We start from the raw sequence: 56,744 nt of genomic DNA on the forward strand, positions 1-56,744 counted from the left end.
TGGTCAGAGGAGCCGCCCAGTACGCCGCCGAGCACGGCAGCCGGGACCTGGACACCCAGCACCTGCTGCGCGCGGCGGTGTCGGCCGAGCCCACCCGGAGTCTGCTGAGCCGGGCCGGCGCGGACCCGGACTCGCTCGCCACGGAGATCGACGACCGCGCGGGCCCGGTCCAGCACCCGCCCGGCGAGGCACCGCCGCCCACCTCGCTGTCGCTCACCCCGGCCGTCAAGCGCGCCCTGCTGGACGCGCACGACCTGGCGCGGTCGAGCGGCGCCGGGTACATCGGCCCGGAGCACGTGCTCAGCGCGCTGGCCGCGAACCCGGACTCGGCCGCCGGGCACATCCTGCACGAGGCCCGGTTCTCGGCGGGCGGGCTGCCGCCCGAGGCGCCGGAGAGCACGCAGCCCCGCCCGGAGCGGCAACGGCCCACCGGCACGCCCACGCTGGACAAGTACGGCCGTGATCTGACCGAACTGGCCCGGCAGGGCCGGATCGACCCGGTGATCGGCCGGGACACCGAGATCGAGCAGACCATCGAGGTGCTGTCGCGACGCGGCAAGAACAACCCGGTCCTGATCGGGGACGCCGGGGTCGGCAAGACGGCCGTCGTGGAGGGGCTCGCACAGCGCATCGGCGACGGGGACGTACCGGACGGGCTGGCCGGGCGCAGGGTCGTCGCGCTGGACCTCACCGGGGTCGTCGCCGGCACCCGCTACCGGGGCGACTTCGAGGAGCGGCTCAACACCATCGTCGAGGAGATCCGCGCGCACTCCGACCGGCTGGTCGTGTTCATCGACGAGCTGCACACCGTCGTCGGTGCGGGTTCCGGCGGCGAGGGCGGCGCGATGGACGCCGGGAACATCCTGAAGCCGGCGCTCGCCCGGGGCGAGCTGCACATCGTCGGCGCGACCACGCTGGAGGAGTTCCGCCGGATCGAGAAGGACGCGGCGCTGGCCCGCCGGTTCCAGCCGATCCTGGTGCCCGAGCCGACGGTCGCGGACACCATCGAGATCCTGCGCGGGCTGCGCGACCGCTACGAGGCCCACCACCAGGTCCGCTACACCGACGAGGCGCTGGTCGCCGCCGTCCAGCTCTCGGACCGCTATCTCACCGACCGGCGACTGCCGGACAAGGCGATCGACCTGATCGACCAGGCGGGCGCCCGGGTGCGGCTCGGTGCCCGGACCAAGGGCACGGACGTGCGCGCGATGGAGCGCGAGGTGGAGCAGCTGGTCCTGGACAAGGACCAGGCGGTCGCGGCCGAGGACTACGACGCGGCCAAGCAGCTGCGGGACCGGATCGGCGAGCTGAAGCAGCGGATCGAGCAGGTCAGCGGCAGTGACAAGGCCGACGAGGGGCTGGATCTGGAGGTGACGGCGGAGGCCGTCGCCGAGGTGGTGTCCCGGCAGACCGGGGTCCCGGTCGCCCGGCTCACCCAGGAGGAGAAGGAACGGCTGCTCGACCTGGAGCGGCATCTGCACCAGCGGGTCGTCGGCCAGGAGGAGGCCGTCGCCGTGGTCTCGGAGGCCGTGCTGCGCTCCCGCGCGGGCCTGGCGAGTCCGAACCGGCCCATCGGCAGCTTCCTGTTCCTCGGCCCGACCGGCGTCGGCAAGACCGAGCTGGCCCGGGCCCTCGCCGAGGCGCTGTTCGGCAGCGAGGACCGGATGGTCCGGCTGGACATGAGCGAGTACCAGGAGCGGCACACCGTCTCCCGGCTGGTCGGTGCCCCGCCCGGGTACGTCGGCCACGAGGAGGCCGGGCAGCTCACCGAGGTGGTGCGCCGCTTCCCGTACTCGCTGCTCCTGCTCGACGAGGTGGAGAAGGCGCACCCGGACGTCTTCAACATCCTGCTGCAGGTCCTGGACGACGGCCGGCTGACCGACTCCCAGGGCCGGACGGTGGACTTCACCAACACGGTCATCGTGATGACCAGCAACCTCGGCTCCGATGCGATCACCCGGCGCGGCGCGGGCATCGGGTTCGGGCCGGGCGGCGCGGACGCGGACGAGGAGGCGCGGCGCGAGCAGATCCTGCGGCCGCTGCGCGAGCACTTCCGGCCGGAGTTCCTCAACCGCATCGACGAGATCGTGGTCTTCCGGCAGCTCACCGGCGCCCAACTGCGGCAGATCACCGAGCTGTTGCTGGACGGGACCCGGCGGCTGCTGGAGGGCCAGGGCGTCACGGTCCACTTCACGGACCCGGCGGTCGACTGGCTCGCCGAGCGCGGCTACCAGCCCGAGTACGGCGCCCGCCCGCTGCGCCGCACCATCCAGCGGGAGGTGGACAACCAGCTGTCCCGCCTCCTGCTGGACGGCACGATCTCCGAGGGCAGCCGGGTGACGGTGGACGTGACGGACGGCCGGCTGGACTTCCGCTCCGCCCGCTCCCAGCCCCCGCCACCGGAACCGTAACGGCCCCTGGGGGCCTGCGTGACGCCGGCCCGCGCCACACCGCCCTCGGACCCGCACGCCACGGCCTCCGCGCACAGCCCCGGGCCTTACCTCAGGGCGTGGCGGCCCCCGCTCAGGGCGCCGGGTCCACCACCATCGCCGAGCCGCCGCCGCGGCGTACCCTCTCGGCGGCGGCCAGCCACTTGCCGCCGGGCAGGCGCTGGACGCCGGTGGCCGCGCCGATCTCGGGGTTGAGGGAGAAGGAGTGGCCGATGGCCTCCAGCTGTGTCTTCAGGTCGCTGTCGTAGAGGGCCGGTTCGAGTTCGGTCTGTGCCGCGTTGCGCTGGCTGGCGCGCGGGGCGGCGATGGCGTCGACCAGCGGGAGGTGCCGGTCGAGGAACTCGGTCAGGGTCTGGAGCACGGTCGTGATGATGGTGGCTCCGCCGGGCGAACCGAGCGCCACCACCGGCACGTTGTGGCGGTCCAGGACGATCGTCGGCGCGATCGACGAGCGCGGCCGCTTGCCCGGACCCGGCAGGTTCGGGTCGTGCACGGCCGGGTTCGCCGGGGTGAAGGAGAAGTCCGTCAGCTCGTTGTTGAGCAGGAAGCCCCGGCCGGGCACGGTCATGGCGCTGCCGCCGGTCTGCTCGATGGTGAGCGTGTAGGAGACGACGTCGCCCCACTTGTCGGCCACGGTCAGATGCGTGGTGTTCTGGCCCTCGTACGTCGTCGGGGCCGCCGTGCCACCCTTGTCGCAGGCCTTCGGGTGGCGCGGGTCGCCGGGGGCGAGCGGGCTGGTCAGCACGGCGTCGTCCTTGATCAGGCAGGCGCGCGAGTCGGCGAACCGCTGCGACAGCAGTTGCCGGGTCGGCACGTTCTCGAACGCGGGGTCGCCGACCCAGCGTCCCCGGTCGGCGAAGGCGATGCGGCTGGCCTCGATGAAGTGGTGCAGATACTGCACCTCGCTCGCCTTCGAAAGGTCGGTCTTCTCCAGGATGTCGAGCGCCTCGCCGACCGTGGTGCCGCCGGACGAGGAGGGCGCGATGGAGTACACGTTCAGGCCGCGGTACGACGTCCTCGTCGGGGCCTGGAGCTTGGTCCGGTAGACGGCGAGGTCCTTCTCCGCCAGCTTGCCGGGGCGCGCCTTCCAGCCGGAGGCGGGGTCCACGGGCGGGTGTTCGACGGTCCTGACGATGTCGTCGCCGATGTCCCCGTGGTAGACCGCACCGATGCCCTTGCGGCCCAACTCCTCGTAGGTGCGGGCCAGTTCGGGGTTCTTGAAGGTGGAGCCCACGGCGGGGAGCCGGCCACCGGGCAGGAACAGCCTCGCGGTGTCGGGGAAGTAGCGGAACCGGGTCTCGTTGGACGCGGTCTGCGAGCGGAAGGTGTCGTCCACGGTGAAGCCGTCGCGGGCGATCCGCTCGGCGGGCTTCAGCACCGTGGCGAGCCGCTCCGTGCCCCACCGGTCCAGTGCCGTCTGCCAGGTGGCGGAGGTGCCCGGGGTGCCGACGCTCAGCCCGCTGCTGACGGCGTCGTCGAAGGAGAGCGGCTTGCCGTTCTCCACGAACAGGCCGGAGCCGGCGCTCTGCGGCGCCGTCTCCCGGCCGTCGACGGTGTGCACGCTGCGGGTCCTGGCGTCGTAGTAGACGAAGTAGCCGCCTCCGCCGATGCCGGAGGAATAGGGCTCGGTGACGCCGAGCGCGGCCGCGGTGGCGACGGCCGCGTCGACCGCGTTGCCGCCGCGGCGCAGGACCTCGATACCGGCGGCGGTCGCGTCCGCGTCGACACTCGCGACGGCGCCGCCGTAACCGACGGCCACCGGAGCCTTGGTGGGGGTGCTGCTCGTCGTGGCGGGCGGCGCGGCCGCCCCCACCGACACCAGGGCGGCCGAGACCGCCAGAACCGCAAGTTTCCGCGTGCCAGGACGACCCATCCGTGCCTCCCGTCGGGACAGTCCGCGCAGCGTAACGAGATTGCCGCAGTACCGACAGTACGCCTCGGCCCCCCACCGCACGAACGTCACGGATCGAACACCGGTACGTCGCCGTCGCCCGGGACCGCTAGCATGCGCGCCCATGAACGACGACGTGCGCAACATCGTCCTCGGCCTGGTGGCCACGGGCATCTCCGCCTCGCTGGGCTGGCTCGCCCGCACGTATCTGTGGCGCCGCAAACTCCGGCGCAAGCAGGCGTTCTTCGGGCTGCCGGAGAACGCGGAGTCGCTGCTCGTCGTCAACCGCGACCCGGCCGCCGCCGAACCGGCGGTGCACCGCTTCGACGTGTTCGCGCTGCTGGAACTGTCCGCGCTCATCAAGGAGTGCGGAGCGAACGCCCAGGTGGTCACGCAGGACACGGTCCAGCAGGGGTTCGGCGAGCGCACCGAGTTCTGTGTCGGCGGGCCGGCCTCCAACCGGCGCACGGCCGCCCACATGACGGCGATGCTGCCGGGCCTCGCGGTCAACACCGATCCGGAGCCGGGGCCGGAGCGGGGCGCCTTCCGGATCGGCGGCGAGCACTACCCGATGGCGCGCGGCACCGCCGAGCACGTGCTGCTCGCCCGGGTCACCACGAGCGGCCAGGCCCGGCCGGTGTTCCTCTTCTGCGGTCAGAGCGCGATCACCAACCAGGCCGCGACCCGCTATCTCGCCCGCCACCACGAGCGGCTGCACCGCAAGTACGGCACCGGTTCGTTCGTGCTGCTGCTCAAGGTGCTCAACTCGCAGGCGTACGGCCCGGACGTGGTGGAGCTGGTGGCGGACGTGACCCGGGCGGCGCGCACCCCCGCCCCCGCGACGGCCTCCGCCGACACCGCCGCTTAGCTCTTCAACAATCTTTACCGGCACGTAACTTACCGACGGGTTACTTACGGTATAGAGGCGCGGTTACCGTCGGGTCACTTTGCACTGACACGAGTGAAGGAGTGACCCGTGGGATCCGTAGGACATGACCGCAGCGCGCTGCGCACCACAGCCGCCACGGCCGTATCGGCGGTGCTGATCTCGGGCGGCGTCGTCGGCCTGGCCCCGGCCGCCCAGGCCGCGCCGGCCGCCGCCCCGTCCGTGCGCTTCGTGGACATCACCGGCGACGGCGGCACCGTGCTGAAGGCGAACGTCGTCGCGCCCGCCGACGCGAGCGCCACGCACCGCTACCCGCTCGTCGTGCTGCCCACGAGCTGGTCCCTGCCCCAGGTGGAGTATCTGGTGCAGGCCGAGAAACTCGCCGACGCCGGCTATGTGGTCCTCACCTACAACGTGCGCGGGTTCTGGCAGTCCGGCGGGCAGATAGAAGTGGCCGGTCCGCCGGACGTGGCGGACGCCTCCAAGGTCATCGACTGGGCCCTGGCCCACACCCCGGCCGACCCGGGGCACATCGGCATGGCGGGGGTGTCGTACGGCGCCGGGATCAGTCTGCTCGCCGCCGCCCACGACAAGCGGATCAAGGCCGTCGCGGCACTGAGCGGCTGGGCGGACCTGGTCGACTCGATCTACTCGGGCCGCACCCAGCACCTCCAGGCCCTCGGCGTGCTGGACGGCCTGGGACGGCTCACCGGCCGCGAGAGCCCGGAACTGCGCGCGATGTTCCAGAACCTGTACTCCTCGAACCTGTCGAAGGAGCAGGAGATGATCGCGTGGGCGAAGAAGCGCTCCCCCGCGACCTATCTCGACCAGCTGAACCGCAACGGCGCCGCCGTGATGCTCGCCAACGCCTGGGGCGACACCATCTTCAACCCCAACGAGTACGCCGACTTCTACGAGAAGCTGAAGGTGCCCAAGCGGCTGGAGCTGCGCCCCGGCGACCACGCGACCGCCGAACTCACCGGACTGTTCGGGCTGCCCAACGACGTCTGGACGGACACCGAGCGCTGGCTCGACCACTACCTCAAGGGCACCGACAACGGCATCGACCACGAGGAACCGGTCCAGCTGAAGTCCCGTAGCGCGGGGGGATACGAGGGCTACCCGGACTGGAAGTCCGTCGGCGCGACCCGGAAGAAGATCGAGCTCGCGGGCTCCACCACCATCCACGCGAACGTCGACTCCGGCGCCGACGGCGGGATCGTCTTCCTCTCCAGCATCCTGGACCAGGTCGCCCAGCTGCCGCCGATGGCCTCGATCCCGCTGCTGCCGCGCCGCTGGGCGGCCGTGTGGCAGTCACCGCGGTACGGCACCGGTCAGCAGGTGCGGGGCACGGCGAGCCTGCACACGACGCTGACCCCGACGGCGGAGAGCGGCACCCTCGTCGCCTACCTGTACGACGTGGGGCCGCTCGGCGTCGGCAAGCTGGTCACGCACGCGCCGTACACCTGGCACGGGCGGACGCCGGGCGAGGCGTTCGACGTCGACCTGGACCTGTTCTCCACGGCCTACGACGTACCCGCCGGGCACCGCCTCGCGCTGGTGGTCGACACGGTCGACCCGCTGTACATCGAGCACAACCCGTCCGGCGCGCAGCTGACCTTCTCCTCGCCCTCGGACGACCCGTCGTACGTGTCCGTCCCCGTGCGCGAGCAGTGATCTCCGGCTGCCGCCGGACGAGCCTGGCCCGTGTGAACTGCCGCCCCTCCTAGGGTTTCGGGACCGTGGGGGGCTCCCCGCCCGGCAGCAGCGCCCCGGGACCCGGTGTGGCGAGAGCCACCGCCTCGGTCCTGGGGCTGCGCTGCTCACGGCGGGACACCCGGACGGCGCACCACGAGAGCAGCATGCACATCCCGATGTAGATCGGCGAGATCACCATCACCACAGGGATGAACGGCAAATCGTAGTCGAGGTTGGAGGCGATCAGTTTCCCGGCATGGAGGAACTCCTCGTAGGTGATGAGGTAGCCGAGGGAGGTGTCCTTCAGGGCGACCACCAACTGGCTGATGACGGCGGGCAGCATGGCGCGTACCGCCTGCGGGACAAGGACGTGCGCCATGACCTGCGTCTTGCGCATGCCGAGCGCGAACGCGGCCTCCCGCTGGCCGCGTTCGACCGCGTTCACGCCCGAGCGTAAGACCTCGGCGAGCACCGAGCCGTTGTAGAGGGTGAGTCCGGCGACGAGCGCGGTCAGCGGCTGTGCCCTGAGCGCCACGAAGATGAAGAAGATCATCACCAGGACGGGCATGGCGCGGAAGAACTCCACGAGGACCGTGGCCGCCCGGCGCACCGGCCGGTGGTCCGACAGCCGCCCGACGCCGAGCACCCCGCCGAGCACGAGGGAGAGCGCGGCGGCGATCGCGAAGGCCTTCAGGGTGTTGCCGAGGCCGCGCAGCAGCAGCTCCTGAATGCCCTTGTACGCGAAGGGCATCCACTTGGTGTACGTGAACTGGCCGGTGTCGAACAGCAGTTGGAGGATCCAGGCGATCAGGCCCAGCAGCACGGCGGTGGACAGCACGCCGTAGAGGCGGTGCCGCTGCCGGGTGCGCGGGCCCGGGATGTCGTAGAGGGCGGTGGTGCCGGTCATCGGGCGACTCCCCAGGTGCGCTCCAGCGCGTGGAAGAGCGCGCTGAGGGCGAGCGTGATGAGCAGGTAGCCGAGGGCGATCCAGACGAAGGTCCAGACGATGTTGTAGCCCAGCTCGTTGAGGGTCTTGTAGGTGCCGAGCAGTTCGGTGACGCTGAAGGCGCCCGCGATCGCGGAGTTCTTCGCGAGCGCGATGAGGGTGGAGCCGACCGGCGGGATCACCGAGCGGAACGCCTGCGGCAGCACGACCAGGTTGAGGGTCTGGCCGAACGTCATGCCGAGGCTGCGGGCCGCCTCGCCCTGGCCCCTGGGCACGGTGTTGATGCCGGCGCGCAGGGCCTCGCAGATGAACGCCGAGGTGTAGCAGCCGAGGGCGAGGACGGCGAACACCTGGAAGGGCAGCACGAGTCCGAACCGGGGCAGGCCGAGCACCACCGCGAAGAACAGCAGGGTGAGCGGGGTGTTGCGCAGCACGGTGACCCACACGGTGCCGAAGACGCGCAGGGAGGCGACGGGGGCGACCCGGAAGGACGCCATCAGGAAGCCCAGCGCGAGCGCCAGCAGCCCGGCGTAGACGGTGAGTTCGACGGTGCCGAGGAAGCCCTGGGCGTAGAGGGAGAAGTTGTCGGTCAGTACGTTCACGCCGTCCTCCCGTCGGGCGCCGGGTAGCGGTCGATCGGGGGCGGGTGGGGGGCGGGCACGCCGGACAGGCCGAGCGTGGCCTCGAACGCCTTCTTCCAGTCGCCGTTCTTCTGGCGGGCCTCCAGGGCGTCGTTCAGGGCGAAGCGCAGGGCGTCGTCACCGCGCGGGACGCCGATGCCGTACGGCTCCTTCGAGAACGGCCGTCCGGCGAGCTTGAGTTCGCCGGGGGCCTTGGCGGTGTAGCCGAGGAGGATGGCGTCGTCGGTGGTGACCGCGTCGACCTGGTAGGTGAGCAGGTTGTCGACGCAGACCGAGTAGGTGTCGTAGCCGACCAGGACGGCCCTCGGGTAGTCGGCCCGGATGCGCTGGTACGGCGTGGAGCCGGCGGCCGAGCAGACGCGCCGGCCGTCGAGGTCGTCGGGGCCGTGGATGCCGTTCTCGTCCTTGCGGACCAGCAGGGACTGGCCGGCCATGAAGTAGGGCCCGGCGAAGCCGACGAGTCTCTTGCGGTTGGCGTTGATGGTGTAGGTGCCGACGTAGTAGTCGATCTGGCCGTTCTGCAGGGCGGTCTCGCGGTTGGCGGAGGCGATGGTCTTGAAGTGCACCGCCTGCGGCGCGAGGCCGAGGGAGGCGGACATCATCCTGGCGATCTCGATGTCGAAGCCGGAGTAGGTGCCGGTCGCCGGGTCCTTCTCGCCGAGGTAGGGCTGGTCCTCCTTGGCGCCGACGACGAAGTAGCCGCGCCGCTTCGCCCGGGTCCAGGTGCCGGAGGCGGGCAGGCTGAAGTTCCGGTCGACCCGGTAGTGCGGGAGCTTGTCGGCCGCCGGGCCCTTGCCGGGCGGGCTGCCCTCCTTGCCGCAGGCGGCGGCGAGCAGCACGAGCGCGGCACCTGCGGCAAGGAGGACGACGCCCGGGGCGCGGGGCGCACGGGTGGTACGGATCATGGTGCGCGCTCCCCCGGTCAGTGCTTGAGGATCTTGGAGAGGAAGTCCTTGGCGCGCTCGCTGCGCGGGGCGGTGAAGAACTCCTCCGGGGTGCGGTCCTCGACGATGCGGCCGTCGGCCATGAAGACGACCCGGTGGGCGGAGGCGCGGGCGAAGCCCATCTCGTGGGTGACGACGACCATGGTCATGCCGTCGCGGGCGAGCTGCCGCATGACCTCCAGCACCTCGTTGATCATCTCCGGGTCGAGGGCGGAGGTGGGCTCGTCGAAGAGCATCGCCTTGGGGTCCATGGCGAGGGCACGGGCGATGGCCACGCGCTGCTGCTGGCCGCCGGAGAGCTGTGCCGGGTACTTGTCGGCGTGCGCGAGCAGGCCGACCCGGTCGAGGAGTTCACGGGAGCGCCGGTCGGCGTCGTCCTTCGTGCGCCGGCGGACCCTGACCTGGGCGAGGGAGACGTTCTGGAGGACCGTCCTGTGGGCGAAGAGGTTGAAGGACTGGAAGACCATGCCGACCTCGGCGCGCAGCCGGGCGAGCGCCTTTCCCTCCTGGGGCAGCGGCTGGCCGTCGAGGGTGATGGTGCCGGACTCGACGGTCTCCAGCCGGTTGATCGTCCTGCACAGCGTCGACTTCCCCGACCCGGACGGGCCGACGACCACGACCACCTCTCCCTTGCCGACGGTGAGGTCGATGTCCCGCAGGACATGCAGTTCCCCGTAGTACTTGTTGACGCCCAGCAGTTCGATCAACGGATCGACGGCCATACGCAGCCCTACCCACTCTCAGCTGTGTGGTGGTTGCCGCAACCTATCCAGACGGCAGCGGAGTTGAGGGACGACACGCACTTTTCGGGCATAAGCCGTATTTACCGCAGATGGGGTGCAGGTGAGGGGGGCACAGCAGGGACCGGCTCAGCTCTCGGCGATCTCGGCGTACAGCTGGGACAGCTCGGGGGCTCCGCTCGCCGCCCACTCCAGCCCGGCGTCCGCGACCTCGATCTCCCGGCCGGAGGGCAGCAGGACGACGGGCTCCCCGCCGGGGCGGATCCGCCAGCGGGCGCCGGGCACGGTGCGCACCACGACCGTGCCCAGATAGAGCCCCGCGTCATGGCCGAGCCCGGGCAGGGTCTCGGCGTCGTCGCGCCAGCGCGGGACGACCTGGTCCAGGGCCTCCAGGGAGGCCGGGGTGTCGTCGAGGCGGACACCCGCCTGATCCGCCTGTGCGCGCAGCAGCTCGCACTCGGACAGCAGCGCGGCGACCGACTCGGGGTCGGCCGGAAGAGCCGCGTCGCCGTTCTTCTTGTGCCGGTGGCCCAGGAACGGAAGGTTCATGGCCCCAGCCTGGCATCACACGTCGAGGTCGACCACCACCGGCGCGTGATCGGAGGCGCCCTTGCCCTTGCGCTCCTCGCGGTCGACGTACGCGTCCTTGACCGCCTGCGCGAAGGGTTCGTTGCCGTACACCAGGTCGATGCGCATGCCGCGGTTCTTCGGGAAGCAGAGCTGGCGGTAGTCCCAGTAGGTGTACGGGTGGTCGTACTTCAGCGGGCGGGGCACGACGTCGTTCAGGCCCGTCCCGCGCAGCGCGGCGAGGGCGGCGCGCTCGGCGGGGGTGACGTGGGTGAGGCCCTCGAAGGCGGCCGTGTCGTAGACGTCGTCGTCCGTCGGCGCCACGTTGTAGTCACCGAGGACGGCGAAGGGGCGGCTGCCGCCCGCGTCACCGGCGACGGCGGCCTTCAGGGCCTCGAACCACCGGAGCTTGTACGCGTAGTGCGGGTGGTCCACCTCGCGGCCGTTCGGCACGTACACCGACCAGACGCGGACCGGGCCGCAGGTCGCCGAGACGGCGCGGGGCTCGCTCGCGCCGTCGTAGCCGGGGTCGCCGGGCAGGCCCTTGACCACGTCCTCGATGCCGACGCGGGAGAGCACCGCCACGCCGTTCCACCGGCCGGTGGCGTGCACCGCCGCCTCGTAGCCCAGCTCGCGCAGCTGGTCGAACGGGAACTGCTCCTCGGCGACCTTGGCCTCCTGGAGGCAGAGCACGTCGGTGCCGCTGCTCTCCAGCCAGGCCAGCAGCCTCGGGAGGCGGGCGGTGATCGAGTTCACGTTCCAGGTTGCGATGCGCATGTCTCACAACCTACCCGCCGGCTCTGACAACGGGCCTCAGAGCTGCGCCGAGGCGCCCGGGGGCAGCCGCAGGTGGTCGGTGCCGCCGAGGGTCCCGATCTGACGGTCGTAGATCGGCCGGGCGAGGTCGGTGAGCAGGGCGTCGTGGACGTCGTAGGCGCGTTGCGGGCGCACCTCGCGGACGTAGTCGATGACCTCGGAGATCTTGTTCCAGGGCGCCATCACGGGGAGCATCAGCGTCTGCACCGCCCGGTCGGGGACGGTGAGCGCGTCGCCGGGATGGAAGACCGTGCCGTCGTCGATCAGGTAGCCCACGTTGGTGATGCGCGGGATGTCCGGGTGGATCACGGCGTGCAGTTCGCCGTGGACCTGCACGTCGAAGCCGGCCGCGGTGAACGTGTCGCCGTGGCCGACGGTGTGCACCCGGCCCGGGAAGGCCGCCGCGATCTGCTCCGCCACGGACTTCAGCGTCCAGATCTCGGCGGCCGGGTTCGCCTCCAGCGCGGCGCGCAGCCGGCCCTCGTCGAAGTGGTCCGGGTGCTCGTGCGTGACCAGGACGGCGTCCGCGCCGACCGCCGCGTCCGCCTCGCTGAAACCGCCGGGGTCGATGACGAGCGTCCGCCCGTCCTTCTCCAGGCGGACGCAGGCGTGGGACTTCTTCGTGAGCTTCATGCCCGCCATCCTGCCGCCTGCCGCGGCCCGGCGTCCGCCCGGTGCCTCACGCGTCGGGCGTGGTCTCCTCCGCGATGACGCCCTGGGCCACCCGGAAGGCGCGGTGCGCGGCCGGCACCCCGCAGTACACGGCCGTGTGCAGCAGCACCTCCTTGATCTCGTCCGGGGTGAGGCCGTTGCGCAGGGCCGCCCGGGTGTGGGAGGCGAGATCCTCCAGATGGCCGCCCGCGACCAGCGCGGTCAGCGTGATGCAGCTGCGGGTACGGCGGTCCAGGCCCGGCCGGTCCCAGACCTCGCCCCAGGTGACGCGGGTGAGGAAGTCCTGGAAGTCCCCGGAGAACGCGTCGGCCGCGCCCAGCGCCCGGTCCACGTGTGCGTCGCCGAGCACCTCGCGGCGCAGCTTCAGCCCGGTCTCGTACCGGTCGGCCGGCGCGGGCAGCGCGGCCGGTACGGGGGCCGGCGCGATCTCGGCGACCGGCACGACCGGCGGCGGCGCGAGAGGGACGGGCAGGGCGGCGAGGCTCGGCAGGGCCGTCTGGCCGGTGTCGTACGGCTGCTGCCAGGCGGTGGAGAAGTGGTGGACCAGCAGGTCGGTGACGGCGGCCGGCTGCTCGACGGGGACCAGGTGGGAGGCGCCGGGGACGACCGCGAGCCGGGCGTCCCGTATGCCGGCGACCAGGGTGCGGGCCTCGGCGGGCCCGGTGACACCGTCGTCGGAGCCGACCAGCACGAGGGTCGGCGCCGCGGCCCGGCCCAGCTCGGCACGGACGTCGAAGGCGGCCAGGGCCTCGCAGGCGGCGATGTAGCAGCCGGGGTCGGTGGTGCGGACCATCTGCACGGCCCACTCGGTGATCGCGGGCTGGGCGGCGGCGAAGGAGCCGGTGAACCAGCGGTCCGGGGAGGTCCGGGCGATCGGGTCGAGCCCGTTGGTCCGGACGATCACCCCGCGCTGGCGGAACTCGTCGGCGGTCCCGAACCGGGGCGAGGCGGCGACCAGCGCCAGCGAGGCGAGCCGCTCCGGGTGGCGCAGCGCCAGCTCCAGCCCGATCGCACCGCCCAGCGCACAGCCCGCGTACCCGAACCGCTGCACACCGACCGCGTCCAGCGTGGCGAGCAGCCGGCCGGTCAGCTCGGCGACGGAACCCGCCGGATGCGCCGGGGCACCGCCGTGCCCGGGCAGGTCGAAGCGGAAGATCCGCCACTGCTCGGCCAGCTCCGGCACCTGCCGGTCCCACATGTGCCATGTGGTACCCAGTGAGGGACCCAGGATCAGGACGGGGGCGTCTTCTGGCCCGTCAAAGCGGTATTGCAGGGTGTTCGGTGGTGTCTCACTCACGCGCCCGACCCTCTCATCTGTCACGAGATGTCACATCGTCGGGGTGGACCTGGCCATCGCGTGCATGACGCGCGTACGCATACTCGGCCCTGGCTTCCTCCAGCAGGCCGAGGCAATGAACAGACCTGGAGAAACCGGCTGCTGACGCTGACGTACCCGCGATCGTCGCCGCCTCTGACACGTACGTCCAGGGCTGGTTCGACGCCGTGATCCGCCCTGCTGCTGCCTTCTGTCCCCCCCCCGGACAACTGGAAATGGGCGTCCTCGCCGGGGGTGTGGCTGGACGCCTCCCAAAGCCACGGCCGGGGCAAGGCCTTGCGTCACACCATCGCCGAGAACCCCGACTTCTTCGCCGGGTTCTCTCCACTGCCGCCTGAGCATGGCCCCAGTCTCACCGCCCGCTGGAACGCAGCGCGAATACCGTTCTGATCGTGGAAGGGATCGGAGACGAGGTGCCCGCCACGTCGAGGGAGCAGGAGACCAGGGCGAGTTGCGGGAACCTGCCTGCGCCGGTGTCCTCGATGACGACGGTGCCGGTTCTTCCGGCACGGCGCGGGCCGAGCTTGACGAACCGGCCGTCAATCACGAAGGTGCGGCCGGCCAGGGCGAATCCGGCCTGGTGGCGACCGCCGGCCAGACAGACGATCCCGTCGCGCAGGTCAGCGGCTGCCGGTTCGGGACCGGCAGGACGGGACAGGCGCCGTAGCGGCATGGTCAGGCGGGCGATGTCCGCGGCCGCAGCCGGGACGAGGCCGTGGTGACCAGGTGCCCGTCGAGACGGAAGCGGACGCTGCGGTGGTTCGCCCGGACCGTCAGCGTCCGGCCGGCCAATGCCTGGTGGATGCCCACTCGCCGTCTGCCCGCAGACGTCCGTGAAGTGCACGGTCAAGCGACCTGATCCGCATACAGGGACGGTGCCCGTCGACCACGGTGCCACCGCCCCTGGCCCCTCCCCCGCAGGAGACATCCGCACAGACCGCCGACGGCCTTCGCCGGCTCGCCGAGAACCCGATGCCGCTGCCCGGTGGCTACTGCCTGGTCTTCGTGCGCGGCATCAGCCCGGAGGATGTCGTGCACCGTCTCGTCCCGACTGCCGCGCCCCGCTTCGGCGGCCCGCGCACACATGAAGCCTTCCAGGTGGAGCTGGAACAGCTCCACCGTGGCAAGCCGGTGGACGAGACCGTCGGAATTGCCATGGATCCGTCGCAGACCTCTGTTTCCTCGTCGGCTACGGCCCGTGGCCCGGAGTTACGGCCACGGCGGCACGCCACACATGCGGTTCCTCCTCGACGCCGACGCCGAACTCACCGAGCGCACCCGGGAGGGCCGGTGCGAGGCGTCAGATGCTCATCAGGGCGACGACTGCGGTAACGGACCCCGCTCTTCAGCCTGACGACCCCGTTCGGCACACTGACGCCGTGCCTCGAACAGCCACCGCCACCTCGTCCCGGCAGGTCCGCCGCCTCACCGCCATGGCGTATTTCGGTCCGCCGGTGATCGTCGCGCTGTCGTTGCTGGCCGCCGATCCGGACTGGAACGGGCTCGGACTGGTGCTCGGGACCCTCGTGCTGATCGCGACTCTCACGCTGATGATCCTCGCGGCGCCGAACGGGTGGCTGATCGTCGGCGGGGTGATCGTGGGGATCGCCGCGCTGTCCGGGCCGGGGCCGGTGCTGCAGGCGGAGGTGATGGCGCACCAGGGGCAGCGGGTGGAGGTGCGGGTCACCTCGGTGAAGACGTACGAGGGCAAGCACGGGCCGGAGTACACCTGCCTTCTGGAGCGGGTGGACGGCAAGCCGCTCAACCACGCCGAGCTGGGCAACGACTCCTGCGGCGGGCCGGTGGAAGTCGGGCATACCGAGGACGTGCTCGTCGACCCGCACGGCTGGACGGCGCCGCAGCCGGCCGACACGGACTACAGCGGGATCGACGTCGCCGCGTGGGCTCTGCCGGTGGTACTGGCGCTCTTCGAGCTGCTGGTCTGGCTGTCCCGGCGGGTCGGGCTGCGCCGGTTCGAGGGCCGCTGACGGCGCCCGGTCCCGGAGGAACGTGGCCTGGAGACGGCCTGGAAGGCCGTGTCCGATGGGTCAGTTGTGGCGGGCGAGGGCCTTCCGGTCTTTCCGGCGTCACCACGCGTCCGTCTGTCCGCGCTCCCATACCCTGGCCGCCGGCGTACGCGCTACCGGAGGTCTTGGCGCTCCGGGCATCGGTCACGCAGGCCGCCGGTGGCTCGGCGTCGCGTCCCAACCTGGTGGAACCGGCACCGTCGGGCAGGAACCGGAGTGTCAGAGGCGTGCGCTTGGATGTGCGCGTGACCGTTCATGACGTTGCCCGACAGCTGCCCGAGATCGCTGCCCTCCGAGATCACTGCCGTTCGATGGCCATGGTGGAGGCGGTCCTCAGCCCCGAGTGGTCGGGCCGCTACCACTCCTTCAACGCCCACTGGTCCGGGACGGAGGCCATGGCCTCGATGCGCACCGGGTCGGGTGACGAGTACTCGATCGTGTTCTCGGCCGCCGGTGTCTATGTGCGTGGGTTCGCGCACGAGTCACCCATGAGTCCTTACGCCGAGGACGGGCCATGGCCCGGCGTGCTCGATGAGGTGCCCGATGTCTTCCGGTCATGTGTCGAGGAACCGGCCTTCTCGGACGAGGACGGAATGCCTGTCGTCACCGCCTGCATGTGGCGCGAGGTGGGAGACGACCGTTGGAAGACCGGAACGATCGACTTCCCCGAAGTGACCACAGGAGACCCGGACGGCGCTGTGTACTTGTTCGGTCTGCTGGCAGATCGCTCTGCGGAAGCATTTCAGCGATGGGCTGAGGACTACTACGAGGTCTCGGTCGACCTGGAGGCGGTTCGGCACGTCCTTTCCTCGCAGCCGCTGACCGAAGCAGTGATCCGCGCGTTGAACCCGGACGTCACGCCGGCCGACCTGGCAGGAGACATCACGGAGATCGGCTATCCGCTGGAGTGAGAGACGCGGCAGGGGCCGCCCGTGTCGGTCCGGGAGGCTCGTCGTTCGTCGCAGGCGACGACGGCGCCGCGTCCAGCGAGTCCTTCGCGCAGGCCCGCGTTGTCGTGCCGGCGGGCGGCGATCACCTCGTCCGGCTGGAGGGTGATCCGCGCCGCGGTGAGGTTCTCCTCAAGCTGCCGGACGCTCGGCGAGCGGAGCAGCTGCCGCGCCGGAGCTGACTGAGCCACTGTCGCGGCGTACTTCGTCGCGAGGGGCTCAAGGGCTGCCCGGTGGCGCGCTCCGGCCTCCCTCATCTGCGAGGAGTCGGGGCGAGGGTTCGGCGGCCGGCCGCGATCAGCGCAGGAGTACGCCGAAGACCATGCGGAAGAAGGCGTCGAAGGGAGCTGAGGACTTGTCGGCCCGCGCCGCGATCAGCGTGCCCTCCCAGGCGCTGAGGACGAACAGCGCGGCATCCTCGACGTCGAGAGCGGCGTCCAGCTCACCTGCGTCCTGGGCCTCGGTGAGCACCTCCCGGATGCGCGCGCTCCACCGCCGGAAGCCGCCCTGGACGGCAGAGCGGATCTCCTCGGAGTGGTCCGCCACCTCGGCGCCGAGGTTGCCCACCAGGCAGCCACGGGCGAAGCCGTTGTCGACCGTGTCCGTGCTCAGGAACTCGAAGTGCGCCCGCAGCCGCTCCAGCGCCGGGCGTCCGGGGGTGTCGAGCAGGTCGAACCGCAACCCGGCGGCATAGCGGCTCAGCGCCTCCAGGGCGCTCTCCTCCTTGCTGGCGAAGTGGTTGTAGAACGAGCCCTTGGGGGCCCCGGCCGCCGAGGTGATGTCGCTGATGCCCGTGGCATGGAAGCCCCGCGTGCGGAACTGCTCCAGGGCTGCCTGCGCGATCTCCTCGCGCTTGGACGCGCGTGCCATCCTCACCACCGCCTTCCCCTTCAATATGTCCGGTCGCCTTGCCTCGGGTCAAACCCGGGCCGGACCCCCTTGACGCATTTTAAAGTGACCGGTCATATTGAAGAAGTTCCGCCCTGAGCCCCCAGCCCGTCTCACGTCGCCGGGGGCAGAAGCACCGAGGAGAACCGTCATGTCCACGTACCGGGCCTTCGAGGCCACCGGCGTCCGCCATCTCCAGCTCGTCGAGCGCGACCTGGTCGACCCCGAGCCCGGACACGTCCGGCTCCGGGTGGAGGCGTGCGGTGTCTGTCACTCCGACGTGCTGGCCGTGGAGGGACTGCGCCCCGACCCCGCACGCCCTGTCGTCCCCGGCCACGAGGTCGTCGGGGTCATCGATGCCGTGGGCGCGGGCGTCACCGCCTGGCGGCCCGGTGACCGTGTCGGCGTCGGCTTCCTGAACGGGCACTGCGGGGAGTGCGAGCCGTGCCGCCGGGGCGACTTCGTCAACTGCCTGAACCAGGAACAGACCGGCACGACCGTCGACGGCGGATACGCGGAGGTGACGTACGCCCGCGCGAGCGGACTGGTCCGCGTCCCCGACGGCATGCCGGCCACCGAGGCGGCCCCGCTGCTGTGTGCCGGGCTGACCACCCTGACCGCGCTCCGGCAGGCCGCCACCCCCGCGGGCGCCCTGGTCGCCGTGCAGGGGATCGGCGGGCTGGGTCACCTGGCCCTGCAGTACGCGCGCAGCCTCGGACACCGTGTCGCCGCCGTCGCCCGCGGCCGGGAGAAGGAGGAACTCGCCCGGAAGCTGGGCGCCCACGAGTACATCGACAGCGCGGACACCGACCCGGGAACGGCGCTGGCCGCGCTGGGCGGCGCCTCGCTCATCGTCGCCACCGCATCCAGCGGTACGTCCATGAACCCCCTGGTCCGCGGACTGGCTCCGGGCGGGACGCTGGTGGTGGTCGGCGCCGCCCCCGACCCGCTGACCGTCGCCACGCCCGACCTGATCTTCGGCACCCGCCGCATCGTCGGCAGCCTGACCGGATCGTCGATCCAGAACGAGGACAACCTCGCCTTCAGTCTGGCCCACGGCATCCGCCCCGCTACCGAGATCATGCCGTTCACCCGGGCCGCGGACGCCTACGAGCGGATGCTCTCGGGCAAGGCCCGCTTCCGCGTCGTCCTCGACATGGCCGCCTGACCCCGTCACGACCCGCGCCGCCGGGTCACCGAGTCCCGGCCGGCCGACGCCCTTGCCGTCCTCCTCAAGGTTCCCCACGTGACCCACATGACCCAGATGGCCCAGATGACCGACACGTCAGAGAGCGTCAGGACGACCCCACGCGGCGCCGGGCCCGCGCGTCCGGCCGCCGGCGGCGTCTCCGACTCCTCCGGTCGCCACGTCACCCGCGCCGCACGGATCAGCCTGCTGTCCGTCTCCCTCGGCTTCGCCGGTCTCGGCGGAGCCTGGCAGGCGGCGGCCACCACCTTTCCGGCCGCTGTGCAGGTCAGCGACGCGCTGTTCACCGTCAGCGGTCTCATCTGGTCGGTGCTGCTGGCCCAGTACCTGCGCCACGGCGGGGCCCGATGGCGCAACCTGCGCCACGACCTGCGCCATCCCGGCCAGGGATTCGCCCTCGCCTACATCCCCGTCATCGGCATGCTGATCGCAGGCCACTTCTCCCGGTTCGGGCTCACCGGCGCGCGCTGGGTCTACGCGGTGTTCCTCACCGTGGCCGCCCTGATCGCGGCACGCCTGCTGGCCCACTGGCTCACGGGCACCCTGAGCGCCACCGTGCTGCACCCGGGCTATCTGCTGCCCGTCTCCTCCGCCCCCTTCGTCGCCAGTGCCATCGCCTCCACGCTCACACTGCCCGGCGTCGCCGACGCCGCCTTCGCGGTGGGGCTGCTGTACTGGCTCGCCTTCGGCACCGTCATCCTCGGCAGCCTCGTCACCGGCGACCGCCTGCCCAGGCCCGCCCGCCCCGCGCTCACCGTCCTGACCATTCCCCCCGCGACCGGCGGAATCGCCTGGACCGCCGCCCACAAGGGCGTCTTCGACGCCGTCGGCTACGGCTTCGCCGGGATCCTGGCCTTCACCGTCCTCATCGTCGTCCTCCTTCTCCCCGAGCTGCACCAGCCCGCCTTCCAGCCGGGCCTGTGGGTCTTCAGCTTTCCCATCGCGGCAAGCACCAACTTCGCCGTCCGCTGGATCCACGCGTCCGCACTTCCCGCGGGGCCGGCCCTCACCGGGATCCTCCTGACCGGGGCGACCTCGGCCCTGGGCCTGCTGACCGCAGCCACCCTGCGCCACCGCGCCCGGCAAGCACGCCCCAGCTGAGTCCGCCGCCCCGGCAGCCCGCCCGCGACTCCGTCCGCCCCACGTGCCCAGCCCCACCGAAACCTCCCCGAGGAGCCACCATGCCCACGCTCGACCGCCAGGACGCCGTCTTCGTCCTCGACCTCGGTGACGGCGAGAACCGCTTCCACCCCGACTGGATCGCCTCCGTCGACGCGGCCCTGGACGAGGTGGAGAAGTCGGAGGGCCCCCGCGCCCTGGTGACCGCCGCGACCGGGACGTTCTACTCCAACGGTCTCGATCTCGACTGGCTCGCCGCGCACAGTGACGAGCGCGTGGACTACGTCCGTTCCGTCCACCGCCTGTTCGCGAGGCTGCTGTCCCTCCCGCTGGTCACCGTCGCCGCCCTGCAGGGGCACACGTTCGCCGCCGGAGCGATGTTCTCCCTGGCCCATGACTTCCGTGTCATGCGTGCCGACCGGGGCTTCTGGTGCCTGCCCGAGGCGGACATCGGCATCCCGTTCACTCCGGGCATGTCCGCGCTCGTCCGGTCCCGGCTGGCCCCGCAGACGGCCCAGCACGCCATGGTCGCCGCCCGTCGTTACGGCGGCCAGGAAGCCGCCGCCGCCGCAATCGTCGATCGCGCCGTGGACGAGGACGCGCTGCGTACCGCCGCCCTCGGACTCGCCCAGGCTCAGGCGAGCAAGGCCGGCGACACCCTCGGAACCATCAAGACGCGCATGTACGCCCCCGTCCTCGCCGTCCTCCGCGACCCGGCCGCCCCGCTGGGCTGACGCCGTACCGTCCGCAGGCGAATGCCTCGACCGGCGCCCGGTTCACCGGACGGCGGCGAGCCAGCGCAGCGCGCTCAGGCTCGGCAGGAAGAAGTACTCCCCGCCGCGAGTGACGACGAAGCGCTCCACGCCGTGCAGCCGGCGCCGGATGGGATGCTGCGGGATCGTGAAGATGCCCGTGCCGTCGTTGTCGCCCGTGAGGAGGTCCTTCTCCCGGGCGAGGCCGGTGAAGTTGCCGTCGTTCAGCCATTGCGACTTCACGAACTCGAACTGGCGGTCGAGGTGTGAGCCGATGAAGACGAAGACGATGCCGCGGTCGGCGCCGTCGTCGTCCAGGACGCCCTGCGGCAGCGGCGGGCCGTAGGTGGTGCCCCGTCGGATCATGTGGTGCAGGCGGACGTCGCCGATGATCTCCGAGTCGCGCGGGTTGGCTCGTCTGGCGTGGGCACCGTGGGGGCACATCGTGCCGTGCGGATCGGACGCGTAGCGGAAGTCGTTGTTGCGCCGGTCGTCCGCGCCCAGGGCCGGGTCGTCCTGCTCGGGTGCCAGGACCAACGGGGCACCGCTCGGCCAGCGGCCCACGATCTTGGCGGCGAGCAGCGACTCTTCCGCCGGGCCGGCGGAGTTGTCGTGGAGATACCGGCGGAAGGCCGCGACGCGCGTGTGCAGCTTCCGCCAGGCCACGAAGGTGCCGTTGCGGCCCAGCTCGGCCGGCTGCGGCATCGGCGGCAGGTTCCCCGTCTCGTCGGGATAGCCGAGCACGAACTCGCCTGCCCTGAGCACGGAACCGTCACCCGGCGGCGCGTCGGCGCCGCTGCCCTCGATCGTGGGGTTGCCGATGCCGTCCTTGTATCCGAAGGTCGTACGCCCCGTGGACAGCTGGTAGAAGTCCTGCCGATGGACGGTCTGAACACCGGGAAGCTGCGCGTGGGCCGTGCGGGCACGTTCGAGGACGACCGCCAACGACTCCTGGTCGGCGGCCAGGAGGGACAGCACGACGTGTACCTGTCCAGTGCCGAAGGGCTGCTCCCAGTGTGCGGGCGCGCTCTCCCCGGTGTCACCGATGAACTCGGCGCGTGCCGCCATGCCCTGCCGAAACTCCGCAGGGAAGGTGTTCAGGGAGGCCGGTGGGACCCGGAGCGCTTCGAGTCCCCGGTATGTCAGTCCGGCGTTGAGGAGCGCGGGCAGCTCCGGTTGCCACCAGTTGGCGGCGGAGTCGACCAGATCGGCCAGACGCCCCATCAACTCACGCCCGGCGCCGGGGTCGTCCACACGCAGCAGGATGTACGTGCCGACATACGGTGACGGCCGGTTGCGCAGTACGATGCCCTGAATCTCGTCCAGCTGCAGCCGTGGGGCTTCAGTCGCTGTCATGACATCCTTCCGGTCAGGTACCGGCCGAATTTGTACCAATTACCCCCTGTTGCCGGCACTGTCCGACACGGCACATCGCGCGATTGACGAGCGCCTGGGCGCGGGGGGTCGCTCGAAGCGCCAGGTTCTGCCGCGCGAGCCGAAGCGCTCGCCAGGGATCACCGCCGACGGTCAGCCAGAACTCCGCCGCGTGATCGGCGTACGCCTCGGGATGGCGCGCCGTCAACTCCTCGTAGCGCGCGGCAGCGTAGGCACGCCAGAGCCGAGCCTCCGCCGGCACCTCGCACCTGTCCAGGAGGCGGGCGAGCCGGGTCGCGTAGTCGGGATCGTCACTGGCGAGGGCCAGCCGGCGCAGGCGCTCTGCCGCCTCCGGCGTCCTGCCTTCGGCGGCGTCGGTCTCGGCGAGGTGGCCCTGGGCCGGCACGTAGGACGGCAGTCGGCGAACGGCCGACTCCAGCCAGCTGCGCGCGCTCACCAGGCCGCCCCGGTCCATCCACATCTGCCCGCACTGGAATTCGAGGACCGCCGGCGGAAAGGGGCTGACCCCGCGGTAGGCGCGTCGCGCCGCCAGAAACCATGTCTCGGCCTCGTCCGCCTCGCCTCTCTCGGCGTGCCAGCGGGCCATGGCGCCGAGGGTCCTGAAGTCCCGCCGTCCCGACAGCCCCTGCCGAAGCAGCGCAAGTGCCTCGTCGTATCGCCCGACCGCCTGACAGACGGCTGCCCGCTCCTCGTCCACAGCACGCCGGTCGAGCCCCAGCGCGGCCGCCGCGTCCAGATCGTCCAGCGCCGCCGCGAACCGGTGGAAGAGGCCCGCCACCCTGGCGCGCGCCACCAGCGAGCGAGGATCGCGCGGCGCCCGGTCGACGAACGACCCGGCCAGCGACACCGCGCCCTCGACCTCGTCGATACGGCCCCGCACCTGCCCGCGCAGGACGGTCAGCTCCACCAGCTCACCCCAGCCGTCAGCGGTGAGTCGTCCCCGTGTCGCCTGCGCCGTCAGACCTTCGATACGCACGTCGAGGTTGCCCATGGCGATGACACCGGCCGTCGTGGGCGGCCCGCCCGCACGACCCGGCCTGCTCTCACCGTCGGCATGGGCAGCCGCCGTGGAACCGCTCATCAGCGTGCGGCGGCCGTCGGGACGGAAACGGGTTCGGGCGGGTCGGGGTTGGCCGGTGCCAGGTACGGGAACTTGCGCAAGGCCGGGACGGTCCCGTCGACGCCGTCACTCACGGGCGAGCCGTGGCCCGCGTTGACGATCAGCGTGTAGAGCGTGTCGATGACATCGTCGCCCAGTGACCGGCCGCCACAGGTCACATGCTCCCGTCCCGCCAGCAGGGCCCGCTCGATCTCGAAGTAGCTGTCCTCGGCGTACGGTTTGGCAGCATCCACGACCAGGAAGTCCGCGAGCAGCAGTTCCGTCAGCGGATGCGTCCCGTCCGGCCGCGTCGTCCAGTCCGCCTTGCCGTCGAGACCGTCGAAGAAGACCAGGTTGGCGTTGAGCCGTGCGCGATAGGCGTCCGCGTGGCTCGGCCCCAGCCGGAACGGGTCTTCCTCGTTGTAGAGATCACGCAGATCCACGATCTTGTTGGCGGCGTCGACCCCGTTGTCCGACAGGAGGATGTTCTTGACCTCGGGGCGGCCGAGGCGTTCGAGGCGCACGGGATACGGCCCGACCGTGACGGTTTCCGCCGCGACGGCGAAGACGCTCCCCGAGGCCGGCCCGAACACCCCGGCGACGTCGAGCTCTGCCACGACGGTCAGGACGTCGGCGCCCTCCAGGGTGTTGGTGCCTTTCGGCAGGAAGGCGAGCCGCCGGCGCGCCCGCGTCTCCACCTCCTTGGCCACGTCCATGAAGAAGGGATCCAGCCGCAGCCCTGCGTAGCAGCGCACACCGTGGCCCTCGCCGCCGCGCTCGTCGTTCACCAGCAACGACACCGATTCCCCGGTCGGCAGCTCGCACGTGCCCCGCTGCGCCGGTTCCCCGTGGTCATCCGGCTCGACCGGAGCCGAGAAGGTGAAGGCGAGCGCGAATTCGTCGGTGCCGACATCGAAGAGTGAGCCGGAATCCCCCAGAGGCACGGACACCGGACGGACGCGGAAGCGGTAACGGGCAGCGTCGGAGAACAGGGCTCCCGGCCGCGCATTGGGAAAGACATCCATGACCAGGACGAGCCGTCCCGTCCGGGAGGGGCTGGGAAAGGCGTAGAGATCGGTGAGGTCTATGGCCGGATCGGCCAGGGCGCGGGTGCCGGAAAGATGGTCGGACATGACGATGCGACCTCCGCTGACGGGGCCCTGGCCGACGGCCGCGCGCCGCTGCCGGGCCGCCTGGTGGGACCCGGGCGCCACGGGCCCCGGGGGTACAGGCCACCTGGGACGCGGGACGACCGCTAGCCGGACGCGGTGTCCAGCAACGCGTTGAACGCCTGCGTGACCTTCTGCGCCTTGGTGGTGTCCTCGACGGTCATGGTCGGATTGGAGGCGTACCACATGTCCGCCTCCACGATCTTCGTCGCCAGCCATTCGACCATGTTCGGAGAGGTCGCCCCGGGCCAGCCCTCGACGACACCTTCGAACATCTCATCGAACCACGGTGCGGCGTTGGCGAAGATGTCAGCCATGTACGGCTTGAAGTCGCCGTCATAGGTGACCGCGCCGATGACCTGAGTGTCATTGTTGATGAACGTGACGCGGAAGTCGTGGACCGTGGCGACGACCTTCTCGAATTGAAAGGCGTCGTCCTGGATCTTGGCGGCGTTCTGATGGAACCTCTCCGCACCGCCTGGCTTGACATCGAAGAGAACGGTGATCTCCGCCACCTCACCGACCCGCTTGCCGAGACCGTCGGGCTGCCTGGCCACGGTTGGAGTCGCCGACCTGGCAGAGCTCTGCGTCGTCATGACTCCCTCTCCCTTTGATCGTCTATCGGCTGCTCTGCGGGCTTCTCCTCCGTTCTGCGCGTGTTCCGCAGTGCCCACACAGCCAGCTTTGTCGCCCTTCGGAGCGTCGGCAAGACGATCAGGTCCCTGGGTCGACGGCGGATTGCGAGCCTGCACCGGGGACCTCCCGTACCGGAGTGGGCCCTCGCCGCGCCGGCCGCCGGATCCCGCCGGCCGAAGGGGTGCGCCTGCGTGGCACCCGGTCACGGACTACGCAAAGGACCCGGCTACGAGCGTGTTGCCCGGCACGCGCAGCCGCGAGAGATCCACGACGGTGTGGCACGGCGGCCCGACGGCGCTGTCGGGCGCCATCCGCACCAGCTGAGATGTCGTGGTCACGTGGGCTCCTTGCCTCGGTTCTCGCTCGCGTCCCCGTCGGCCGCGTCAGGCCGCGTTGTACTGCTGGGCGGGCGCGCCGGTGGTGTGGGCGAGGCGGGCGCGGGTGGCGCGGGTGCCCTTGGCGAGGAGGGCGGCGGTGCGGGCGACCAGCATGCCGATGGCCAGGAAGATCAGGGCGTCGGTGAGGGCGTCGCCGGTGATGCGGTGGGTGAGCATCCAGTGGCCGAGCTGGGTGGGGAAGATGTGCACGGAGGCGTACGCGAACAGCAGCCGGGCGCCGATGACCACGGCCCACAGAGCGGCGTAGGGGGCGCGGCCGGTTGAGAAGGGGGCCTGCTGGACCTCGTCGTAGCGGACCGTGAGCAGTGCGGCGGCGAGCAGTCCGAGCAGCAGGCCGGCGGCCAGGCCGATGATCTCCAGGGTGAGGCCGTTGCCGTGGGTGGCGATGTTCTTCGCGAAGACCGGCACGACCGCCGCGGCGAGCAGGACCGGGCGGGCGAGGCGGAGCCAGGCGATCTTCTTGTGGCCGAGGTCGGCGTGGAGCACGGTGGTCAGGACGGCGAGGTTGACGATCCAGACGCTGGCGTTCATGGCGGGTCCTTCGCGGTGAGGTGGTGCCGGGGTCGGGCTGACGTCTTCGACGCTACGAGCGGGGGCGGAGCCGGCTCGTCGGTCTGCGGGTGGGTGCCGGGTGGAGGCCGGGTTGACGCCGCTGAGGCGTGTGGCCTCCCGGTCGCGCGGTGGCGCATACGCGGGCGCCCCCGGGGAGATCCCGGGGGCGCTGGTGCGAGGCGGGGGCGGACGTGGGTCAGCCGCGGCGCTTGAGGGCCTTGACGAGGCGGACGAGGAGACCGATCAGCATGGCTGAACTCGCTTTCGGTGTGCGGTGGTTGGGGTGACCTGACTGGTTTCCACGCTAGGTGTGCGGCCAGGGCGGTCGCGTCAGCCCGGTAGTGGAGCGCGGGTGGAGACCGGGTTGACGCCGCCGGTGCACGGTAGGGTCAGCTCGTCGCGTCCGGCCCACCCCGAGCACTGTCCGGTCCGGTCGGCGCTCGCCCGCTTGATCCGGGAGTCCGCATGCCCGCCGTCGTCCCAGCGCTGCGCGAGCGGCCCGCCTATCTGTGGGGCATCCGCGTCATGCGGCTCGCCGGTCTGGCGGCCCTGCTCTCCACCACCGCGCGTGCGCGTCCACCCGCCGGCTGGCACGGCCTGGGCCTGGCGGTCTCGTGCGCGCTGGGCGTGACCGCGGCCGGGTGGCTGCTGTGGCTCGCCGCGGAGCACCGGCCGCGGCTGCTGACCGTGGCGCTCGCCGCGACGGCGCTGGGCGGGGGCGCCCTGGGCGGACTGTCCCCGCACTCGGTCGGTGTCGCCGCGGCGGCCGTGGCGGCGATGGTGGCGGCGGCATCCCTGACCCCCGAGACGTCCATCGCGATCGCCGTGGCCGGGTCACTGGCGCTCGCGGTGACGACCATCGTGGCCGGCGGCGGTACGGCGGTGATGCTCGGCTACCTGGTGCTGATCGGTGCCGGTCTGGGAACGGGCTTCATCCGCCGCGGCTACGTCCAGCGCGCCGACCAGGCCGAGGCACTGCTGGAACAGATCCGCCGCGCCCGGCAGGCCGAGGCCGAGGCCGCGGTCCTGGGCGAGCGCACCCGGATCGCCCGCGAGATCCACGACATCCTCGCCCACTCCCTCGGCGCCCTGTCCATGCAACTCGAAGCCGCGCAGGCACTGTTGGAGGCAAGCCCGGCAACCCGCGAGGACCCCGCCCTGACCAAGGCCCTGGGATGTGTCGGCCGGGCCGGTGACCTCGCCCGCACGGGCCTGACCGAGACCCGCCGCGCGGTCCACGCCCTGCGCGAGGACAGCGCGCTGCTGCCCGAGCTGCTGGCCCGCCTGACCACCGGCCCCGACGAGGGCGACACCGCCGCGGCCGTGCGCCTGAACGTCGAGGGAACCGTCCGCCGCCTGGAGCCGGACGCCACCCTCGCCGTGCTGCGCACCGCACAGGAGGCCGTCACCAACGCGGCCAAACACGCCCCCGGCCGGCCCGTCACGCTCACCCTCGTCTACGCCGAAGGCCACACCACGCTCACCGCCGCCAACCCGCTGTCCGGTGCCGCCGCTCCCCGCCCCCTCGGCGCCAGCGGAGCGGGCTACGGACTGACCGGGCTGCGCGAGCGCGCCCTGCTGGCGGGCGGCACCCTTCACACCGAAGTCGTGGACAACACCTGGCGGGTGTGCGTCACAATTCCCGCGTGACCAGTACCGCTTCAGCCATCCGTGTCCTCGTCGTCGACGACCAGGCCGCCGTCCGGGAAGGACTGGCGCTGCTGCTGGACACCCTTCCGGGCATCGAGGTCGTCGGCCAGGCCGAGGACGGCAACGCCGCCGCCGCGCTCGCCCGCGACCTCCAGCCGGACGTGGTGCTGATGGACCTCAACATGCCGCACTGCGACGGCATCGACGCCACCACCCGCATCCTCGCCGACCGTCCGGACGTCCGGGTCGTGGTGCTGACCACCTACGAGGACGACACCTCCATCCTCGGCGCCCTGCAGGCCGGCGCCCTCGGCTACCTCACCAAGGCCGCCACCCGCGCCGACATCGAACGCGCCGTCAAGGCCGCCGCGGCGGGCCAGGCCGTCCTCGACCCCGCCGCGCAGCGCACCCTGCTCGCCGCCGCCACCGGCACCCCCGCCCCCGCCACACCCGCCGACACCGCCCCCGACGATCTCACCGCCCGCGAGGCGGACGTCCTGCGGCTGATCGCCGAGGGCCGCTCCAACCGGGAGATCGCGCGCCACCTCGTCGTGAGCGAAGCCACCGTCAAGACCCACATCAACCGCATCTTCACCAAGACCGGAAGCCGTGACCGCGCCCAGGCCATCCGCTACGCCTACACCCACGGCTACGCCCAGCCCGGAACGAGCACGTGACCACCCACCCCACGCCACCCCGGCCGACGACCCGTCCCGGGCTCCCCCGCTGGGTCGGACCGCTGTATCTGACGCTGAGCGCGATCCTGCTGCCCTGGATCGTCCACCTCTCACTCTCCCTGCCGGGACGCCAGCTGTCCGAGCACTACCGCATGGCCTGGGTCGGCTTCGACGTCTTCCTCCTCGGACAGCTCGCCCGCACCGGTGCCTACGCCCTGCGTCCCCGCCGGCGCGACCGGGTCCCTCCCCACGCCGCCGCCAGTGCCGCCATGCTCTGCGTCGACGCATGGTTCGACATCACCACCAGCACCCCGCACGACCTGCCCCTCTCCCTCCTCCTCGCCGCCACCGTCGAACTCCCCCTCGCCGGCCTGTGCTGGTGGCTGGCCACCCGCCCCCGCACCTGAGCACCCCACGCACGCCAGGGCCGCATCCGCCTCCACCCGGCCTCCACCCGGAGTACAACCACGCGCCGACGCCCGGCGAACCCCCGGTCCCTAGCGTGAAGGGCATCCAAGGCAACGCCCCACGGCGACGACCGCAAATCGGAGGCCCCGACATGTTCCTCGCCCACTACATCGCCGGATGGATCGGCATCCCCACCGGAATCGTCATCGCGGCCCTGCTCATCCTCCGCAAACGCGGCCTGCAACTGCGCGCCCGCCGACAGCAGGCCCGCACGTCCACCGCACCCGTCGAGCCGCAGCGGCCCGCGCGCTGACGGCGCCGCCCGGATCCGGCCCGGCCACGAGTGCAGCGGACGGCTTCGCCCATGCGACGGCACAGAGACACACCCGTCGGCCGACGCGTCGCAGGATCCGCGGCCGTGCTGCCGAGGATGTCGGCGGACATGCCAGGCTGCCCGCGACCCCACGCGCCGACGGCCGCGCATGTGCCGCTCCTGAACCTGGCCAACCGCATCCACGACCTCGCACACCACCGCTGGTCCGTCCGCATGCCGGCCGCATGCCGCACGCGGTCGGGCGCCTCGGCCGTCGGCAGGCGTGGCTCAACGGCCGTGAGGCGACAGGGGGTTGATCAGGGAGGAACCGCATCGTGCGGCCCGCGCGTCTTGCCGGATGAAGCGTGGAAGGCGTAGGCGTGTCGAGGACGGGGGTGTGCGGAATTGATCTCCATCCGACCGGGAAATGCTCCACTCCCGTACGGGGCGACCGCGCCACCTCCCCCCGCCCCTTCCCCCGTCAGCCCGGCACAGTTCCGGGACTGGCCCTCGCTGCCCGGGCTCCTCCGCCTCCTGCCCGGCCCCGCACTCCTGCTGCTGTCACCGGTTCTGCTCCTGCTCTCTCCCCTGATGGGGCTGTACTCCCTCGCCCGCAGCGCCCGCCGCGTCGCCTGGCGGCTCTTCCTCCGTGGCGCAGGCTCCGGATCCGTGCACGATCCGGCAGTGGCACGCGTCAAGAGGATACGGACATATGCGGCGATCACGGTGTCACTCGCGGATGTCGTGGCCTTCGGCTCCGTACAGGACGATCTCCTTGAGTCGCTCTCGGATCGCTGGGTCACGCTCCTCACCACACCGTGGCTGCTCGTCGTCAGCACGCCGGTCGTCTTCATGGCCTTCATCTGGTGTGCGCCTCCCCGCCGCCGCCCGGCGATGTGGGCCGCCCTGCGGGCCTCACTGCGCCAACTCGGCTTGTTCGTCGGCACGTTGTTGCTCATCGCCGTACTGGTCATCGGCTGGAGCGAGACCAACCCCGCCCGGCTGGGCGGCTCCTTGGGTACGTGGCTGTCCCTCGCGTTCCTGGCGGGAGTCCTGTGGGCGGTCTTCCTGTTCCTGTTCGCCTCGGCCGCGGTCGCACGAACCGGCTTCGGTGCGGCCGCCGTTCACCCCGCGGCCCCGTCCGTGCTGGCCGCTTTCCTGGTCTGGGCGTTCGCGGCCACCACCAAGCTGCCCGACGGACCGACACCGATCGCCTATACGCTGCTCCTCGGCGGTCCGGCCACGGTGACGGCGATCGCATGGTGGGAGATCCACCGGCTGCGCGGCCGGTTCGGCGCAAGGCCGAGGGGCGGCTGAAGCCCCGCCCGACCGGAACGACGTCAGGGGCGTTCCGGCGATGGGTGAACCGTCCGTTCCCTGTTCGGCGAAGGGCTCAAGACCGTGTCGAGGTGAGCAGGCCCGGCGTCGGAGTCTCTCGGCTGTACGGGCGTACGTGTTGTTAGCCTCAGCCCTTGGTAATCGCTGCCGTGGGCAGTCGCGCAGGGGCCACGGGGCCCGCGGGTGGATCTGTAGGTCAGTCAGTGGTGAATGCGGTGGAGAAGCCCTTCCTGATGTCCGTCGAGGACGTCTTTTGCCTGCAACAGGGCAGGATGCTCATGCTGACAGGCCGGATCGAGCGTGGTCGGGTGTGCAAGGGCGACGAGGTGGAGATCGTCGGTCCTGGGGGCGGCGCGACCGCTCGCGTGGCGGACATCGACGCGAGTCACGTACGTATCGACGAGGCCTGTGCGGACATGCACATAGGGGTACTGCTGCGTGGCACAGCGGCGGAGGTGGTTGCGCGGGGCCACGTACTCGCGGCACCCGGCTCGATCAGCGCCCACGGCTGCTTCACTGCGGACATCACCCTGCTGTCCGAGGAGCAGGGCGGTGCGGATGTGGTGTCCGGCGATCGTCTTCGCGTCCACACCCGCAGCGCCGCGGTGTGGGGTACCGTCACGCTTCACGGGGTCGATGTGGTGCGGCCCCTCCATGGGGCTGAAGTGACCGTCGCCCTCGAAGAACCCATGGCGCTGGAGGAGGCCCAGCCTTTCGCGTTTCGTCACCACGGTCGTGCCGCCGGCTCCGGCACCGTGCTTCGGCTCCCGCGCTGAGCTGTAGCTCTTCAGCGTGCCGATCAGCCGCTCGAGTTCGTTCCGGCGGGCAGACGCAAGTGAGTCCTCGTGGTGAGCCCACCCCGGGAACGCCCCGGGGCCTCGTCGTCACGTGGCCCACCTGCTTGCGTGCGTCTGCCCGGAATGCACGCGGCCGAGCGGCGGGTGCCGGCCGCATGCCGGTGAGCGAAGCGCCCCGTCGAGTCCACACCGGCCATGCTCCAGTCGATGCCCCCTCGGCAGCCGCACCGGCCTGCACAGCGCGCGGGATCATCTCCCACGTGCCGTCCGCCGACATCGACGATGCCTCTCGTGCACGGTCTTTCCAGTGTCTGCCACCGGGACCGGCACACCCGAGACGCCGTTGCCGCTCGGCTCATGTGTCGAGGAGTTCCGGCACGAAGATGTCCTCGCACGTCAGCCGGCGCTTCGACAGACCCTGCTCGTGGTGGTAGCGCAGGAAGGTGTCGATGGCCTTGCGGTTCGCGTCGGTCCCGTAGGGCCACCAGTCGTCGCCGAGCAGCCGCCGGTTCTCCTCGAACAGCGCGCTGAACCATGGCGTGATGACGCTCATGTGCTGCTTCGCGGCGTCGTCGAGGTGCTTGCGCTCGGCGAGTTCCTTGGCTCGTGCGAAGGCGTCGTAGACGGCCCGTGCGAGGCCCGGCCGATGTGCCGCTTCCCTGCGGATCGCGATGACGTGCATCGGGGGAAAGATACCGGTGCGGCGGAAGTAGTCGCGCTCCACGGCCTCGTAGCCGGGGAACAGGCGGACGACCTTCGGCGAGCCGTCCAGCACCGCCTGCGGCACGTCGACGGAGATCAGTGCGTCGATCTCGCCGGATTCGAGCATGGCGCCCAGGGTCCGGCCGTCCTCCGCGTGGCGCACGTCGACGCCGTGCGGGACAGGTTGCGGGACCCAGTCGAAGGCGGGCAGGGGGTGGTTGGTGCCGCCGATGACCCAGCGGCACCGGTCGGGCGTCACGCCGTACTCGTCCGCCAGGATGCCCTTCGCCCAGATCCCGGCGTCGTGGCCGTAGAGCGCGAACTCGCCGACGGTCCTGCCGGCGAGGTCCTGAGGCTTCTCGATCCCGCTGGCGGTGTTCACGAAGATCGCCGAGTGGCGGAAGTTGCGGTTGGGCAGGACCGGCAGCGCCAGGAACGGCGCATCATCGGGGTCGAAGGTGCGCAGGAAGTAGGTGAGGCCGAACTCGGCCACGTCGTAGTGGCCCTCGACGGTGCGGCGGAAGATGTCCGACACGAGTGGTGCCGTCTCGAACACCGCGTCCACCCCGTCGACCGCGACCCGGCCGTCGAACAGTGCCTCGGTGTGCTCGTAGGCGTAGACGCCGATGCTCAGCTTCGTGCTCATCAGGAGATCCCCTCTCCGGGAGTCCGCAGGCAGGCCAGCTTCCGTAAATGGTCGTTCACTTTTATGGTGGTGCCGGAGCAGCCGAACCGTCAAGGTGAATGTTCATTCACGATGAAAGGGGCGACCATGCCGCGCATCACAGCCGAGCGTCGCGAGGCCAAGCGCACCGAGATCGTCGCGGCGGCCCGCCGCTGCTTCTCCCGCGACGGGTTCCACCAGACCTCGATGCCGGACATCGCCGCGGAGGCGGGCGTCTCGGCCGGTGCGCCCTACCGCTACTTCACCAGCAAGGAAGAGATCATCCTCACCATCGCGGGCGACGCGTTCCGGCTGATCTTCGAACCGGTCGAGCGGCTGGCCGACAGCACAGTCGCCCCGACCGTCACGGAACTGGTGGCCTCCGCACTCGACACGATCAGCGGCGAGACGGTCCAGGACACGGCAGGACACGAGGTCGCAGTCGACGAACTGCTGCGCTGCGTCGTGCAGACGTGGGCCGAGGTGCTGCGCAACGACGAGGTACGCGGCCCGGCCGCGGAGGGCTTCGAGAAGGTCCGCGCCAGCATCGCCGACGCGCTGCGCCGCGGCCGGGCCGCGGGCGCGGTGCCCGCCGCCGTGGACCCGGACCGCGCAGCCCGCGCGGTGATGGGGCTGCTGCACGGATTCCTGCTCCAGCGCGTGGCCTTCGGGCTCACGGACACGGCCGGCTTCGCAGAGGACCTGCACGCCGGGCTGATTCTGTGACGGACGACGACCGCGCGACCGCCGCCGACGCGACGCGCCGATCACCCTGCTCGCCCACGCAGACCCCCGACCGGGGCCCCGACGCGGACCACCGACTTCTGGACGTGCGGACAGGGATCAAGCGCGCCGACACCTCCCGGGCGAGCACGATCAGCGCGTTCACGGTGAGGCCAACCGTGATCCGCACAGCACGGCTCAGAACGGCGGCCTTCGGGAAGGAGTCATAACTGCTATTGTTACAACGTGACGGGAGGTGATGGACGCCATGGGTGCCAACAGCAGGCTGACCGTCGCCGTGCACACGCTGACCTGGATCGGCCTGTACCAGCGCCGCGGCCACGAGGTAGCCACCTCCGACCAGATCGCGACGAGCGTCAACACCAACCCCGTGGTGATCCGCCGCCTGCTGGCCCAGCTGCGCAAGGCCGGCCTGGCCGACTCGCGAAGAGGCGCCGGCGCCGGCTGGACGCTGTCGCGGGACCTGTCGACGATCACCCTGCTCGACGTCTACGAGGCGGTGGAGCCGGGGCCGGTCTTCGCCCTGCACCCCGCCACACCCGACCCCGAGTGCGTCGTGGGCCACGGCATAGCGCCGGTACTGGGCGTCGTCTACGACGGGGTCGAGACCGCTCTCCGCGCGGAACTGGCGAGAACCACGCTGGAGGATGTGCTGCACGACGTGCTGAGAGCCACCTGACGTCGACCGCGGGCCTCACCGGGCCGCGACAGCAGGCCGCCTTTCGCGGCCCTAAACGTAACCACAACAGTTACATCAACAGTTCGGAGAACGTCATGGGACAGCTGGACAACAAGACCGCCCTCGTGACCGGGGCCTCCACCGGCATCGGCCTGGCCGTCGCCCGCCGGTTCGCCGCCGAGGGAGCCACCGTCTACCTCACCGGCCGCCGCACGGCCGAACTGGAGGACGCCGTCGAACAGATCGGCGACCGCGCCATCGGCATCCGGAGCGACGTGTCGAGACTCGACGACCTCGACCGGCTCTTCGCCGAGATCACCGAGCGCAGCGGTCGTCTCGACATCGTCGTGGCCAACGCCGGCGTCGGCGACTTCGGCCCGCTCGGCACGATCACCGAGGAGGAGTACGACCGCACCACCTCCATCAACCTCAAGGGCACGGTCTTCACCGTCCAGAAGGCACTTCCCCTGCTGCCGGCCGGCGCCTCGGTGATCCTGCTCTCCTCCAGCGCGGCCCTGCGCGGCGTCCCGGGCCTGGGCGTCTACGCCGCCACCAAGGCCGCGATCCGCAGCCTCGCCCGCACCTGGGCCGCCGAACTCGCCGGCCGCGGCATCCGGGTCAACGCCCTCACCCCCGGCCCCGTCACAACCCCCGGCGCCGACGAACTACGGGCCGCACTCCCGCAGGACGGCCGGACCGCCGAGCCCGCCGCACCGACCCCGCTCGGCCGAACCGGCCGTCCCGACGAGGTCGCCGCCACCGCCCTCTACCTGGCCGGGGACCAGAGCTCCTTCACCACCGGCGCGGAACTGTTCGTCGACGGCGGCACCACCCAGCTGTAGCCACACAGACCGCCTCGTCACCGCCGGGAGGGCTCGGGAAAGTGACGTAGGTGTTCTTCCCGAGCGGAAGACCTCCCGGCTGCGGGCACCTGAGGCGTTCGCAGATGCCGTAGCAGGGCGACGGCCAGTTCGTCTGAGACGTGGAGGTGCCGAGAATCTCAGGTGATGGGGTCCCGGGCGGATGAATGCCGGATGCCGTGTCACCCGGCCCCGAGGTCGTCCGGGACAGGTACCGATATGATCACCCGTCCATGGATGCGAGCGCAGAAGAGATGATCGCCGTCCCGCCGGGGCGGGTGAGGCTGTCGGACCGGCGGACACAGCGCAGTTGGTCGGTCGACCTCGCGCCCTACGAGCTCGCGGCCTTCCCCGTCACCCAGGCACTGTACGCACAGGTCACCGGCCTGCGGCCAAGCACCGGCCAGGGGGCCCGGCTGCCCGTCGACAGCGTTTCCTGGTGGGACGCGGTCCGATTCTGCAATGCCCTGTCCCGGCAGGACGGGTTCGCACCGGCCTACCACCTCCACACCGACGGCGAAGGCGTCGAGTGGGACGCGTCCGCCGACGGGTACCGGCTGCCGACCGAAGCCGAATGGGAGCACGCCTGCCGCGCCGGCACGACCGGACCGCACTACGGACCTCTCGACGAGATCGCCTGGTACCGCGACAACTCCGACGAGCAGATCCACGACGTGGCTCGCAAACGGCCCAACCCGTGGGGCCTGTACGACATGCTCGGCAACGTATGGGACTGGTGCTGGGACATCTACGACGCCGAGGTCTACGGCGCCTACAGGGTGCTGCGCGGCGGCGGCTGGTTCGACGAGCACTGGAGCTGCCGGGCCTCCGCGCGGCGCCGCAGTCACCCGACCTTCCAGGTCGACGACGTGGGCTTCCGCATCGCACGCTCCCTCGTGTGCTGATCCAGGTTGTGCGCATGACCGCTTCCCGCGCGTCTTGCTTGACCACCTGAGACCAGAGACGAAGCGGACCATCCCGACGGAGACGTTGCAGGGGGTGTCGTTGTGCCCGTAAGCCCCTGGCGAGGCGGGCCTCGCCGAGTCGGGCGGCAGACCGGGTGGTCACGGCTCGGTGAGCCCCAACGGCGCCTCCGGGGAGGGCGGTTCGATCCGCGTCCTCTTCCCTCGGAGTCCCGATCCTTCGGGCGCGTCCAGGATCGCGCGCGCCGGCGGACCCCCTCCGCGAGGAGCATTGGGCGCACCCGGGAGCGGCTGACCTCGATGCCCAGGTACCGGACCCCGGCGGCCGGCGTGTCCAAGGTCCGCTCCAAGGGCCCTGGCCCGTCCGCGGCCCGCATCTCGTACGACAGCTGCACCTCAGCCGGCCGGACGGGGTCCGCTCGCCCGGGCCGACGGTCCTCGCGCGTTCGGCCCTCCGGTCCCAGGCGGTTGAACCGGTGCGGCCGGCGGCGCCCGTCTTCTGATCACACCTCAGCTCGTCGCGGTCTGTGGACCACCCCCTGCTCATACTCGTCACGGACGGGCCGTGCCCTCGGGTGGTGCAGTCACTGGCCGCCGCACGAACCGGAGGAGCAGCTGGGCCCGGCCTTCCACGGTGCCGATTGCCGATTGCCCGTGACGATGAAGCACGGCACGTACCTGATCAGCACCGCGGCTCGTAGCGGTACTTCAGCGAGTCCGGCTCCGCCGGCTCTCGGGAAGCCTCAGTCTGCGCGAGCATGCCGGTCCGTGCCCGGAGTGAATGCCGTTCCCAGTCCGGCCAGAGCTGTTCCGCAGCCACCATCGGACATCGCCCAGCAGAGAGATGACCACCTCACGGCGACGACGGCCGTGCCGGAGCTCTCGTCTGGTTGATGTCGCCGATCATCTTCCATAACCGCAGCGCCCGCTCTCGGTGCTGGTGCGCCAGGTGGTGGGCACCGGCGGCGGCGTCCAGGTCGCCGATCAGCTGCCAGCAGGCGGCCTCGTCCTGGCGGTCGCCATGCCGGTGGAACAGGCCCGCCGCGCGCTCCAACGCCGTGCTCGCCCGGTCCCGGTCACGTTGGCCGGCGTACACGCGGCCGACTTCCAGCAGTGTGTACGCGGCGCACCGCTCGTCGGCCAGTTCCTCGAAGGTGGCCAGCGCCTGCCCCAGACAGCGCAGCGCCTCGTCCGGATCACCACGTCGGTCGTGCAGCCGGCTGAACCGCCGCAGCACCACGGCCACGCGATGCCCGTCGCCCAGCGCCCTGGCCTGACCCAAAGCTCCGTCGAACCATGACTCCGCCTCGTCGAGCTTGCCCTGCATGAGCATCATCACGGCCATGGAGCAGGACAACTGCGCCTCGATGTGCCGGTCGCCCTCACCGACCGCGATGGCCAGCGCGTGCTCGACACGTTCGAGGGCCTCGTCGTCACGGCCCTGCACGCGGCTGACCGTACCCAGCATGGCGACCGACAGCGCCTCGCCGCGTTTGTCCCCACCGTCCCGGCACAGCCCGAGGGAGGACTCCAGGGCCCGGGTTGCCCGATCGAACTCGTCCTGGTAGATGTGCAGTTGGGCAAAGCCGCGGAGCAGCACCGACGCGCCGCGCACGTTGCCGGCGGCCTCGGCCGCCTCCAACGCGAGCCGGTGCCCGTGCTGCCAGTCCTGGTAGAGACACCGGTGGTCGTAGTAGGTCGCCGCGCCGGCCGCCAGCTCCCAGGCCAACTCGTCCAGTCCCCAGTCCACGGCCAGTCTCACCGCGCCGAGCAGGTTGTCGCGTTCCGTGTCGAACCAGCCGGCCGGGTCGGCCATCAACCGGTCCACGACCGCATCGGGCAGCGACCGGCGCGGTGCCGAACCGGGCGCGGCTGCCAGCAGCCCGGCTGCCGGCAGCCGATCGGTGCCGCGCCCGATCAGTTCGAGCCAGACGGACAGCACCCGGATGATCGCGTCCCGTTTGTCCTCCGCCGGCAGCGGGGCGGCGATCTCCACGGCACAGGTCCTGATCAGGTCGTGCAGCCGGTAGCGCGGCTCGCCGAGGGCGTCGGTGGCGGTCAGCCGCACCAGGCTGGCGTCGACGAGGGTGTCCAGCACCGCATCGCCGTCCGAGCGGTCCAGCAGCGGGCCGACCACCCAGCCGGGCAGGGTGCAGGGGCCGAGCAGGCCCAGCAGGCTCAGCGCGCGCACCGCGTCGGCCGGCAGCAGCCGTAAGCTCAGTTCGACACTGGCCCGCACGCTGAGGTCCCCGATCCTCAGCTCGGCCAGCCGCCGTGACTCGTCCTCGATGCGTTCCCGCAGTACCCGCAGCGACCAGGCCGGGCGGCCCGTGAGCTTGCCGCTGGCGATGCGGATCGCCAGCGGCAGGTTGCCGCAGCAGTCGAGGATCGCGTCGGCCTCCCCCGGCTCCCGCTCGACCCTCTGCCGCCCGACGATCCCGGTGAACAACTCCCGGGCCTCTGCCGGGCTCAGCACGTCCAGGTCGATGTGCCGCGCGCCGGGAAGTTGCGTCAGCAGAGTGCGGCTGGTGATCAACACCGCACAGCCCTCGGCGCCGGGCAGCAACGGCAGCACCTGATCGGCGTGACCGGCGTCGTCCAGCACCACCAGCATCTGCCGGTCCACCAGCAACGACCGGTAGAGCGCGGCTCGCTCGGACAGGCCGTTCGGGATCGCGCTGCCGGTGATCGAGAGCGCACGCAGTGCTTCGGCCAGCATCAGCCCCGGGTCCCGTGGCGCGTCCGATGTCGCCGCGAGGTCGAGGTAGAGCTGGCCGTCGGGGAAGTCGGCGCTCGCCAGCCGCGCGGCGTGCGTCACCAGGCAGGACTTGCCGACACCGGGACCGCCCACGACGACGGCCACCGGGGCCCGGTTCGACGCCGACCCGTCGAGCATCCCGGCGATCTCGGCCAGTGCTTCGGCCCGGCCCACGAAGTCGGGTACGTCGAGGGGAAGTTGACGCACCGGCATCACCATGGCCGGCCCGGGGGCCGCCGGGGCAGGGCTCTTCGGTGGCGTGGCCGAGGGGCCGTTCGCCGGGATCGTGACCGCCAGGGCGGGATCTGCGGTCAGGATGCGCTGGTGCAGCGCCTGGAGCGGCGGGGTGGGGTCGACGCCGAGTTCGTCGGCCAGTGTCCGGCGCAGCCGCTCGTACACCTGCAGCGCATCGCCTTGTCTTCGACACCCGTAGAGGGCGACCATCAGGTGTTCGACGACCTGCTCGTCGTAGGGGTGCTCGCGCAGCAGAGCGGTCAGTTCATCGACGACCTCTCGATGACGCCCCAGGCCGAGTTCGACGGCCAGGCACTTTTTGTGCGTGGCCGCGCGTCTCTCGTTCAGCCGGGCCGCATCGATCTCCAGGGCCTGACTGGGGGTGTCGACCAGGGCGCTGCCGCGCCAGCAGGCGAGCGCCCGTCGCAACGCGGCCGCAGTCTCGGACGGGGTCGTGTGCTGCTCGGCGAGGTGTCGCTCGTGGTCGAACTCCAGGAGGTCGAGCTGCTCCCGGGCCAGGTGGATCTCGTAGCCGCCGCGCCGCGTGCTGATCAAGGAGCCGGGTGCTCCGCAGGCGACGAGGTTGCGGCGCAGCCCGGAGACTGCGTCCTGGACCTGGCGGACCGCGGTGGCGGGCGCGTTCGTGTCCCACATCACGGCGACGAGCCGTTCCATGGCGACGCTGTTGTTGGCGTCGATCAGAAGTGCTGCCAGCATCTTGGCCTGCCGCGGCCCGTTCAACGGGACCGCGCGTCCGGCGATCTGGGCGTGTAACGGCCCCAGTAAGCCGAATTTCATGCTCCCCCTGGTACGTGACGATGAGCGCCGATCCCCCCTGGCTGACCTCGCACGAAGACGAATCTAGGACGGTCGGCGGATCCGTGTCCATAGCGTCTCCGCAGCACGGCTCACCGGCAGTACGGCAGAAGGAGCACTCTTCAACCAGGGTGTCCGGGCAGGACGGCGGCAAGGACATGGCCCGCTGCCTCCGGGGCAACGGCGGAGCGAGCTGGTACGAGTCCTCGATCGTCGCGCGCAACGGTACGAACTCCTCGCACGACGACTGCACCGACAACGGCACCTGCAACCAGGGTTTCGACCAGGCGGGCGTCGACCTGAGCAACTGGTGACAGGTGCCTGAGCACACCGGTCGAAGGAGGGGTCCCGGTCGATGCCGGTCAGACACAAGCCCCTCGCGGTCGCACTGGCCGTGGTCATGGCCGCGATGGTCGCGGCGGGGTTCGCGTACTTCCCGTCCGACGACGGCCGGACGGCCCGGGCGACGGCCGACACCCGCCGTTCCGTGCTGATCCTGGCAGGTGCTTCCGGCCAGGGCGAACTCCGAGTGGACCCGGGTGGACCGTGAGGTGCAACACGACAGACGTTATCGATCGGCACGTGAGACGTGGAGATCCTGTGCGGCGGCGGCCGGTCATCCGGCGCGGTCCCGTCTCGCACTCATCACGGACCTGCGCAGGGAGTACACGTCCGTGATGGCAGGCATTCAGGGTGGGGGCCACGCGCTGCCCCAGGACCGACTGGCGGCGCCGGCCGCCCGGAGTCCTGCGTGGCGGACGTTCCATCGATCGGAACTCGATGCCGCCGTGGCGACGTTCCCCTGCCCGCAAGCCGCCGATCGGACCTATGTGTCCGCATTTCTCCAGTACCTGAACCGGAACAGTTGAGGGCGGCGCGCCGAGCCGTGCCGTCCGCAGCCGGTGCCTGGTCGACCCGGAGGCCAGTGGTGCACCAGGGCCATGGGCCCGCACACGTCGCTCAGGGGGTCGTGTACGCGGTAGGCCGCCACCTCCGGGCCGGCACCCACAACCAGACAGCGGCACGCGAGTCGACCGGACACCCGCCAAATATAGTAAAATTTCAGCTAAGTTCCGGCTAAATAAGCAGCACTGCACGTTCTGACCACAAGGGCCCACCATGAACAACGACGCGATCGCAACGGCGGTCCTGCTGGCAGAACTGGGCGTCATGGTCCGCTACCGGCTCGTCCACCGTCGCCGGGAGCGCCCCAGCGACTGGCCCCAACTGACCGACGTCCGCTACAGCCACCTCGCCGCAGCCCTGGCCGCGGCCGTCATCGGGTGGGCCCTCACCGGAGCGGACAACGGCTGGGACGCCCTGACCTCAGTGCTGTTCCTCGGAGTGTTCATCCCCGCGGCAGCCGCCCTCGCCGCCACCACCCTGTGGCGGCAGCCGCTCACCGGTTGGCTCATCTGCGCAGCCGGAGGACTCACCACAGGCATGGCCACCGTGTAGGCGCCTCTCCCCGGGGAAGCGCGCGGAGGACCGACGGGCGGACCTGCCCGCCGAACACGCAGGCGCCGTCAGCGCGTGTGAGCCGGCGCGGGAATCTCCCCGGGGTGCGCGAGCAGCCACGCGACGCGCTCGCGGCTGACGTCGTCGGCCGGGGTGTAGACGTTGATGCAGGTCTCCGGTGTGGCGGTGACGGCGAGCGTGGTGCACCGGTACACGACCTGGCCGACCGCCGGGTTGCCGTACGTCCGGAACTCTCTGGTCACCGGCAGGGCGACGTCCTGGGCGGCCCACAGCGCGGCGAACTCCGGGCTCGCCGCCGACAGTCTGCGGACCAGGCCGGTCCAGGCGGGTTCCTTCAGGTGCCGCGCGTACGCGGCGCGGAACGTGGCCACCAGCGCGGGCAGTTCGGTGTCCCTGTTCTCCATCGTGTTGCAGCAGGGCGGGACGAGGAACACCTCGCAGAGCAGGTTGAGTTCGCCCCGTTCGATGAAGCGCGGCCACATCAGCCGGTACGGCCGGTTCCAGGCCAGCACGTCGTAGCGGGAGTTGGCACTGGGTGCCATGCGCATCACAGGCCTGGCGCTCGCCGCCACCTCCGCCGTCGCTGCCTGGTGCGGAGCGCGACTGGCCCGAACCGGTCGGGATCGATCACCGGGTCAACGGGAAGCGACCTTCAAGGTGCCGCACGGCCGGGCGAGTTCGAGAAGTTCGGGGCGGCGAGTGCTGTGACCGGGGAGGTTCGCCGGGTTCCTCGTCGGGATCGTGGGACGCGACGGGGTGTGTCTTCCGCGAAGATCCACCGCCCGCTGAGACGGGAGGGCCGGTCCGGAGACCCCATTGGTCGCCCGGCCGGCCCTCCCGGTGTGCGTGCCGCGGGTCGCTACCGGGCCTCGTCCTGGTGGGACAGCTCCAGGTCGAAGTCGGTCACGCCGCTGCCGTCCAGGCGTACGGACGTGGCGACCGGGGCGTAGCCGCTGGCGATGACGGTGTACTCGCCGCCGTCCAGGTCGGTGAACCCGTAGGCCCCGTCGGTACCGGTGACCGCGGTGCCGACCACGTTTCCGGCCGAGTCCAGGAGCATGACCTTGGCGTCGTCGAGCGGCGTGCCGGCGGGGGTGGTGACGACGCCGCCCAGCCGGGCACTGGACTCCAGGCGGATCTCGTGGACCTCCCCGGCGCCCGCGGTGACCTCGACGGGAAGCGCGGCCGGGCGGTGTCCGGGCGCGTTCACGACCAGCGTGTAGCTGCCAGGGACGAGTTCGGCGAGCGTGAAGGTGCCGTCCGCGGCGGTGGTCCCGGAGGACACGACCTCGCCGCGCACGTCGGTGGCGACCAGCAGTGCCGCGGGCACCGGGCGGGCGTCGACGGCGTCGCGGACGACCCCGGACAGGGCGACGGTGCCGCTGAGGGCGAGGTCGCAGACGACCGGCTCCTCGCCGACGAGCACGGTGACGGCCTGCGGCTGGCGGGAACCGGCGGCGGCGATCAGCACATAGGTGCCGGGGCCGGTGACGGACACCGCGTAGCCGCCGTCGGGGCCGGTGACGGCGCGGCCGAGCTGGCGTCCGTCGACGTCGATCACGGTGATCACGGCCTGCGCCACCGGCGCGTTGGCGCCGTCCAGCACGTGGCCCCGGACGCCGTACGACGGGCCGCCCGGAAGGGGGGCGAACCGGTCGGCGGGCGACGCGGCGGCGGGCCGGTCGTCACCGGCGGGCCCGGCGGCGGCACGCTCCTCGGCGAGGGGCTCGGCGACCGGCTCGGCAGCCTGCTCGACGGCCGGGGCGCCGTTCTCCTCGGCGGCCTGCGCCTCCAGTCCGGAGACCTTGCGCAGCGGGACCTCCTTGGTCCACACGGCGACCAGGAAGCCCAGCACCATCACGCCGGCGGCGATGAGGAACACGAGCTGCATCGAGTCGGTGAAGCCGACCTTGAACGGCTCGGCCAGGCGCGGGTCGAGCTGCTGGATGAACGAGGAGTCGTTCAGCACGCCCGAACCGCCGCTGCCGCTCGCCGCGGGGTGCTTGAGCATGTCCAGCACGGGCGCGTTGGCGGGGTTGGCGCGGACGGCCGGGTCGTGCAGCGCGGCCTGGAACGCGGGCGTCTGCGCGGCGGAGCGGAAGGCGGAGCCGATCTTGTCGCCGACGGTGCTGAAGAGCACGGAGAGGAAGATCGCAGTGCCGGCGGTGCCGCCCATCTGCCGGAAGAAGGTGGCCGACGCGGTCGCCACGCCCATGTCCTTGGGCTCCACGGCGTTCTGCACGGCCAGGGTCAGGATCTGCATGCAGCCGGCGAGACCGATGCCGAACAGCGCCATGTAGGCCATGGTCTCGGGCAGCGCGGTGTTCCACTCCACCCGGTAGTGGAACAGCAGCAGCGCGGCGATGATCAGCGCGGTGCCGATGACGGGGAAGATCTTGTACTTGCCGGTCTGCTGGATGATGCGGCCGACCACGATGGTGCCGGCGATCATGCCGACCATCAGCGGCAGCATCAGCAGGCCGGACTTGGTGGGACTGACCCCCTTCACGATCTGGAGGTACAGCGGGACCATCATCATGCCGCCGAACATGCCCATGCCGACGAGCACGGACAGCAGGCTCATCTTGCTGAACACGGCACTGCGGAACAGCCGCATCGGGATGAGGGCCTCTTCGCCCATCGCCCGCTCGACGAGGACCCACACGATCAGGCCGACCGCGCCGACGCCGTAGCAGACGAGGGACTTGGTGGAGCCCCAGCCCCAGTCCTGGCCCTGCTCGGCGACGAGCAGCAGCGGTACGACACCGATGGCGATGGTGAGCGCGCCCCACCAGTCGATGCGGTGGTCGCGGCGGGTGTGCGGGAGGTTCAGCACCTTGGCGACGACGAACAGCGCGATGATGCCGACCGGCACGTTGACCAGGAAGACCCAGCGCCAGCCCGTGATGGCCAGGATGCTGCCGCGGCCCGCGAGGAAACCGCCGATCAGCGGGCCGAGCACGCTGGAGGAGCCGAACATCGCGAGCATGTAGCCCTGGTAGCGGGCCCGCTCGCGGGGCGGGACGATGTCACCGATGATCGCCAGCGCCAGTGCCATCAGGCCGCCCGCGCCGATGCCCTGGAAGGCCCGGAAGGCCGCCAGCTCCGTCATCGAGGTGGCGAACGAACAGGCCGCCGAGCCGACGATGAAGATCGAGATGGCCGCGAGGAAGAACGGCTTGCGGCCGTAGATGTCGGACAGCTTGCCGTACAGCGGCGTGCTGATGGTGGAGGTGATCAGATACGCGGTCGTGACCCACGCCTGCGAGCTGAGTCCGTGCAGATCGTCGGCGATCGTACGAATCGAGGTGCTGACGATGGTCTGGTCGAGCGCCGCGAGGAACATCCCCAGCATCAGGCCGCTGAGGATCGTCATGATCTGCCGGTGCGTCATTCTGCCGGCCGGTGGTGGCGCGGATATCTCTGCGGTTCCCCCGCGGGCCGGGGACGCTGACATGGTCATGCGTACGAATCTCCTTGCCTCGCCTCGCCCCCCGGGCTGTTCCCGGCTCCGAGGCTCGTGTTCATGTGGTCCGCCGGGTCGCCGTGGGGGCGCTGCACCAATCCCCGATCGACGTGCGAGCGCACTGCTCACTCACGGCCTTCCGACGGCCCGTGCCGATCTTCACTCACGTACCGTTGCTTGCGGCTACCAACTGAGTGTAGATCCTGGCCGGGCCAGGCTCTATCACATGGGTCCGATCACCCGTATGTGCGATCAAAGACTGTCCGATCATCGGACGTCCGGCGCTCACGGCATGGCCAGCCAGCCGATCGCTCCGGTCACGCCGAAGAGGGCGAAACCGATGCCGCATGCCAGCAGCAGCCATTTCAGCAGCCGGCCGGCCCCGGGGGACCACAACGCCGCGCCGATCCGCCCGCCCAGCCGGGGCATCGCGGTGGCGAACGCACCGCACAGAGAGGCCAGGCCGCCGACGAGTGCCACCACGGCGGCACAGATCCCGGCCAGCCGTCCTGCCGTCGGGGCGACCCCGACCAGGTAGCAGTGGCTCCTCGCGTCCCGCTGGACCGGCAGGACCGTCCCCGCCTTGAACGACTCGCCGATGGAGGCGTACGGGTCCGTGAGCCGGTGATCGTCGGAGCGGAAGACTCCGTAGCAGTCGGTGTGACGCTGTTTGCCGGTGCCGGAGGTCTCGCAGTAGGTGATCCGCAGCAGCCCGGGAGTGCCGGACATCCGCGTGGAGTACCTCATGTCACCGGCGAGACCCACGGCGCCGGCGATCCCGAGGCCGCTGAACAGCACGCCGGCGAACACCATGAACAGCACCATCGCGATGCGGCCCAGCCTGGTCTTCGGCTCACTCCCGGTCCCCGCCCGGACTCTTCCCGTCCTCACCGGTGTCACGTCTCCCCCGCCTGCCCGATGTCGATCCGGCCGGTCATGATGCCACCGGCCTTCCGGCCCCGACGCACCACCCCGGCCCAGCACACCGGACCCCCACAGTTCCTGCGGCGCTTTGCACACGGGCCGCGTGTGCCCTGTCTCCGGGTACGGGCTACAGGTCGTCCGGGGTGCCGAGACCGGTCAGGGCGCCCACCGGGTCGAGGTCCGGGGTGCCGCGGGGCCACCAGTCGTCGCGGCCCGGCTCGGACTCGTAGGCGTACCACAGGCCGTCGCGGCCGAGGCGGAGCTGGGCGTGGCCCTGCGGGTGGGTGAGGCGGTTGCGCCAGGGGCGGAACGCCGGGAGGTCGGCGGCGAGCAGCAGCGGGCGGGCCCGGTCGAAGCGGCCGGCCGGCGGATCCCACGGCTCCTCCAGGGCGGCCAGCCCGGCGGACGCGCCCTGCCGCCAGGCGGCGACGGCCCGCGCGAGATCGGACGCGGTACGGCCGACGGCCGTGGCGAGCGTGGCGTACAGCGTGCGGGTGGCGGCGGTGAGGCCGGAGCCGGGGCGGGCGGCGGCGAGGCGCACCGCGTCCTGCCACAGGGTCAGCTCACCCACCGGGTCACGGCCGGTGGCGAGCAGCGCGTGCGCGCGGGCGGCGGCGTCGGTCGCGAGCTGGTCCAGGGCGAAGGGGTCCGGGCCGCCGGGGGCCGCGGGATAGACCGGTGGCTGCCCGGAATGCGGCGGCACCGGCAACGGAGGGGGCAGCGGCGGCACCCGGCGGGGCGTGAGGGCGTCGGTGGCGCGCACGCCGGGCAGGGCGTCGGCCTGCCGCTCCTGGGCGGCCCGGGCCGCGCGGGCCGCACTGCGCCGGGACAGCGCGTCGAGCAGGTCCTTCTCGCCGCGGCCGCGCAGCAGGAGCAGCACGAACGGGTCGGCGTCGAGCAGCCGGGCCGTCTGGTAGCAGAGCGCGGCGGCGTGCTTGCAGGGGTGCCCAGAGTCGGGACAGCTGCACTGCGGGGCGAGGTCACCGGGCCCGGGCAGCAGCGGCACACCAAAGTCGGCGAGGGACTGGGGCAGCTCCTTGTCGAGGAGCGCGGCGATGTGCCCGGGCCGGTCGGCTGCCGCGTCCAGGAAACGCTCCCAGTCCTCGTCCTCCAGCCTGCGGACCCGCACCTGCACGCGATACGGCCGCGGCCGGCTCCCGCGTACGTACGCCAGCACGAGCCCCGGGGTCACGGTGATCGCGTCGACGTGTCCCTGGTCGGCGTAACCCCGGCCCCGCGCCAGCCGCTTGGCGTCCAGCGCGCCCTGCTCCAACGCGTCGGCCCACGCGTTGCCCCACCAGGTCCCGGCGAACGACACACTCCCGTCGGCAGCCGCACGCGCCGCGAACGCCGGGAACGTACGCCGCAGTTCGGTGTCCCGGTGGGGGGTGGCCATGGTGGCGGGCAGGTACGGGTGTGCGGAGGCGGGGACAGGGGCGGGGTGGTCGGGGTCGGTGCCGGCAGAGGTGGGTGACGGGTGGGTCGCGTCGGCAGTGGACACGGGGGCAGTGGGCTGGGGCTCCGGGTGGGGGTGGTCGCCGGCGCCGGCGCTGGTGTCCGACGGCCGGCTCTCCTCGTCCGGGGTGTCGGACCAGGTCGGCATCCGGAAGGCGTTGGCCAGGTAGTGCCGCATGTCCTGGGCGGCCTTGGTCCGGTTCGCCCGGGAATCCTCTCCGGGCTCGGACGCGGTGCGCGACGCCGATGCGACGGCACCGCCCGACGCGGGCGCCCCGCGTCGGGTACGGGGGTGCGCCGTCCGCCCGTCCCGCGCGGCGCCTCGTTCCGCCGCGTCCGCCTCGGCTTCGGCCAGGGCCCGGACCGCCTCCCGCCGTGCGGCTCGCAGCGCTTCCCTGGCGACGTCCGCGGGCCGGCCGCCGGCGGGGGTGCTGGGGCGGGCCCGGGTCGCGGAGGTCTCGTCCGGGACCGGGGTGGTGGTGTCAGCCGGGACCGTGGCCGTGGCCGGGCGGGCTACGGCCGCGTTCTCCGGCCACGCCTCGGCGTCGCCCCGCCCCGCCGGTGCCTGCGTCGCGCCGGCGGAGTCCTCCCCCGCCGTCCCGGAATCCGGCGCGCGCCCTGCCTTCGACCGTTCCCGTGCCTCCTTGAGCACTCGGTGAACCATGTCGGCAGGAGTCTCCTCGGCTCCGTCCGTCCCCGTCCCCTCTCGCGCCTGCTCGCCCCTGGCCCCGGCGGCCGTACCGGCAGGAGTCGGCTCCTCCCCGTCCCGTGCCTGCTCGCGCTCGGCGCCGGCACGTCGCCGTGCTGCCCGCAGGGCCTGGCGGGCCGCGTCGGCGGGGCGGGGGGCGGCGGAGGTCGTGGGGTCCTCCGGGGGGAGGCTCATGGGGTCCTCCGGAGGGATACGAGGTCGGACAGTTCGCGGTCGGTCAGCTCGGTCAGGGCCGCTTCGCCGGAGCCCAGGACGGCGTCGGCGAGGGCGCGCTTGGCGGTGAGCATCTCGGCGATGCGGTCCTCCACCGTGCCCTCGGTGACCAGGCGGTGGACCTGGACGGGCTGGGTCTGGCCGATCCGGTAGGCGCGGTCGGTGGCCTGCTCCTCCACCGCCGGGTTCCACCAGCGGTCGACGTGGATGACATGGCCCGCGCGGGTGAGGTTCAGACCGGTGCCCGCCGCCTTCAGGGACAGCACCAGGACCGGGGTGTCACCGGCCTGGAAGCGGTCGACCATGCGCTCCCGCTCCGGGACCGGGGTGCCGCCGTGCAGCAGGTCCACCGGGATCGCGCGGGCGGACAGGTGCGCGGTGACGAGGCGGGCCATGCCGACGTACTGGGTGAAGACCAGCGCCGAGCCGTCCTCGGCGAGCAGGGTGTCCAACAGCTCGTCCAGCAGGGCGAGTTTGCCGGAGCGGTGCGTCAGGCGGCCCCCGCCCGCCTCCTCCTTCAGGTACAGCGCGGGGTGGTCGCAGATCTGCTTCAGGGCGCCCAGCAGCTTCAGTACCAGGCCCCTGCGGGCGATTCCGTCGGCGGTCTCGATGGCGAGCAGCGACTCGCGTACCACCGCCTCGTACAGCGCGGCCTGCTCGCGGGTGAGCGGAACCGGGTGGTCCGTCTCGGTCTTGGGCGGCAGCTCGGGGACGATGCCCGGGTCGGACTTCTTGCGGCGCAGGAGGAAGGGCCGGACCAGGCGCGCCAGGCGCTCGACCGCCTCGGCATCCTCGCCGTTCTCCACCGCGCGCGCGTGACGGGCGCGGAAGGACTTCAGGGGGCCGAGGAGGCCGGGGGTGGTCCAGTCGAGCAGGGCCCACAGTTCGGAGAGGTTGTTCTCCACCGGGGTGCCGGTGAGGGCCACGCGCGCGGGGGCCGGGATGGTGCGCAGCGCCTTGGCCGTGGCCGAGTAGGGGTTCTTCACGTGCTGGGCCTCGTCGGCGACGACCATGCCCCAGGGGTGGCCGGCGAGTTGTTCGGCCGCCGAGCGCATCGTGCCGTACGTGGTGAGGACGAAGCCGCCCGCCAGGCCGTCCAGGGTGCGGTCCTGGCCGTGGAAGCGGCGGACCGGGACGCCGGGTGCGAACCGGGTGATCTCCCGCTGCCAGTTGCCGAGCAGGGAGGCCGGGCAGACGACGAGGGTCGGCTCGGTGCGGGCCCGCTTCAGGTGCAGGGCGATGAGGGTGACCGTCTTGCCGAGGCCCATGTCGTCGGCGAGGCAGCCGCCGAGGCCGAGGGAGGTCATGAGGTCGAGCCAGGCCAGGCCGCGCAGTTGGTAGTCGCGCAGGGTGGCGGCCAGCCCCGCGGGCGGGTCGGCCGGGTGCAGGCCCGCCGTGAGACGCGCGCGGAGAGCTGCCAGGGCGCCCGTCGGCACGGCTTCGACGGTCTCGCCGTCGACCTCGGCGGTGCCGGTGAGCGCGACGGACAGGGCGTCGACCGGGTCGAGCAGCCCCAGTTCGCGCTTGCGGGCCTTGCGGACCAGTGCCGGATCGACCAGGACCCAGCGGTCGCGCAGCCGCACGACCGGGCGGTGAGCCTCGGCGAGGGCGTCCATCTCGGCCTCGCTGAGCGGGTCGCCGCCGAGCGCCAGCTGCCAGCTGAAGCGGAGCAGGTCCTCGCTCTCGAAGAAGCCGGTGCCGTCGGTCGCGGAGCCGGGCGCCGGGCGGAGCACGGCGGCGGCCGTCAGATCGTGGGCGAGGTCCCGCGGCCAGTGCACGGCGACCCCGGCGGCGGCCAGCCGGGAGGCGGCGACGCCGAGCAGTTCGCCCAGCTCCTCCTCGGACAGGGCGAGCACGTCGGGCACGTCCTGTCCGGCGAGCCGGTCCAGGGGCGCCCACACGCGGGCCGCGCGCCGTACGGCGAGAGCGGCGTCCACGCGCGCGCGGGGGCCGAACGCCGCGTCGGCCTCCCCCGCCCACAGGGCCGCCGCATCGGCCACCAGGGTGGGGTCGGCGAGGCTGTGGACCTGCACGATCGCCGCTCCGGCGGCCCGCGCGCCGTCGCTCGCGCCGGCGTCGAAGACGTCGTACGCGGACAGGTCCAGGCGCAGCGAGATCCGCACCCCCGCGTCCATGCCGGCGGCGACCTCGGCCGCCCAGGCGTGGGCCCGGGGCAGGGTCACGGGTTCGCGGGCGGCGAAGGGCCGGCCGGCGGTGTGCGGGGCGGCCGGGGTGCGCGGCAGGGTGTCGGCGACCGCGTCCAGGAAGGAGCGGACCAGGGCCTCGGGCTCGGGCAGCCGCAGCGGGCCGGGGCCGGCGAGCGGCACGGCGTGGCCCTCCGGGGGCAGGGCCGCGGCCACCGCACGCAGATGGGCGATGTCGTCGGGCTCCAGCGGGCCGGCCCGCCAGGCGTCGTGCCCGGCGGGGGTCAGGCCCGGCAGCAGCCGGCCGCGGGCGACCAGCCGCAGCGCGTGCAGCGCGGCGGCGCCCCAGCAGGCCGTCGCCGGGTGGGCGGCCGGGTCCCGGCGGGCCCGGACCAGCAGGGGCAGGGCCTCGGTGAGCGGCAGGGTCAGCGCGGGGACCTGCCGGCGGCGCACACCGGCACCGTGCCGTCGTACGACGGTGAGCTCCTCGGGGACGCCGGGGCCGGGCACGGAGCCGCCGTCGGGGTCCCAGAAGGCGATGCGGCCCTGGCGCGGCAGGGGTGCGGGCAGGTAGACCGACGCCAGACGCACCGGGACCAGGTCCTCGGCCCGAGCGGAACCGTCCGTGCGACCCGCCGCCGCGACCGTGCCCATGCTCATCTGTCCTGCCACCTCCCGCCCGCATACCGGAACAGACCTCTTCGGACGTCATCGGACGTCGTCAGACGCCTTCGACTCTACGGGCGGGGTCTGACAACGGGCCCCGGACACCGGTCGGTACCGGCCGGGGCCCGGTGTTACGGCACCGTGCGCGAGACGAGGTACACCATCGGATTCTTCGGGTCGGACATGTTCACGACCACGTCCTGGGTGGGGGCCGGGTTCTTCTGCGCGTGGGTGAGGCCCCACCAGGGGCTGGTGCCGGTGAAGCGCCAGCCGCTGACCTTCTGGTCGCGGGCGCTGATGGCGATGTCGCCCTTCCTCAGCTTCTCCCGGCGCGTGCCCATGGACTCCAGGAAGGCGTCGAGGCCGGCGTCGTTGGTGCGGAACTGCACGTAGAGGCGGCTGGTCTTCCAGTTGTTCGTCTCGTAGGAGGCCGGGGAGTCGGCCGGGTGCGGAACGGTCACCTGGTAGAGGCGTCGCTGCAGCTTCGACGGCAGGCCGGGGGTGAGGCCCGTGGCCGCGTACTTCGCCTCCTTGTCCTTGCCGCTGTTGCGGCTCTGGTTGGCGGAGATCACCAGATAGCCGGCCGGGATGCCGATCAGCAGGCCGATGATGAGCAGGGTGAGCGCGCGTCGCCTGGCCTTGTGCCCGGGGTTCTCGGCGGGGCGGCGCGGCTCGTCCGGCGGGGCCGCCTGGCGCGGCAGGGCCGCGGTCATGCGGTGTCCCGGTCGCGGCGGGCCTGGGTGTAGCGCTCGTACCGCTCGTAGCGCTCCACGCGGCGGCGCTTGGCGCGGCGGAACCGGCGGGCGACCAGCCGGGCGAGGTCGGCCGCGCCGACCATGCCGGCCTCGGGGCCGAGCTGGGCGCGGGTGATACGGGCCTCGGGGCGGTAGCCGCGGCCGGTGAGGTGGCGCTTGAAGGCGTCCCGGGCCGGGCCGATGAGCAGGTCGTCGGCGGCCGAGACACCGCCGCCGATCACGAAGCAGGAGGGGTCGAGGGCGGCGGCGAGGTTGGCGATGCCGACGCCGAGCCACTGGCCGATGTCCTGGAGCAGCTCGATGCACATCGCGTCGCCCTCGCGGGCCAGCTCGGTGATCAGCGGGCCGGTGATGTCGCCGATGTTGCCCTTGACGTGCTCGATGATCCCGTACGCCACCGGGGAGTCGGCGGCGGCCAGCTCCTTGGCCTCGCGGACGAGGGCGTTGCCGGAGCTGTACTGCTCCCAGCAGCCGCGGTTGCCGCACGGGCAGCGGTGGCCGCCGGGCACGACCTGCATATGGCCGAACTCGCCCGCGACGCCGAACTTGCCCCGCTTGACCTGGCCGTCCTCCAGGATGGCCCCGCCGATGCCGGTGCCGAGCGTGATCATGACGAGGTGGTCCTCGCCGCGGCCTGCGCCGAAGCGCCACTCCGCCCAGGCGGCGGTGTTGGCGTCGTTGTCGACCAGGACCGGCACGGAGAGGCGGCCGCTGAGGCGGTCGCGCAGGGGCTCGTTGCGCCAGGACAGGTGCGGGGCGAACAGGACGCGGTTGCGGTCGGCGTCGACCCAGCCGGCGGCGCCGATGCCGACCGCGTGCACGTCGTGCCGGTCCGACAGGTCCAGGACCAGTTCGACGATGGTGTCCTCGACGACCTTGGGGCTCTTGGACTTGTCCGGGGTCTCCGTGCGGACCTTCTCCAGGATGTTGCCGTCGGCGTCCACGACGCCCGCCATGACCTTGGTACCGCCGATGTCGATGCCGACCGTGGGAACCCGGGGTGCGGTCAGGTGGGAGCGGCGTTCCCTGGTGCCCACGGTGCGCAGGACGGGGGCTCGGCGGGAGCCGATGGGAGCGGTGAGGTCGCGATAGGTGCTCATCGTTCGTCGATTCTGCCTCACCGCAGGTATGGGTGCCGTACGGGAAGGGGGGCGGGGGCGCGTGAGCGCGGCCGGACGCGGCGTGCGCCGTGGCCCGGCGCGCCCCGCGGCGGAGCCGCACATCGTCGCAGCCCTCGCGCCCTTCAGGTCCGCTGCAGTTCGTGGACCAGAGCGTCCAGGTCGGATCCTCCCGCCATCTGCTGCGTGAGTTCGTCCAGTGTGATCCCGTCCCGTGTGTGATTGCCCACCATCGTGCCCCGGCGCAGCAGGACGAACCTGTCCCCCACCAGGTACGCGTGATGCGGGTTGTGGGTGATCAGAACGACGCCCAGGCCCTCGTCGCGTGCCGCGGCCACATATTTCAGGACCACACCGGACTGCTTCACGCCCAGTGCCGCCGTCGGCTCGTCCAGGACCAGGACCTTCGCGCCGAAGTGGACCGCCCGGGCGATCGCCACGCACTGGCGTTCGCCGCCGGAGAGGGTGCCGATGGGCTGGTCGACGTCGCGCAGGTCGATGCCCATGCGGAGCAGGGCATCGCGGGTGGTGCGGCGCATGAGGCCGGTGTCCAGGCGCTTGAAGGGGCCCGCACCCTTGCGGGGCTCGGAGCCCAGGAAGAAGTTGCGCCAGACCGGCATCAGCGGGACGACGGCGAGGTCCTGGTAGACCGTGGCGATGCCGCGGTCCAGGGCGTCGCGCGGGGAGGTCAGGCGGGTCTCCTCGCCCTCGATGCGCAGCGTCCCGGCGTCGTGGCCGTGCAGGCCGGCGATCATCTTGATCAGGGTCGACTTGCCGGCGCCGTTGTCGCCGAGGACGCAGGTGATCTCGCCCGCGTGGACCTCCAGCGAGACGCCCTCCAGGGCGCGTACGTTGCCGTACTGCTTGGCCACGTCGGTCAGCTCGACCAGCGCCGTTCGCGCGGCTGCCCCGGTCGTGCCGTCGGCCGCGTCCTCGGCCGTACCGTCGGTCATGTCGTCCCTCACGTCGTCGGTCATGCCGTCGCCTCCGCGCGCCCCCGGACCCAGTGGTTGAGCAGGGTCGCGAGGAGCAGCATCGCCCCGAGGAAGAACTTGAACCAGTCCGGGTTCCACTCGGCGAAGACGATGCCCTTGCTGGTCATGCCGAAGAGGAGGGCGCCCACGGCGGAGCCGATCGCACTGCCGTAACCGCCGGTGATCAGGCAGCCGCCGATGACGGCCGCGATGATGTAGATCAGTTCGTTGCCGACGCCCTCCCCGGACTGGACGGCGTCGAAGGAGAAGAGCAGGTGCTGGCCGGAGATCCAGGCACCGAACGCGACGCCCATGTAGAGGCCGATCTTGGTCGCCCTCACCGGGACGCCGACCGCGCGGGCCGCGTCCTGGTTCCCGCCGACGGCGAAGATCCAGTTCCCGGCGCGGGTGCGCAGCAGGATCCAGGAGGCCACGGCCACCAGGGCGAGCCACCACAGGATCGTGACCTTGACGTCGACCCCGCCGATGGTGAGCGTGGAGGCGAAGACGGCGTGGGCGGCGGGGAAGCCTTCCATGTCCCCGATGGTCTTCGTCGACACGGTGCCGTCGATCAGCTTGGTGAAGCCGAGGTTCAGGCCGGTCAGCATCAGGAAGGTGCCGAGCGTGACGATGAAGCTGGGCAGCCTGGTGCGGGTGAGCACGAAGCCGTTGAAGGCGCCGACGGCCAGCGTCACGAGGAGGGACACGCCGACGCCGACCCAGGTGTTCGCCGTCATCTGGTAGCTGAACATCGAGGAGATCAGCGCGGAGGACGTCACCAGGACACCGGCCGACAGGTCGAACTCGCCGCCGATCATCAGCAGCGCCACCGGTACGGCCATGATCCCGATGGTCGAGGAGGCGTACAGCACCGTGCTGAGGCTGGCGGCGTCGAGGAAGCCGCCGGCGGTGACGGCGAAGAAGACGAAGACGGCGAGCGCGCCGACGACGGAGCCCAGTTCCGGCCGGGCGAGGAGCTTCTTCAGCGGAGACGTCCGCAGAATCCTTTCGTCAGCCGATTTCTCCATGACCGTGCTCATCGGGTGCCCCGCTCGGTGTACGCGGCCAGCGCGGACGCCTGGTCCTTGGTGATGATCTGCGGGCCGGTCAGCACGGGCTTGCCGCCGCCGAGGACGTCGCCGTTGTACTTGTAGGCCCACAGCAGGTCGACCGCCTCGTAGCCCTGGAGGTACGGCTGCTGGTCCACGGCGAAGCCGAGGGTGCCGTTCTTCAGTTCGGCGGCGACCTGGGCGTTGAGGTCGAAGGTGTCGATCTCGGCCTTGCTGCCCGCGTCGCCCTTCGCCTTCACGGCGGTGTCGGCGTAGGGGGCGCCCAGGGTGACGACCGAGTCGATGGACTTGTCGGCCTGGAGCTTGGCCTCGATCGCGGACTGCACGTCCGGCATGTCGGTGCCGTTGACGTAGAGCTTCTGGAGTGTGCCGTGGAAGGTCTTGGCGACGCCGTCGCAACGCTGCTCGTGACCGACGTTGCCCTGCTCGTGCAGCACGCACAGGGCCTTCTTCTTCCCGCGCGTGTTCAGCTCGTCGCCGACCGCCTCGCCCGCGATGGACTCGTCCTGGCCGATGTGCGTGAGGGCGCCGAAGGCCTTGGACTCCTCGGAGCCGGAGTTCACCGTGATCACCGGGATGCCGGCCTTCTCGGCACGGGCCACGGCCGCCTTCATGGCGTCCGGCTTGGCGAGGGTGACGATGATCCCGTCGACTTTCTTGTCCACGGCCGCGTCCACCAGCTGCGCCTGCTGCTGGGCCTGGTCGTCGTGCGAGTACAGGAAGTTGATGTTGTCCTTGACGGCGGCCTGCCGGGCGCCGTTCTGCACGATGTCCCAGAAGGTGTCGCCGTCTCCGGAGTGGGTGATCATCGCGAAGGTCCAGCGCGGGGTGTTCACCGCCGCCCTGCCCTGGGCCGCCGCGGCCTTGCGGGCGTCCTCGGCCCGTTTGCCGCCGGTGCTGCTGCACGCCCCCAGGGACAGCGAAAGTGCCCCTGTCAGTGCGATGACCGCCCAGGTCCGAATCCGTGCCACGAGGCCGTGCCCTTCTTGCCGTGTTCTTGCCGTGTCCGTACGTACGGAAGGGGCCGGAGATCAGTCCTCAGCGGCCCCAAATAATCCAGTATCGAACACCATGAACACTCGTGACAGGGCAGGGGGTGCCACGGCCGCCCTATTGTCCGGACATTGTGAGGAGTTCGGGGACTCGGGTCACGGCCGCACGAGGAGCTGGAACTCGAAGGAGTAGCGGCTCGGGCGGTAGGTGTGGTCGCCGAACTCGACCGCGCGGCCGGTGTCGTCGAAGGTGGTGCGCTGCATGGTGAGCAGCGGGGCACCCTCGGCCTCGGCGAGCCGCTCGGCCTCGGCGGCCGTGGCACCGCGGGCCCCGATGGACTGGCGGGCGCTGTGCAGGGTGATCCCTGCGGCGCGCATCAGCCGGTACAGGCCCGTGGCCTCCAGTTGCCCGGTGTCCAGGTCGAGCAGGCCGGTCGGGAGATGGTTGACCAGGTACGCCATCGGTTCGCCGTGCGCGAGCCGCAGCCGCTCGATGCGGTGCACGTCGCCGCCCTCGGCGACGCCGAGTGTGGCGGCGACCGCGGCGGAGGCCGGTACGACGGTGTTGACCAGCACCTTGGTCGCGGGGCGCTGGCCGGCCGCCTCCAGGTCGTCGTAGAGGCTGCTCAGCTCCAGCGGGCGCTTGACCTGGCTGTGCACGACCTGGGTGCCGACGCCTCTGCGGCGCACGAGCAGGCCCTTGTCGACCAGGGACTGGATGGCCTGACGGACGGTCGGCCGGGACAGGCCGAGCCGTGCGGCCAGCTCGATCTCGTTGCCCAGCAGACTGCCCGGGGTGAGGCCGCCGTGCTCGATCGCGGCCTCCAGCTGCTGGGAGAGCTGGAAGTACAGGGGTACCGGCGAGCTACGGTCCACACGGAGGTCGAGCGCGACGGTCGGGTCCACATCAGGTTTCGGCACGGGGCTGAGCGTAGTCGCGTGACGGGTTGACGGGAAGTTGTGTAGTCCGATTGTCCGGACATATGCATTGACAGCGCGCGGGGTCCGCCCTCACTTTGTTTCCATGCGCATCGGGGTCATCGGTACGGGCCGCATCGGCACCCTTCACGCGAGAACGCTCAGCCGCCACCGCGAGGTCGGCTCGCTGATCCTGACGGACGCGGATCCCGCACGGGCCCAGCAACTGGCGCACCGGCTGGGCGAGACGGCGGCGCCGGGGGTGGACGAGATCTACACCTGGGGCGTGGACGCGGTGGTGATCACCACGGCGACGGCGGCGCACGCCGAGCTGATCGGCCGGGCGGCACGCTCCGGCCTGCCGGTCTTCTGCGAGAAGCCGATCGCGCTCGACCTGCCCGGCACCCTGCACGCGCTCACCGAGGTGGAGCGCGCCGGAACGATCCTTCAGATGGGGTTCCAGCGCCGCTTCGACGCGGGGTACGCCGGCGCCCGGGAGGCGGTGCGCTCGGGACGGCTCGG

The 56,744-nt window shown here is 71.6% G+C and carries 53 protein-coding genes (2 of these 53 only partly in view); 22 read left to right on the top strand and 31 right to left on the bottom strand.

Features of this window, described 5'->3' with window-relative positions; translation table 11 throughout:
* Window positions 1–2,411, top strand: partial view of an ATP-dependent Clp protease ATP-binding subunit gene (locus tag BIV25_RS15220; protein ID WP_071372827.1) — the 3' portion only. The gene continues 127 nt to the left of window position 1, outside the view; the window shows 2,411 of its 2,538 coding nt (coding positions 128–2,538); its start codon lies off the left edge, out of view; the stop codon is at window positions 2,409–2,411.
* Window positions 2,412–2,523: 112 nt separating this feature from the next.
* On the opposite strand, the gene ggt is transcribed toward BIV25_RS15220, so the two are convergent.
* Window positions 2,524–4,323 carry a gamma-glutamyltransferase gene (gene ggt, locus BIV25_RS15225; protein WP_071372828.1) on the bottom strand — a complete coding sequence of 600 codons (1,800 nt, stop codon included), beginning with the start codon at window positions 4,321–4,323 and terminating at the stop codon, window positions 2,524–2,526.
* 142 nt (window positions 4,324–4,465) lie between these two features.
* On the opposite strand from ggt, the gene BIV25_RS15230 reads away from it, so the two are divergent.
* On the top strand, window positions 4,466–5,209 hold the full coding sequence (locus tag BIV25_RS15230; protein WP_071372829.1) for a hypothetical protein: 744 nt from the start codon (window positions 4,466–4,468) through the stop codon (window positions 5,207–5,209).
* Window positions 5,210–5,317: 108 nt separating this feature from the next.
* The gene (locus tag BIV25_RS15235) at window positions 5,318–6,904 is read left to right on the top strand and encodes a CocE/NonD family hydrolase (RefSeq protein WP_071372830.1); all 1,587 of its coding nucleotides are present in this window, start codon (window positions 5,318–5,320) and stop codon (window positions 6,902–6,904) included.
* Between the two features lie 49 nt (window positions 6,905–6,953).
* On the opposite strand, the gene BIV25_RS15240 is transcribed toward BIV25_RS15235, so the two are convergent.
* The 9 genes from BIV25_RS15240 to BIV25_RS52740 all read right to left on the bottom strand — a co-directional run bounded on the left by BIV25_RS15240 (window position 6,954) and on the right by BIV25_RS52740 (window position 14,260).
* Complete coding sequence (locus BIV25_RS15240; protein WP_071372831.1) at window positions 6,954–7,832, bottom strand: amino acid ABC transporter permease; 879 nt, start codon at window positions 7,830–7,832, stop codon at window positions 6,954–6,956.
* A complete protein-coding gene (locus BIV25_RS15245; RefSeq protein WP_071372832.1) occupies window positions 7,829–8,473 on the bottom strand; it encodes an amino acid ABC transporter permease in 645 nt (214 codons plus the stop codon). Before BIV25_RS15245 ends, BIV25_RS15240 begins: the two co-directional genes overlap by 4 nt.
* Window positions 8,470–9,417, bottom strand: coding sequence for a glutamate ABC transporter substrate-binding protein (locus BIV25_RS15250; protein ID WP_071372833.1), 948 nt, complete (start codon window positions 9,415–9,417; stop codon window positions 8,470–8,472). Before BIV25_RS15250 ends, BIV25_RS15245 begins: the two co-directional genes overlap by 4 nt.
* A gap of 17 nt (window positions 9,418–9,434) precedes the next feature.
* On the bottom strand, window positions 9,435–10,178 hold the full coding sequence (locus tag BIV25_RS15255) for an amino acid ABC transporter ATP-binding protein (protein ID WP_071372834.1): 744 nt from the start codon (window positions 10,176–10,178) through the stop codon (window positions 9,435–9,437).
* Between the two features lie 147 nt (window positions 10,179–10,325).
* Window positions 10,326–10,745 (bottom strand): DUF6278 family protein, encoded by a 420-nt coding sequence (locus BIV25_RS15260; RefSeq protein WP_071372835.1) that lies wholly within the window; start codon window positions 10,743–10,745, stop codon window positions 10,326–10,328.
* 15 nt (window positions 10,746–10,760) lie between these two features.
* Window positions 10,761–11,540, bottom strand: a complete 780-nt coding sequence (locus BIV25_RS15265) for an exodeoxyribonuclease III (RefSeq protein ID WP_071372836.1) — start codon at window positions 11,538–11,540, stop codon at window positions 10,761–10,763.
* A 36-nt stretch (window positions 11,541–11,576) separates the two neighbouring features.
* Window positions 11,577–12,212, bottom strand: coding sequence for an MBL fold metallo-hydrolase (locus tag BIV25_RS15270; RefSeq protein WP_071372837.1), 636 nt, complete (start codon window positions 12,210–12,212; stop codon window positions 11,577–11,579).
* A 46-nt stretch (window positions 12,213–12,258) separates the two neighbouring features.
* Window positions 12,259–13,548: an alpha/beta fold hydrolase gene (locus tag BIV25_RS15275; protein ID WP_071372838.1), complete on the bottom strand. Its 1,290-nt coding sequence runs from the start codon at window positions 13,546–13,548 to the stop codon at window positions 12,259–12,261.
* 391 nt (window positions 13,549–13,939) lie between these two features.
* The gene (locus BIV25_RS52740) at window positions 13,940–14,260 is read right to left on the bottom strand and encodes a hypothetical protein (protein ID WP_071372839.1); all 321 of its coding nucleotides are present in this window, start codon (window positions 14,258–14,260) and stop codon (window positions 13,940–13,942) included.
* A gap of 706 nt (window positions 14,261–14,966) precedes the next feature.
* Here BIV25_RS52740 and BIV25_RS15285 point away from each other — a divergent pair.
* Entirely contained in the window at window positions 14,967–15,575 is a 609-nt protein-coding gene (locus BIV25_RS15285; RefSeq protein ID WP_143076636.1) for a hypothetical protein, read from the top strand.
* Window positions 15,576–15,859: 284 nt separating this feature from the next.
* Window positions 15,860–16,525: a hypothetical protein gene (locus BIV25_RS15290; protein ID WP_071372904.1), complete on the top strand. Its 666-nt coding sequence runs from the start codon at window positions 15,860–15,862 to the stop codon at window positions 16,523–16,525.
* Here the strand turns inward: BIV25_RS15290 and BIV25_RS50340 are convergent.
* Window positions 16,510–16,752: a hypothetical protein gene (locus tag BIV25_RS50340; RefSeq protein ID WP_143076637.1), complete on the bottom strand. Its 243-nt coding sequence runs from the start codon at window positions 16,750–16,752 to the stop codon at window positions 16,510–16,512. The genes BIV25_RS15290 and BIV25_RS50340 overlap by 16 nt on opposite strands.
* Before the next feature lie 106 nt (window positions 16,753–16,858).
* Window positions 16,859–17,431: a TetR/AcrR family transcriptional regulator gene (locus BIV25_RS15300; RefSeq protein ID WP_071372842.1), complete on the bottom strand. Its 573-nt coding sequence runs from the start codon at window positions 17,429–17,431 to the stop codon at window positions 16,859–16,861.
* A gap of 169 nt (window positions 17,432–17,600) precedes the next feature.
* Between BIV25_RS15300 and BIV25_RS15305 the strand changes: the two genes are divergently transcribed.
* From BIV25_RS15305 to BIV25_RS15315, 3 genes are all read left to right on the top strand, one after another.
* Complete coding sequence (locus BIV25_RS15305; RefSeq protein WP_071372843.1) at window positions 17,601–18,617, top strand: alcohol dehydrogenase catalytic domain-containing protein; 1,017 nt, start codon at window positions 17,601–17,603, stop codon at window positions 18,615–18,617.
* An 87-nt stretch (window positions 18,618–18,704) separates the two neighbouring features.
* Window positions 18,705–19,757: a hypothetical protein gene (locus BIV25_RS15310; RefSeq protein WP_071372844.1), complete on the top strand. Its 1,053-nt coding sequence runs from the start codon at window positions 18,705–18,707 to the stop codon at window positions 19,755–19,757.
* A gap of 80 nt (window positions 19,758–19,837) precedes the next feature.
* Window positions 19,838–20,509, top strand: coding sequence for an enoyl-CoA hydratase-related protein (locus BIV25_RS15315; RefSeq protein WP_071372845.1), 672 nt, complete (start codon window positions 19,838–19,840; stop codon window positions 20,507–20,509).
* 42 nt (window positions 20,510–20,551) lie between these two features.
* Here BIV25_RS15315 and BIV25_RS15320 read toward each other — a convergent pair whose 3' ends face one another.
* The 6 genes from BIV25_RS15320 to BIV25_RS15340 all read right to left on the bottom strand — a co-directional run bounded on the left by BIV25_RS15320 (window position 20,552) and on the right by BIV25_RS15340 (window position 25,755).
* Entirely contained in the window at window positions 20,552–21,883 is a 1,332-nt protein-coding gene (locus BIV25_RS15320) for a Dyp-type peroxidase (protein ID WP_071372846.1), read from the bottom strand.
* 13 nt (window positions 21,884–21,896) lie between these two features.
* Window positions 21,897–23,003, bottom strand: a complete 1,107-nt coding sequence (locus BIV25_RS15325; protein ID WP_256255827.1) for a lipopolysaccharide assembly protein LapB — start codon at window positions 23,001–23,003, stop codon at window positions 21,897–21,899.
* Window positions 23,003–24,154, bottom strand: coding sequence for a DUF4331 family protein (locus BIV25_RS15330; protein WP_071372906.1), 1,152 nt, complete (start codon window positions 24,152–24,154; stop codon window positions 23,003–23,005). Before BIV25_RS15330 ends, BIV25_RS15325 begins: the two co-directional genes overlap by 1 nt.
* 122 nt (window positions 24,155–24,276) lie before the next feature.
* Entirely contained in the window at window positions 24,277–24,786 is a 510-nt protein-coding gene (locus BIV25_RS15335) for a hypothetical protein (RefSeq protein ID WP_143076639.1), read from the bottom strand.
* A gap of 249 nt (window positions 24,787–25,035) precedes the next feature.
* Complete coding sequence (locus BIV25_RS52745) at window positions 25,036–25,164, bottom strand: hypothetical protein (protein WP_256255828.1); 129 nt, start codon at window positions 25,162–25,164, stop codon at window positions 25,036–25,038.
* A 45-nt stretch (window positions 25,165–25,209) separates the two neighbouring features.
* A complete protein-coding gene (locus BIV25_RS15340) occupies window positions 25,210–25,755 on the bottom strand; it encodes a hypothetical protein (protein ID WP_071372848.1) in 546 nt (181 codons plus the stop codon).
* A 486-nt stretch (window positions 25,756–26,241) separates the two neighbouring features.
* Between BIV25_RS15340 and BIV25_RS15345 the strand changes: the two genes are divergently transcribed.
* From BIV25_RS15345 to BIV25_RS15365, 6 genes are all read left to right on the top strand, one after another.
* Window positions 26,242–27,426, top strand: a complete 1,185-nt coding sequence (locus BIV25_RS15345) for a sensor histidine kinase (protein ID WP_071372849.1) — start codon at window positions 26,242–26,244, stop codon at window positions 27,424–27,426.
* Window positions 27,423–28,103, top strand: a complete 681-nt coding sequence (locus BIV25_RS15350) for a response regulator (RefSeq protein WP_071372850.1) — start codon at window positions 27,423–27,425, stop codon at window positions 28,101–28,103. The genes BIV25_RS15345 and BIV25_RS15350 overlap by 4 nt, the downstream gene beginning before the upstream one ends.
* Window positions 28,100–28,510, top strand: coding sequence for a hypothetical protein (locus BIV25_RS15355; protein WP_071372851.1), 411 nt, complete (start codon window positions 28,100–28,102; stop codon window positions 28,508–28,510). The genes BIV25_RS15350 and BIV25_RS15355 overlap by 4 nt, the downstream gene beginning before the upstream one ends.
* A 152-nt stretch (window positions 28,511–28,662) precedes the next feature.
* A complete protein-coding gene (locus BIV25_RS51040) occupies window positions 28,663–28,824 on the top strand; it encodes a hypothetical protein (RefSeq protein ID WP_177235285.1) in 162 nt (53 codons plus the stop codon).
* Between the two features lie 684 nt (window positions 28,825–29,508).
* The gene (locus BIV25_RS15360) at window positions 29,509–30,141 is read left to right on the top strand and encodes a hypothetical protein (protein WP_143076640.1); all 633 of its coding nucleotides are present in this window, start codon (window positions 29,509–29,511) and stop codon (window positions 30,139–30,141) included.
* Between the two features lie 236 nt (window positions 30,142–30,377).
* Window positions 30,378–30,938 carry an EF-Tu/IF-2/RF-3 family GTPase gene (locus BIV25_RS15365; protein WP_079176648.1) on the top strand — a complete coding sequence of 187 codons (561 nt, stop codon included), beginning with the start codon at window positions 30,378–30,380 and terminating at the stop codon, window positions 30,936–30,938.
* Between the two features lie 376 nt (window positions 30,939–31,314).
* Here BIV25_RS15365 and BIV25_RS15370 read toward each other — a convergent pair whose 3' ends face one another.
* The gene (locus tag BIV25_RS15370) at window positions 31,315–32,307 is read right to left on the bottom strand and encodes a 4,5-dihydroxyphthalate decarboxylase (protein WP_071372853.1); all 993 of its coding nucleotides are present in this window, start codon (window positions 32,305–32,307) and stop codon (window positions 31,315–31,317) included.
* 126 nt (window positions 32,308–32,433) lie between these two features.
* Here BIV25_RS15370 and BIV25_RS15375 point away from each other — a divergent pair, with 126 nt between their 5' ends.
* From BIV25_RS15375 to BIV25_RS15395, 4 genes are all read left to right on the top strand, one after another.
* Complete coding sequence (locus BIV25_RS15375) at window positions 32,434–33,051, top strand: TetR/AcrR family transcriptional regulator (RefSeq protein ID WP_071372854.1); 618 nt, start codon at window positions 32,434–32,436, stop codon at window positions 33,049–33,051.
* Between the two features lie 265 nt (window positions 33,052–33,316).
* The gene (locus tag BIV25_RS15385; protein WP_071372908.1) at window positions 33,317–33,748 is read left to right on the top strand and encodes an Rrf2 family transcriptional regulator; all 432 of its coding nucleotides are present in this window, start codon (window positions 33,317–33,319) and stop codon (window positions 33,746–33,748) included.
* 95 nt (window positions 33,749–33,843) lie between these two features.
* A complete protein-coding gene (locus BIV25_RS15390) occupies window positions 33,844–34,590 on the top strand; it encodes an SDR family NAD(P)-dependent oxidoreductase (RefSeq protein ID WP_071372856.1) in 747 nt (248 codons plus the stop codon).
* A gap of 251 nt (window positions 34,591–34,841) precedes the next feature.
* The gene (locus tag BIV25_RS15395; RefSeq protein ID WP_071372857.1) at window positions 34,842–35,513 is read left to right on the top strand and encodes an SUMF1/EgtB/PvdO family nonheme iron enzyme; all 672 of its coding nucleotides are present in this window, start codon (window positions 34,842–34,844) and stop codon (window positions 35,511–35,513) included.
* Between the two features lie 871 nt (window positions 35,514–36,384).
* Here BIV25_RS15395 and BIV25_RS15400 read toward each other — a convergent pair.
* Window positions 36,385–39,240 carry a BTAD domain-containing putative transcriptional regulator gene (locus BIV25_RS15400; protein WP_177235286.1) on the bottom strand — a complete coding sequence of 952 codons (2,856 nt, stop codon included), beginning with the start codon at window positions 39,238–39,240 and terminating at the stop codon, window positions 36,385–36,387.
* A gap of 164 nt (window positions 39,241–39,404) precedes the next feature.
* Here BIV25_RS15400 and BIV25_RS15405 point away from each other — a divergent pair, with 164 nt between their 5' ends.
* From BIV25_RS15405 to BIV25_RS15415, 3 genes are all read left to right on the top strand, one after another.
* Complete coding sequence (locus BIV25_RS15405; RefSeq protein ID WP_143076641.1) at window positions 39,405–39,653, top strand: hypothetical protein; 249 nt, start codon at window positions 39,405–39,407, stop codon at window positions 39,651–39,653.
* Window positions 39,654–39,694: 41 nt separating this feature from the next.
* Complete coding sequence (locus BIV25_RS15410; RefSeq protein ID WP_071372860.1) at window positions 39,695–39,889, top strand: hypothetical protein; 195 nt, start codon at window positions 39,695–39,697, stop codon at window positions 39,887–39,889.
* Between the two features lie 569 nt (window positions 39,890–40,458).
* On the top strand, window positions 40,459–40,797 hold the full coding sequence (locus tag BIV25_RS15415) for a hypothetical protein (RefSeq protein ID WP_071372861.1): 339 nt from the start codon (window positions 40,459–40,461) through the stop codon (window positions 40,795–40,797).
* 68 nt (window positions 40,798–40,865) lie between these two features.
* Here the strand turns inward: BIV25_RS15415 and BIV25_RS15420 are convergent, their stop codons facing one another.
* The 11 genes from BIV25_RS15420 to BIV25_RS15470 all read right to left on the bottom strand — a co-directional run bounded on the left by BIV25_RS15420 (window position 40,866) and on the right by BIV25_RS15470 (window position 56,210).
* Window positions 40,866–41,360, bottom strand: a complete 495-nt coding sequence (locus BIV25_RS15420; RefSeq protein ID WP_143076642.1) for a hypothetical protein — start codon at window positions 41,358–41,360, stop codon at window positions 40,866–40,868.
* A 317-nt stretch (window positions 41,361–41,677) separates the two neighbouring features.
* Window positions 41,678–44,281 (bottom strand): MFS transporter, encoded by a 2,604-nt coding sequence (locus BIV25_RS15425; RefSeq protein WP_071372863.1) that lies wholly within the window; start codon window positions 44,279–44,281, stop codon window positions 41,678–41,680.
* Between the two features lie 288 nt (window positions 44,282–44,569).
* On the bottom strand, window positions 44,570–45,175 hold the full coding sequence (locus BIV25_RS15430; RefSeq protein ID WP_143076643.1) for a hypothetical protein: 606 nt from the start codon (window positions 45,173–45,175) through the stop codon (window positions 44,570–44,572).
* Between the two features lie 160 nt (window positions 45,176–45,335).
* The gene (locus BIV25_RS52755; RefSeq protein ID WP_256255829.1) at window positions 45,336–47,546 is read right to left on the bottom strand and encodes an SWIM zinc finger family protein; all 2,211 of its coding nucleotides are present in this window, start codon (window positions 47,544–47,546) and stop codon (window positions 45,336–45,338) included.
* Window positions 47,543–50,383, bottom strand: coding sequence for a DEAD/DEAH box helicase (locus tag BIV25_RS15440; protein WP_071372865.1), 2,841 nt, complete (start codon window positions 50,381–50,383; stop codon window positions 47,543–47,545). Before BIV25_RS15440 ends, BIV25_RS52755 begins: the two co-directional genes overlap by 4 nt.
* A 143-nt stretch (window positions 50,384–50,526) precedes the next feature.
* Complete coding sequence (locus BIV25_RS15445) at window positions 50,527–51,108, bottom strand: sugar kinase (protein ID WP_071372866.1); 582 nt, start codon at window positions 51,106–51,108, stop codon at window positions 50,527–50,529.
* Window positions 51,105–52,250, bottom strand: coding sequence for an ROK family glucokinase (locus BIV25_RS15450; RefSeq protein ID WP_071372867.1), 1,146 nt, complete (start codon window positions 52,248–52,250; stop codon window positions 51,105–51,107). Before BIV25_RS15450 ends, BIV25_RS15445 begins: the two co-directional genes overlap by 4 nt.
* Before the next feature lie 143 nt (window positions 52,251–52,393).
* On the bottom strand, window positions 52,394–53,221 hold the full coding sequence (locus BIV25_RS15455) for an ATP-binding cassette domain-containing protein (protein ID WP_177235292.1): 828 nt from the start codon (window positions 53,219–53,221) through the stop codon (window positions 52,394–52,396).
* Between the two features lie 20 nt (window positions 53,222–53,241).
* The gene (locus tag BIV25_RS15460; RefSeq protein ID WP_371273023.1) at window positions 53,242–54,270 is read right to left on the bottom strand and encodes an ABC transporter permease; all 1,029 of its coding nucleotides are present in this window, start codon (window positions 54,268–54,270) and stop codon (window positions 53,242–53,244) included.
* Between the two features lie 8 nt (window positions 54,271–54,278).
* Complete coding sequence (locus tag BIV25_RS15465) at window positions 54,279–55,283, bottom strand: sugar ABC transporter substrate-binding protein (protein WP_071372869.1); 1,005 nt, start codon at window positions 55,281–55,283, stop codon at window positions 54,279–54,281.
* A 177-nt stretch (window positions 55,284–55,460) separates the two neighbouring features.
* Entirely contained in the window at window positions 55,461–56,210 is a 750-nt protein-coding gene (locus BIV25_RS15470; RefSeq protein ID WP_071372870.1) for a GntR family transcriptional regulator, read from the bottom strand.
* Window positions 56,211–56,328: 118 nt separating this feature from the next.
* Here BIV25_RS15470 and BIV25_RS15475 point away from each other — a divergent pair, with 118 nt between their 5' ends.
* A protein-coding gene (locus tag BIV25_RS15475) for a Gfo/Idh/MocA family oxidoreductase (RefSeq protein ID WP_071372871.1) crosses the window boundary here: on the top strand, window positions 56,329–56,744 show its start. Its footprint extends 607 nt past the window's final position; 416 of the gene's 1,023 nt are visible here — the first part of the coding sequence; the start codon lies at window positions 56,329–56,331; its stop codon lies beyond the right edge, outside the window.

It is taken from the genome of Streptomyces sp. MUSC 14 (assembly GCF_001866675.1).
GTDB lineage: Bacteria > Actinomycetota > Actinomycetes > Streptomycetales > Streptomycetaceae > Streptomyces.

Bases quoted from the DNA above. Each gene is read 5' to 3' on its own strand.
- BIV25_RS15270 (WP_071372837.1), bottom strand. From the start codon at position 12,212: ATGAAGCTCACGAAGAAGTCCCACGCCTGCGTCCGCCTGGAGAAGGAC.
- BIV25_RS15240 (WP_071372831.1), bottom strand. From the start codon at position 7,832: ATGACCGGCACCACCGCCCTCTACGACATCCCGGGCCCGCGCACCCGG.
- BIV25_RS15250 (WP_071372833.1), bottom strand. From the start codon at position 9,417: ATGATCCGTACCACCCGTGCGCCCCGCGCCCCGGGCGTCGTCCTCCTT.
- BIV25_RS15415 (WP_071372861.1), top strand. From the start codon at position 40,459: ATGAACAACGACGCGATCGCAACGGCGGTCCTGCTGGCAGAACTGGGC.
- BIV25_RS15425 (WP_071372863.1), bottom strand. From the start codon at position 44,281: ATGACCATGTCAGCGTCCCCGGCCCGCGGGGGAACCGCAGAGATATCC.
- BIV25_RS15325 (WP_256255827.1), bottom strand. From the start codon at position 23,003: ATGAGCGGTTCCACGGCGGCTGCCCATGCCGACGGTGAGAGCAGGCCG.
- BIV25_RS15310 (WP_071372844.1), top strand. From the start codon at position 18,705: ATGACCCAGATGGCCCAGATGACCGACACGTCAGAGAGCGTCAGGACG.
- ggt (WP_071372828.1), bottom strand. From the start codon at position 4,323: ATGGGTCGTCCTGGCACGCGGAAACTTGCGGTTCTGGCGGTCTCGGCC.
- BIV25_RS15385 (WP_071372908.1), top strand. From the start codon at position 33,317: ATGGGTGCCAACAGCAGGCTGACCGTCGCCGTGCACACGCTGACCTGG.
- BIV25_RS15455 (WP_177235292.1), bottom strand. From the start codon at position 53,221: ATGACCGACGGTACGGCCGAGGACGCGGCCGACGGCACGACCGGGGCA.
- BIV25_RS15305 (WP_071372843.1), top strand. From the start codon at position 17,601: ATGTCCACGTACCGGGCCTTCGAGGCCACCGGCGTCCGCCATCTCCAG.
- BIV25_RS15335 (WP_143076639.1), bottom strand. From the start codon at position 24,786: ATGACGACGCAGAGCTCTGCCAGGTCGGCGACTCCAACCGTGGCCAGG.
- BIV25_RS15390 (WP_071372856.1), top strand. From the start codon at position 33,844: ATGGGACAGCTGGACAACAAGACCGCCCTCGTGACCGGGGCCTCCACC.
- BIV25_RS52755 (WP_256255829.1), bottom strand. From the start codon at position 47,546: ATGAGCCTCCCCCCGGAGGACCCCACGACCTCCGCCGCCCCCCGCCCC.
- BIV25_RS15375 (WP_071372854.1), top strand. From the start codon at position 32,434: ATGCCGCGCATCACAGCCGAGCGTCGCGAGGCCAAGCGCACCGAGATC.
- BIV25_RS15450 (WP_071372867.1), bottom strand. From the start codon at position 52,250: ATGAGCACCTATCGCGACCTCACCGCTCCCATCGGCTCCCGCCGAGCC.
- BIV25_RS15260 (WP_071372835.1), bottom strand. From the start codon at position 10,745: ATGAACCTTCCGTTCCTGGGCCACCGGCACAAGAAGAACGGCGACGCG.
- BIV25_RS15410 (WP_071372860.1), top strand. From the start codon at position 39,695: ATGCCGGTCAGACACAAGCCCCTCGCGGTCGCACTGGCCGTGGTCATG.
- BIV25_RS15445 (WP_071372866.1), bottom strand. From the start codon at position 51,108: ATGACCGCGGCCCTGCCGCGCCAGGCGGCCCCGCCGGACGAGCCGCGC.
- BIV25_RS15330 (WP_071372906.1), bottom strand. From the start codon at position 24,154: ATGTCCGACCATCTTTCCGGCACCCGCGCCCTGGCCGATCCGGCCATA.
- BIV25_RS15255 (WP_071372834.1), bottom strand. From the start codon at position 10,178: ATGGCCGTCGATCCGTTGATCGAACTGCTGGGCGTCAACAAGTACTAC.
- BIV25_RS15315 (WP_071372845.1), top strand. From the start codon at position 19,838: ATGCCCACGCTCGACCGCCAGGACGCCGTCTTCGTCCTCGACCTCGGT.
- BIV25_RS15230 (WP_071372829.1), top strand. From the start codon at position 4,466: ATGAACGACGACGTGCGCAACATCGTCCTCGGCCTGGTGGCCACGGGC.
- BIV25_RS15370 (WP_071372853.1), bottom strand. From the start codon at position 32,307: ATGAGCACGAAGCTGAGCATCGGCGTCTACGCCTACGAGCACACCGAG.
- BIV25_RS15345 (WP_071372849.1), top strand. From the start codon at position 26,242: ATGCCCGCCGTCGTCCCAGCGCTGCGCGAGCGGCCCGCCTATCTGTGG.
- BIV25_RS15340 (WP_071372848.1), bottom strand. From the start codon at position 25,755: ATGAACGCCAGCGTCTGGATCGTCAACCTCGCCGTCCTGACCACCGTG.
- BIV25_RS15320 (WP_071372846.1), bottom strand. From the start codon at position 21,883: ATGACAGCGACTGAAGCCCCACGGCTGCAGCTGGACGAGATTCAGGGC.
- BIV25_RS51040 (WP_177235285.1), top strand. From the start codon at position 28,663: ATGTTCCTCGCCCACTACATCGCCGGATGGATCGGCATCCCCACCGGA.
- BIV25_RS15440 (WP_071372865.1), bottom strand. From the start codon at position 50,383: ATGGGCACGGTCGCGGCGGCGGGTCGCACGGACGGTTCCGCTCGGGCC.
- BIV25_RS15460 (WP_371273023.1), bottom strand. From the start codon at position 54,270: ATGGAGAAATCGGCTGACGAAAGGATTCTGCGGACGTCTCCGCTGAAG.
- BIV25_RS15420 (WP_143076642.1), bottom strand. From the start codon at position 41,360: ATGGCACCCAGTGCCAACTCCCGCTACGACGTGCTGGCCTGGAACCGG.
- BIV25_RS52740 (WP_071372839.1), bottom strand. From the start codon at position 14,260: ATGCCGCTACGGCGCCTGTCCCGTCCTGCCGGTCCCGAACCGGCAGCC.
- BIV25_RS15265 (WP_071372836.1), bottom strand. From the start codon at position 11,540: ATGCGCATCGCAACCTGGAACGTGAACTCGATCACCGCCCGCCTCCCG.
- BIV25_RS15400 (WP_177235286.1), bottom strand. From the start codon at position 39,240: ATGCTGGCAGCACTTCTGATCGACGCCAACAACAGCGTCGCCATGGAA.
- BIV25_RS15300 (WP_071372842.1), bottom strand. From the start codon at position 17,431: ATGGCACGCGCGTCCAAGCGCGAGGAGATCGCGCAGGCAGCCCTGGAG.
- BIV25_RS15395 (WP_071372857.1), top strand. From the start codon at position 34,842: ATGGATGCGAGCGCAGAAGAGATGATCGCCGTCCCGCCGGGGCGGGTG.